Here is a 56537-nt window from a genome sequence, read left to right as displayed (position 1 = left end):
CGCCGTTCCCGCTCTGGACGCTCTGATCGCCTCCGGGCGGCATGAGGTGGCCGCCGTGGTGACGCGCCCCGACGCTCCGGCCGGGCGGGGGCGCAGGCTGGTCGCGTCTCCGGTCGCGCAGCGGGCCGAGGAGGCGGGTATCGAGGTGCTGAAGCCCGGTCGGCCCCGGGAGCCGGAGTTCCTGGAGAGGCTCAGGGAGATCGCGCCGGACTGCTGCCCCGTCGTCGCCTACGGGGCCCTGCTGCCCAAGGTGGCCCTCGACATCCCCGCGCACGGCTGGGTCAACCTGCACTTCTCGCTGCTGCCCGCCTGGCGCGGCGCCGCGCCCATGCAGCACGCCCTCATGGCGGGGGACGAGATCACCGGGGCCTCCACGTTCCTGATCGAGGAAGGGCTCGACTCCGGTCCGGTCTACGGGACCGTCACCGAGGTGATCCGGCCCACCGACACCAGCGGTGACCTGCTGACGCGCCTCGCGTTCGCCGGTGCCGGGCTGCTCGCCGCGACCATGGACGGGATCGAGGACGGCACCCTGAAGGCCGTGCCGCAGCCCGGCGACGGCATCACCCTCGCCCCGAAGATCACCGTCGAGGACGCCCTGGTCGACTGGGCCGCGCCCGCGCTGCGGGTCGACCGTGTCGTGCGAGGCTGCACCCCGGCCCCCGGCGCCTGGACCACCTTCCGCGGCGAGCGGCTCAAGCTCATCCAGGTGCAGCCGGTCCCGGGACGCGACGATCTCGCGCCGGGTGCGCTGGCCGTCGGCAAGAACAGCGTCCACGTCGGCACCGGGTCGCACGCCGTCGAGCTGCTGTGGGTGCAGGCCCAGGGCAAGAAGCCGATGCGGGCGGCCGACTGGGCGCGCGGGGTGCGTATCGGCGAGGGCGAGCGGGTCGGGGCGTAACGGTCCTGCACCGGCTCCGCGTACGGCGGCGGTGAGCGGGGCAGGGCGTAACGGTCCTGCACCGGCCCGGCGTTCACGACGTACGCTGGACGCGTCTTTCATCCTGCAATCCGGAGCACCTTTTTCGTGAGCGACCAGTCCCGCCGTCCCCGCAAGCCCGCCAAGCCCTACCGTCGGCCCCAGAAGGATCCTGTCCGCATCCTCGCCTTCGAGGCGCTGCGGGCCGTGGACGAGCGGGACGCGTACGCCAACCTGGTGCTGCCGCCGCTGCTGCGCAAGGCGCGGGAGAAGGAAGGGCCCGACAAGTTCGACGGACGGGACGCGGCGCTCGCCACCGAGCTGGTCTACGGGACACTGCGGCGGCAGGGGACGTACGACGCCGTCATCGCGGCCTGTGTCGACCGGCCGCTGCGGGAGGTCGACCCGCCGGTGCTCGACGTGCTCAGCCTCGGCGTGCATCAGCTGCTCGGGACGCGGATTCCGACCCACGCCGCGGTGTCCGCGTCCGTCGAGCTCGCGCGGGTCGTGCTCGGGGACGGGCGGGCGAAGTTCGTCAACGCCGTGCTGCGGAAGGTCGCCCAGCACGATCTCGACGGGTGGCTGGAGCAGATCGCGCCGCCCTACGACGACGATCCCGAGGACCATCTCGCCGTCGTGCACTCGCACCCGCGCTGGGTGGTCTCCGCGCTGTGGGACTCGCTCGGCGGCGGGCGCGCAGGCATCGAGGAACTGCTCGAGGCCGACAACGAGCGGCCCGAGGTGACCCTCGTCGCCCGGCCCGGGCGGGCCACGGCCGACGAACTGCTCCGGGAGGAGGCCGCCGTGCCCGGGCGCTGGTCGCCGTACGCCGTGCGGCTCACCGAGGGCGGGGAGCCCGGGGCCGTCGACGCCGTACGGGAGGGGCGCGCGGGAGTGCAGGACGAGGGGAGCCAGCTCGTCGCGCTCGCCCTCGCCAACGTGCCGCTGGAGGGGCGGGACGAGAAGTGGCTCGACGGGTGCGCCGGACCCGGCGGCAAGGCCGCGCTGCTTGCCGCGCTCGCCGCCGAACGCGGGGCGACCCTCCTCGCCTCCGAGAAGCAGCCGCACCGCGCGGGCCTCGTGGCGAAGGCCCTGCACGGCAATCCCGGGCCCTACCAGGTCATCGCCGCCGACGGGACCCGGCCGCCGTGGCGTCCAGACTCCTTCGACCGCGTGCTGATGGACGTGCCCTGCACCGGGCTCGGCGCGCTGCGCCGGCGGCCCGAGGCGCGCTGGCGGCGCCGGCCGGAGGATCTCGAAGGGTTCGCGCCGTTGCAGCGCGGGCTGCTGCGGACCGCGCTGGAGTCCGTCCGGGTCGGGGGTGTCGTCGGGTACGCCACCTGCTCCCCGCACCTCGCGGAGACACGGGCCGTCGTCTCCGACGTGCTCAAGCAGTTCCCGGAGACCGAGCTCATCGACGCGCGGGCGATGCTGCCCGGCATGCCGATGCTCGGCGAGGGGCCCGACGTACAGCTGTGGCCGCATCTGCACGGCACCGACGCCATGTACCTGGCGCTCATCCGCCGGACCGGCTGAGGCGTGCCGAGCACGTCCGCTAACGAACGTTGTTTAGGGGGCTGCGGACGATGGCCATCTCCAGGCCCGAGAGGACCTGGGAATTGGTGTGCAGATCACCGTGCCGGGACTGCACGGTCTGGACGGACCGGAGCCCCTCGCCCGGTCGGAACGCGCTCACCCTGGGGACGGTGGCGTCGCCGGAGAAGTCCTCTCCCCGGTAAGTGTCGAGCATGGTGACGACGCCGTCGGCGATGCGCAGTGTCGTCGGTGTCGGCTGTCCCGTCCCGATGATGGAGTACCGCTCGAACAGTCCGTCCGGTTGGGCGAGTTCGGTCTCCAGCAACTCCGTGGTGAAACGCACTCCGTCACGGACCTTGGCCGGGTGGAGCGGGGGGAGGGGCTCTTCGGTGAGCGGGACGAGCTCTACTCCTCGCTCCACGCAGGCGTACTGAGGGAGCAACTGATAGGCGGCCGGCAGCGTGCGAAGGAACGCGCTGGACGCTTCCCGCATCGCACGCACCATGCCGCTGCCGTGAACCATCTGGTGCGCCATTCTGGGCAGTCCGCGCAGGGGGGTGCCGATGGTGATGAGGCATTTCGTGATGGCTGCCCCGTCGGCATGCGCGGTGTACCAGCGGGCGGCCAGTCCGCCGGTTCCGTGGCAGACGAAGATGACTTTGGCGTCGTGGTACGGCCCGCCCTGGGCACGCCAGCGTTCCAGCACCGGTTCGATGACGGTGCCGAGCCACGCACCCACCTGGCGGTTGGACAACCGCCAGTCGTACGGGAGCGGGAGCAGGTTGCCGGGTGCCGACCCGGTCCCCACGGTGACGTCACGGCATCCCAGGCGACGGAGGAAGGACAACAGCCTGTCGTATCCCGAGGTGATGGACACGCCCGGAAGCGTTACGACGTCGCGTATGAGGGCGGCGGGAATGACGCCGTCCGGGGCGGGTCCGTCGCCGATGTCGTCAGGGAGCATGAGCGTGCGGAACAGAGCCGGGGCCCGGAGGGCCATGCGCATCATCTCTGTCGGGGCCGTACCCCAGACCGTCTTGTTCCCCTGACGCAGGGTGCTGCCCATGAACGTCGGCAGCACCACCACCAGGTCGGTCACGGCGGGTCGTTCGCTGCGCGGCGGGTCGGTACGCGTGGGTGAGGGGGTGTGGGTTTCCGCGGCCGCTTCCGTCCCGTATCCGGGGTTCGGGAACATGGGGCGGGCCTGTCCGCGTGACGCAAAGCTGGCATGGTGCGGGACATGCGCGAGGGCTGTCGTGCACAGGTCCTCACCGGTGATGAATTCCCTGTCCGCGTGCCATGCGTCCCGTGCCTCGGGAGCAGGCCCGCGCGTGAGCAGGTCGCAGAGGGTTTCGACCAGACGCGATGGATCGCTCCCCGACCGGTGCGGGGCATGGGAGACGAACCTGCCGCGCCAGTGCCTCTCCTCGGAGGGCGAAGGCGCGAGGGTGGTCCGTCCGTCGGGCCCCCGCACTTCGCACAGGTCCAGGACGAGCAGGAACTGCTCCGCGCGAACGGAGGCGAGGACGGCCTCGACGTTCTCGACGGCAGCACCCGTGTCGATGCCGTCGGTTACGCCGTCCGAGGTCAGAAACAGCGATCCGTCCTCGGCACGGCGAACAGCATGGCCGCTGACGAGTACCAGGACCGTCGAGAAGTCCCCGGCCAGGGCTGCCGCCTCGGACAGATCCATGGTGGTGCGTGTGTCGTACCCCGCTTTCCGAAGGACGCCTGTCAGCCGACGGACCGCCGCCGACCCGGCGGGGTGGTCCCGCTCATGGTCGTCGGGGACGACAGCCATGAACAGCCCCCTGCGTTCCGGGGCCCCGGAGTCCGGGGCGGGAAGTTCGTACTCCAGGCCTCGTGCGGTCCGCAGCCGGACCGGCTGCGGACCCACACGACGGCTCACCACCTCGCCGGGCGCGACGGAGATGTGCTCCTCTTCGACCGCGGCGGGGTCCACGAGAGTGAGGAGCCTCGGGTACGTGTCGGGAATGGAAAGGGAACGAGCGCCCCGGCCGGGGCCGAGGTTGCCTAGTTCGATGAGATCGCCGGTTCTGCGTACGTTGATGTGCGCGTCGTCGAGCAGATGCACGACGTCGTTCAGGTCGGTGGCGGTGAGTGGGGGAGTGGAGGCGAAGTGAGGCCGGCGGCGCGATTGGTGCCGCAGGGACACATGAGCCAGTTTCCAGGCGGCCGCCGTTTGTTGCGCGGGCGCGGGCAGCCGGTACCAGGCGGACGCGAACCATTTGGCGACGCCTTCGCGGTCCTCCACGATCACCGCTTTGAGAGCGGGTGCCAGCGCCGCGTCGATGTCCTGCGCGCGTCCCGACAGCGCCAGCCAGGTGATGTACTCCTCCAGTCGCAGAGCGGGAGACAGGCGCCGGTGGACGTCCGCGATGCAGTCCCACACGCCATGAACACGATCAGCGGACGGCTGGGTCGCCACCATCTGGGCCAGATGACCATGGAGGTTCCGGCGCGCTTCCGGGTCGAGGACGACGCCCTTCGGGCCGCGGGAGAGCACCAGATCGCTGAACCAGAAGTCGCCTTCGGCGTCCACGTCCAACCGGGGAAACAGCTCTCTTCGAACAGTCCTGATCAACTCTGGCTCGATACGCAGAGCGACGCTCAGGACCGCGGCGAAGTCGTACAGGGGACGTGGCAGCGACGGCGGGCCGCACTCTCGTATGTGCCGCAGGTCCGGCTCGTCCAGGAACCCGGTCATGACCTGCGCCCGGCGGAGAGCGCCGAGTTCACCGTGCTGACGGTGGTGCGTTCGGACCAGGTGATGACCGGCATCCGTGAGGAGAGGACGCGCGGCACACGGTGCTTCGGGTACGGAACCAGCGCCACCATGCCACAGCCGGCGCGTCTGACGACCTGCGCCAGACGCAGCCACACCTCGGTGGACGCGCGTCGTGGACGAAGAGGTTCCCCGCCCACGCCCAGATCGGACAGCAGCAGGACGCGTGTCCCCTTGGCCGGTGGGCGGTAGGGGCCCCACGAACGGCGTTGCCCCGGTCCGCTGCCGCGCAGCGGTGAGTCGGAGAAGTACAGGATGTCGAGGCGTTCCCGTCCCACCATGGCCTGCACCTGTCGGAGCAGTTGTTTCTGGTCTCGTGCGAAGAGCTGCATCCCGTCCCCCAGGTCGACGAGGACCTGTACCCCGAATCGCAGGGTCGGCAGGGGCTGCCGGGGCAGCTGGGTCCACACCCGGTGCTGTGCGTACGCGTCCACCAGCGTATCGATGTCGACGGGACCGATCTGCTCGTCCGGAACGGCCAGTGCGCTGTTCAGGATCGCCCGGGCGGAGCGTGGCCGCAGCAGCGGTGGAGCCTGCGGTGCCGGGGCCGCTTGGCCGGCCGTCGCCTCCGCCAGCGACGGCACCCCTTCCCAGTCGACCTCGGTGACCGTCGTACGGCCCACGGGGGAGAGGACGGGGAGCTCTGCCGCGAACGCCTCGCTCACCTCCTCCTGCTCCTCGGCCGGATCGGCGCCGGGGAGCGTCGGCCAGTCGGCGAATTCCGTGTCCGGCCCGCCGTCGTGATCGTCCTCGTCGTCCGGGAAGGGCGAGTACTCGATGGCCTCGGTGCCCAAGGTGGGCACGCGCAGCAGGCCCATGAGCTCGGCGATGTCCCGCGCGGCTGCCCGATCGGCGGCGCTCGCGGCCATGGCTCGTACCAGGTCGCCGAGCCAGACCTGCGCAGACCCCGGCGTCATCCCAGGTGGGAGGTCTTGACCAGGGCCATTTCCTTCAGCCATTGCCATTGCTCGCTCCGAGGGGTGATGCCGAGGCGCCGGCAGGCGTCCAGAGCGTCGAGATACTCGGCCGTACTGGGCGGTCGGGTCGCATTCCTCTTTGCCTCCTCGCGAAGGGAGATCACGGTGTGCGCGAGCTCGTCGGCGAGACTCATGTCTGCTGGGCGGGCGCCACCCTCGTACGCATTTAGATGCGCGCCGGCGACAGCGAGCAGTTGTTCGCGCGTGGGTTCCGGCAGCACGACCGCGACGCAACGGCGGAGGAACGCGGTGGGGAGTTCGCGCTCCTCGTTCGTCGTCAAGATGATCAGTGGCGAGCCTTGGGCCGTGGGGGAGGCGCCGCCGGCCTCGGCGCGTACGACGGTGCCGGTGTGGCTCACCGTGAAGGAGTGCGAACCGAGCGGGACCAGAAGGCTGTTGGGAACATCCGGGTCCGCTTTGTCGATCTCATCGATGAGCACGACCGAGCAGCGTGGGGCGGAGGGGTGCTCGGCGGGAACCGAGTGCTCCTGCGCGGTGCTTCGCGGCACCACGTTTCCGGCACCCTGGGCCGCAGCCGACCGCGGTGCGAAGGCCCACCACAGCACTCCTGGTTCGAGGTACGCACTGGGCTCCTTCAGACGCCCCACCTGGGCATCCGCGAGCCGACGGACGAGGTCGAAGGTCCACAACAGGTCCTGGGCCTGGGTCCGTGAGGTCACCACGTGCTCGTAGTAGGACCAGTTCAGCTGGCGAGCCATGAAAGCCGCGAAGGACGACTTCCCCGTGCCGGGCTCCCCGCGCAGGAGCAGCGGGCGTCGTGTCGCGAGTGCCACCTCCGCGGCGAGCAGAAGCGGTTCCGATGTGACATAGGCCCTCCCGTCACGCCCGTCCGGCCCGTGCATCGATTTTGTTGGTCCGGTCACCACTGCGACCTCCCTTTCACGCGCCGGCCCGTTTCATGAGTTGTCTCATCGCCAGCGCCGCCCGCCGTGCCTCGTTCTCGTCCGTCGCCGCCAGCGCCGGTTGCAGCACTTTGAGCCAGTCGAGACCCTGCTCCGCGGCCCAGGTGGCGTCACGGGAGGGGGCGCCGGTCAGTACGAGTATGTTCAGCCAGGAAAACCGGTCACCGAGATCTGCGACCAGTGCGCCCACGTCCTCGAGAGGAACATCCTGGGGATCGAGGATGAGATAGAGGACTTCGCTCGAGTACGGCCGCGCGTCTTCGATGGGGTCGCCCTCCTCGAGGTGGGCCAGACTCCGGACGGCGTCTTCGCACATGGCCATGAACTCCTCGTGCTGCCCCTCACCCGCCAGCAGGCTGACGGTCCGGTACCAGTGGGTGTACGAGCAGCAGGCCGCACGGTCGATGTACTGCTCCGCGGTCTCGGGGCGGGAGGTGTTGAGCGCCATGACCACCGGGCCGTCGGACGGGAGCAGCCACCTGGCCGCCTCCGCGTTGATCCACACGGGTCGTAAGAGACGTCCGAGACGCGTGAGGTCGTCTCTTTCGATCTTCCCGACGATTCTCGTCAGTGCGTCATGGACGCGTTCTCCGCTCGGGTGGCCGAGGAGTTGATGGGCGACACACCGACGGCCTTCGTGTGCCGAGGGAAAGTTCCTGACGTCGTCGGCCGTGAGCAGTCGTACCGCGGACTGGAGCGGGCTTTCCGGCACGCGGCTCAGGTAGGTCATGATGCTTTCGGTCCAGTCCCTCATGCGGGACAGATGCGCGCTGTCCCTGACCATCGCGTTGAGCCGGGGCAAGCGGCCGACGACTTGTGCGGCCATTCCCCTGGGGGTGCCGCCTCGCTTGCCGGGACGCTGAACGAGGCACTGCAGGTTGGACAGTTGCGACAGCTCGGATCTTCGGACTTCCGGCGGAGAGATGTCTTCCAGCAGAACGGGGATGATGGTCACCGGCGACCCGAGGGCGCGACGCCACAGAAGCAGGTTGACCTCTCTGCGAACCCATGTGGATTTCATCGCCGCGGCGCTGAGCAGGATCACCGCGGCGTCGCAGTCCGCGACCCAGTGGTAGATGACGGAACGCCATTCGTCCCCGGGCTCAAGGGCGTCCATATCGACTTTGACGGACCAACAGCTCTTCTCCGCGGCCGCCTGTACGGCTTGACGTACGGCATTGGCGTTTGCGTCTCCTCGTGAGCTGTGACTGATGAAGAGCATCACCATTGACTGCCGACCATTCCCGCCTGTCCGCCCGGTCCGTCGAGAGTCCCAGAGTGATCCTTCAACGGTCAACGCGAACAGTCGATTTGACCTGGCATCATGAAAAATGGGGTGGACGAGCCACCGGATGGCTAGGCTCTCGGAATCATGACGTCGCAGCAGCGCAGCAGACCGCTCATCGCGGTGATCGGCAGTGTCGAACCCGACAGTCGCATCACCCCTCCTCTCAAGGCAACGGACACAGTGGTCGACGCCTGCCGTGCCCTGGGCGCCGAGCTCGCCGGGGAGGGCTGCGATCTGGCGGTGTTCTCGAACAAACCCAAGTACGCGGAACCGCATGTCGTGGACGGCTATACGCGAGGCGGCACCGAGGGCGGTGTCGTCTTCGCGCACGTCCCGAGGCAACGTGATCTCGCCTTCACGGTCCCGGAGGGCAGCGCGGTGCAGGTGCGGACCGTCCGGGACAGCAGCACCGAATGGGAGGTCTCCTTCTATCGCACCCTGCTGTCCTGCGATGGCGTGATCCTGATCGGGGGCGGACAGTCCACGCGGGCTGCCGGGGTGGTCGCGATGTCTCAGCGCATTCCGATCCTTCCGCTGGCGGTGTTCGGCGGCGGCGCCAGCCTGGTGTGGGCCAACCTCGACAAGGTGCGAAACGACGTGCTCGATGAGGACATGGCCCTTCTGGGTTCGGATTGGACCGAGACCTCGGCGGCTCGGCTGACAGCCTGTCTCCTGCGCCAGCGGAGGCGTCGCATCGAGGCGGAAGAGTCGGAGAGCGGCCTGGCGCGCGGCAAGGCGATACGGGAAGGCTTGGGGCTGGGCCTGGCGGTGCTCTTCCTCATGCTCTCGCTCGGCGCGCTGATTCTGGCCGGTGGCCCTGGAGAAGCCGATGGCCGCAGCCTGTCCCTGCTCGTCGTCGCGCCGTTGCTTGCCGCCATGGCGGGTGCGGTCATTCGGAATTCGTTCGAGGTGGAGTCCCGCTGGCTCCTCGCGGCCGTGCGTGGCCTGGGCGCGGGTCTCGTTTCCGTGCTTCTGTATGTCGCGTCCCAGCTGCTCGCGCTTCCGGGGCTGCTGGATCACCTCGATGTACGCAGGCTGCTCTTCTTTGTGATCCCGTTGGGCTTCAGCGCCGGCTTCACATTCGACCTGGTGTACGAGCGCCTCCGTAGCGGGGCCGCCCCGCCGCAGGCGGAGGTTCCCCCCAGCGCGCCGGTGGGTGGTTGAAACCCGTCACATGGCCCCGGCGCTTTCATTTTCGTCCGATCTTTCCCATAGCGGGGTTATCGGGCGCTCCGGCCGTGTCGGCGTGGTCCGACGGGTTCTGAGTGGCCAGCCGGTGCGGCCACCACACCTTCGGGCCCACGTCCAGGAACAGCGCCGTGACCAGCACCGACCGCACGATGAACGTGTCCAGGAGGACGCCCAGCGCGACCGCGAAGCCGATCTCGGCGAAGGCGACCATGGGGAGCGTGCCGAGGGCGGCGAAGGTGCCCGCGAGCACCAGACCGGCCGAGGTGATGACCGAGCCGGTCGCGGCCAGGCCCGTCACCACGCCCTTCCGGGTGCCCTGGTGGGTCGCCTCCTCGCGGATGCGGGTGGTCAGGAAGATGTTGTAGTCGATGCCGAGGGCCACCAGGAACACGAAGACGAACAGCGGGAAGTCCGTCGACTCGCCCGCGTAGTCGAACAGGTGGCGGAACGCGAGCGCGCTGATGCCCAGGGCCGCCGCGAAGGACAGGATCACCGTCCCGACCAGCAGCAGCGGCGCGATGACGGCGCGTAGCAGGGCACCGAGGATCAGCAGAACCACGGCCAGGACCAGCGGGATGATCAGCAGGTTGTCGTGCGTGGTCGCCCTGTCCATGTCCAGCAGGGCCGCGGTACCGCCGCCGACCCGGGCATCGGCGTCGGGCACCTCGTGCACGGCGTCCCGGACCCGCTCCACGGTCTGCGTGGCGGCCTCGCTGTCCGCCGGGGCGGTCATCGTCGCCTCGAACAGCACCTTGCCGTCGTACAGGGGTTTCGTGCCCGGCGGGAGACCGAGGGACGTCGGGACGACGCCGTCCGTGGCGGCCACCACCTGGCCCACCTGCCGGGCCCGCGCCTGGTTGGAGACGATCACCAGCGGATCGCCGCTGCCCGCCGGGAAGTACTTCTCGGACACCTCCTGGCCGGTGATCGAGTCGGGTTTGCCGGTGAACGCGTCCGCGTTGCTGATGCCCTCGGCGCGCAGCTGGATCAGGCCGAGCGAGCAGACCGCCAGGACGAGGGCGGTCACCACCCAGATCATGCGCGGGCGCTCGGCGATACCGCGGCCCGTGCGGGCCCAGACGCCGGTCCTGGTCGGGTCGGACGTGCCGAAGCGCGGGATCACCGGCCAGAAGATCCAGCGGCCGCAGATCACCAGCAGGGCGGGGAACAGGGTCATCATCGCGAGCAGTGCCACCGCCACGCCGATGGCCGCCACCGGGCCCAGACCGGCGGTGGAGTTCATCTCGGCGGCCATCAGCACGAGCATGCTCAGGACCACCGTGGCGCCCGAGGCCAGCACGGCCGGGCCCGCCTGGTGCAGGGCCAGGGCCATCGCCTCGTGCCGGTCCTCGTGACGGCGCAGCTCCTCCCGGTAGCGGGCCACGAGCAGCAGGGCGTAGTCGGTGCCCGCGCCGAAGACGAGGACGGTGAGGATGCCGGCGCTCTGGCCGTTCACCGTCAGGCCCGCGTGCTCGGCCAGGAAGTAGATCAGCGCCTGGGCGGTGAACAGCGCGGCGACCACGCCGATCAGCGGGACCAGCAGCAGGGTCGGACTGCGATAGGTGATCAGGAGCATGACGATGACGACGCCCATCGCCGACAGTAGCAGCGTCGAGTCGATGCCCTCGAAGGCCTTGGAGAAGTCGGCGGAGGTGCCGCCCGGCCCGGTGATGTGCACGGCCAGACCGGCACCGCCCCTGCCGACGTCGTCCCGGATCGAGTCCACGGCCGGGGCGATCCGGTCCCAGCCCTTCTCGTCCATGGTGATCGGCACATGGATCTGCGCGGCGCGCGGGTCGACCTGGCGGTCGTAGACCGGGCCGCGGGTCTCGGCACCCCGGATGCCGTGGTCGGTGAGCTGCTTGAGCCGAGCGGCGTCGGCGGTGATCCGCGCCCGGTCCTGTGCCGTCAGGCCGGCGTCACGGGCGTAGACGACCACCGCCGGGATCTGTTCCGGCCGGAAGTCCTTCGAGATCTCCAGCACCTGGGTCGACTCGGCCGACCCCGGCAGCCAGGAGGCGGCGTCGTTGTCCTGGGCGTCGGTGAGCTTCGAGGCGAAGGGCGCCACCACGAACAGCACCACCAGCCACAGCACCAGCACCAGCCACTTGGCACGCCGCCCACACACGAGGTGAGCGATGCCCCGGTTCCCGTTCATCCCGACCTCAGCCGCACGACGAACCGTATCCCCCCGGTACCGATGCGGCTAACCCCCGGAGGGCATGGCAGGCTTGGGTCATGGCCGTGCAGATCAACCCCAGCATTCTGTCCGCCGACTTCGCCCGCCTCGCGGACGAGGCGAAGGCGGTCGAAGGAGCCGACTGGCTCCACGTCGACGTCATGGACAACCATTTCGTCCCGAACCTCACGCTCGGTGTGCCGGTCGTAGAGTCCCTGGCCCGCGCGACGGACACTCCGCTGGACTGCCATCTGATGATCGAGGCCCCCGATCGCTGGGCCCCGCAGTACGTCGAGGCGGGTGCCTCGTCCGTCACCTTCCACGTCGAGGCGGCCGCCGCGCCGGTGCGACTCGCCCGCGAGATCCGCGCGAAGGGCGCCCGCGCCTCCATGGCGCTCAGGCCCGCGACGCCCATCGAGCCGTACGAGGACCTTCTGCCCGAGCTCGACATGCTGCTGATCATGACGGTCGAGCCGGGCTTCGGAGGCCAGGCGTTCCTCGACATCATGCTCCCGAAGATCCGCCGCACCCGCGAGTTGATCAGCAAGCACGGCCTCGAGCTGTGGCTCCAGGTCGACGGCGGCGTCTCGGCCTCGACGATCGAGCGGTGCGCGGAGGCCGGCGCGGACGTGTTCGTCGCCGGTTCCGCGGTGTACGGCGCCGAGGACCCGGCCGAGGCGGTCCGCGCCCTGCGCGCCCAGGCGGAGGCGACGACCGCCGGGGCGAGCTGGGCTTGCGCCCACTGACCGGCCGGCCCGCTGAACGGTGGGCCGACCGTATACGTAGCCCACTGAATACGCAGGCCATGCGGCCACTGGGCCACAGGTACGTGAACGGCTCTCATCAGGGCTGATCAAGTGCGCCGGATCTGCAAGGATGAACGGCGTATCCAGAGTGTGAACAGCAGTGAGGAGATCGCCGTGTCGGGTATGTCGGCGGGCCGGTCAGCCATGCGGATGGGACCCGCAGAGCTGGTGCAGGCGGCGGCCATGGCCCGCCGCTTCTACCTCGAGGGAAAATCCAAGATCCAGATCGCGGAGGAGTTCGGCGTCAGCCGCTTCAAGGTGGCCCGGGTCCTGGAGACCGCCCTCGAACGGGATCTCGTACGGATCGAGATCCGCGTGCCGGCCGAACTGGACGCCGAGCGCTCCGACGCGCTCCGCGCCCGGTACGGCCTACGGCACGCCGTGGTGGTCGAGTCCCCGGCCGAGGCCGAGGACTCGCCCGACCCCGAGAACCTGGGAGAGGTGGCCGCCGACCTGCTCGGCGAGCTCGTGAACGAGGGGGACGTCCTGGGCCTGGCCTGGGGCCGCTCCACCATCCACATGGCGGCGGCGCTGGACCGGCTGCCGCCGTGCACGGTGGTGCAGCTGACGGGCGTGTACGACGCCGGCACCGCCGAGCGCGGCTCGGTCGAGGCCGTCCGCCGCGCCGCCCAGGTGTCCGGCGGCGACGCGCACCCCATCTACGCGCCGATGTTGCTGCCGGACGCGGCCACCGCGGCCGCGCTGCGCCACCAGACCGGGATCGCCCGGGCCTTCGAGTACTTCGACAAGGTCACGGTCGCCTGTGTCTCCATCGGGTCCTGGGAGCCCGGCATCTCGACGGTGCACGACATGCTCAGCGACGAGGAGCGGGGCCACTACGCCTCGCTCGGTGTCGCCGCCGAGATGTCCGCGCACCTCTTCGACGCCGAGGGCCGCCGGGTCGGGCGGGACCTGGGGGAGCGGTGCATCACGGTCAAGGCCGACCAGCTCCGCCGTATCCCCGAGGTCGTCGCGATCGCGGGCGGGCAGCGCAAGGCGGCCGCGATCGACGCGGTGCTGCGGTCGGGGCTCGTCACCAGCCTGGTGACGGACACCTCCGCGGCCGACTACCTGATGACGGCCGGCCCGACACCGAAGCCGGCCCTCAACCGGGCCGACCCGGACGGGATCTGACAGAGTGTGGGAAGGGGCGGTCGTCGCGGCTGCCCCTTTCGTGTCCTCCACCACGACTCGCTCAGGACGGTGCCTGGATGACGGAGCATGTGCTCACGCTGGATCTCGACGGGGTCATGGACAAGGCGGCGCTGATGGACCGCTGTGTCCGGGACCTGGAGCTGCCCGACTGGTTCGGCCGCAACTGGGACGCCCTCGCGGACAGCCTCACCGATCTGCCGGACCGGCCCGAGTCGGGGCCGGTGCTGGTCGTCGTACGGAACTGGCAGCCGTACGCGAAGGCGCGGCCGGAGGAGTGGGAGATCGCGCAGGAGGTGTTCTCGTCGGCGGTGAACCAGGTGCCGGCGCTGTCCGTGGTGCTCGCTCTCGGAGGGCCGGTCGGCAGCGCCCTCGGAGGATCCTCCTAATGGCCCTGTGAGCTGCTTGGATGTTCTGTACGGGCCTTGCGTCACGGTCGTCGTGGGAGAATGAAGTACGTGCTCTTCCCCCTGGCTGACCTGTCAGGGGGTCACCTCTGAACGACTGGGATGTGCAGCACGTGCGTTTCCTCAACGACATCCAGCCCGCGTACGACCTCACCTACGACGACGTCTTCATGGTGCCGAGCCGCAGCGCGGTCGGATCGCGTCAGGCCGTGGACCTCAGCGCCCCGGACGGCACGGGCACCACGATCCCGCTGGTCGTCGCCAACATGACGGCCGTCGCCGGCCGCCGGATGGCCGAGACCATGGCCCGGCGCGGCGGACTCGTCGTGATCCCGCAGGACATCCCGATCGACGTGGTCACCGATGTCATCAGCTGGGTCAAGAGCCGCGACCTGGTCCTGGACACCCCGATCGTGCTCGCCCCGCACCAGACCGTCGCCGACGCCCTCGCGCTGCTGCCCAAGCGCGCGCACAACGCGGGCGTCGTCGTCGACGAGGACTTCCGGCCCGTCGGTGTCGTCACCGACCAGGACCTCAGCGGTGTCGACCGCTTCACCCAGCTCGAGGTCGTCATGTCCCGCGACCTGCTGCTCCTCGACGCCGACATCGACCCGCGCGAGGCCTTCAACACCCTCGACGCGGCCAACCGCCGGTACGCCCCGGCCGTGGACAAGGACGGCAAGCTCGCCGGCATCCTGACCCGCAAGGGCGCCCTGCGCGCCACGCTGTACACGCCGGCCACCGACGCGCGGGGCAAGCTGCGCGTCGCCGCCGCCGTGGGGATCAACGGCGATGTCGCGGGCAAGGCCAAGCAGCTGCTCGACGCGGGCGTCGACACGCTCGTCATCGATACGGCGCACGGCCACCAGGAGTCGATGATCAGCGCGATCCGGACCGTGCGGGCGCTCGACCCGCAGGTGCCGATCGTCGCCGGCAACATCGTGTCCGCGGAGGGTGTCAAGGACCTCGTCGACGCGGGCGCCGACATCATCAAGGTCGGCGTCGGCCCCGGCGCGATGTGCACCACCCGCATGATGACCGGCGTCGGCCGGCCCCAGTTCTCGGCGGTCCTGGAGTGTGCCGCCGAGGCGAGGAAGTACGGCAAGCACGTCTGGGCCGACGGCGGTGTCCGCCACCCCCGTGACGTCGCCATGGCGCTGGCCGCGGGCGCGTCCAACGTGATGGTCGGCTCCTGGTTCGCGGGCACCTACGAGTCGCCGGGCGACCTCCAGCACGACGCGGACGGCCGCCCGTACAAGGAGTCCTTCGGCATGGCCTCGGCGCGTGCCGTGCGCAACCGTACGTCGGAGGAGTCCGCGTACGACCGGGCGCGCAAGGCGCTGTTCGAGGAGGGGATCTCCACCTCCCGGATGTTCCTCGACCCGGGCCGGCCGGGCGTCGAGGACCTGATCGACTCGATCATCGCGGGTGTGCGGTCTTCCTGCACCTATGCCGGTGCAGGTTCTCTCGGGGAGTTCGCCGAGAAGGCGGTCGTGGGGATTCAGAGCGCGGCTGGTTATGCGGAGGGGAAGCCGTTGCACGCCAGCTGGTAGTGCTTGACGAGGCCGTCGGGCGGCTGCGGGTCCGTTGTCGCTGGTCGCGCCCACGCGGCGGAGCCGCATATCGGCACAGCCCCGCGCCCCTTTGGGGCGCGTTCAGGCGGCCTGCAATGAATGTGCATCCTGGCCCCATGAACGCAATGATCTTGCGTGTACGTGCAAGGTTGCATCATTACGACCGCTACGTCCCTGCTCATAGGGTCGTGCGCTGTACGTGGCGTGGCAGGGACCCCGCTCGGTGGGTTCCTGCCCGCGTGGGTCCTCGTCGCGCCGCCGACAGCGACGAAGGAGTCACCGCGTGCTCGACCAAGGCGCACCCCCGCAGCAGCGCAGTCAGATCGTCCCTCCGTCGCCGGGGTTCGGGGCGCGGCTCATGCGGCGCAAGCCCGTGGAGCGGCTGGTCGCCGAGGGTGGCCAGGGGGAAGGCGGGTCGCTGAGGCGGTCCCTCGGGCTGTGGCAGCTCACCATGATCAGCATCGGGGCGACGCTCGGCACGGGCATCTTCGTCGTCCTCGGCGAGGCCGTCCCCAAGGCCGGTCCCGCCGTCACCCTCTCCTTCGTGATCGCCGGACTCACGGCGCTCTTCTCGGCCCTGTCCTACGCCGAGCTGGCGGGCACCATCCCGGTCGCCGGTTCCTCGTACTCGTATGCGTACGCAACGATGGGTGAGCTGATCGCCTGGGTCTGCGGCTGGTGTCTGGTCCTGGAGTACGGCGTCTCGGTCGCCGCCGTGGCCGTCGGCTGGGGCGAGTACCTGAACGAACTGCTCGACGGGACCATCGGCGTCACCATCCCGGATGCCCTGTCGGCGCCGCCCGGGGACGGGGGCGTGTTCAATCTGCCCGCGCTGATCGTCGTCCTGCTGGCCATGGCCTTTCTGCTCGGAGGGGCCCGGGAGTCCGCGCGGGCGAACACCGTCATGGTGGTCGTGAAGATCGCCGCGCTGGTGCTGTTCTGCGCGATCGGCGTCCAGGGCTTCCGCTCGGGCAACTACGAGCACTTCATGCCGCTGGGCATGGCGGGGGTCAGCGCGGCCGGTGCCACGCTGTTCTTCTCGTACATCGGCTTCGACGCCGCCTCCACCGCCGGTGAGGAGGCCAAGAACGCGCAGCGCGATCTGCCGCGGGCCATCATGCTGTCGCTCGTCATCGTCACCGCGCTGTACGTCCTGGTCGCGGCCGTGGCCGTCGGTGCCCGGCCCTGGCGGTCCTTCGACGACTCCGAGGCGGCGCTGGCGCAGATCATGCGCGAGGTGACCGGGCAGACCTTCTGGGGGACCCTCCTCGCCTTCTGCGCGGTCATCGCCATCGCGAGTGTCGTCCTGACCGTGCTCTACGGGCAGACCCGCATCCTCTTCGCCATGTCCCGGGACGGACTGGTGCCCAAGGTGTTCGCCAAGGTCCACCCGAAGACCGGTACGCCCCGTGCCAACACGCTGATCGTGTCCCTGTTCTGCGGTGTGCTGGCCGCCGCCATCCCGCTGGGCCAGCTGGCCGACGCCACCAGCATCGGCACGCTGTTCGCGTTCGCGCTGGTCAACGTGGCCGTCGTGGTGCTGCGCCGGAGCCGCCCGGAGATGCCCCGCACCTTCCGGGTGCCCCTGTCCCCGGTGCTGCCGGCCCTGGGCTTCGGCTTCTGCCTCTGGATGATGGGCAGCCTGTCGGCCGTCACCTGGGTGGTCTTCGGTGTCTGGATGGCCGTCGGGCTCGTGTTCTACTTCGTGTACGGCCACCGCCGCTCCCGACTCGCCACCCCCGCACCGCTTGAGAAGTGATCAACCCACCGTGCTGAACGATCTCGACGAACGCATCGTGCACGCCCTCGCCGAGGACGCGCGCCGCTCCTACGCGGACATCGGGCAACTGGTCGGCCTGTCCGCGCCCGCCGTGAAGCGGCGCGTGGACCGGCTGCGGGCCACCGGAGCCATCACCGGCTTCACCGTACGGGTGGATCCGGCGGCCCTCGGCTGGGAGACCGAGGGGTTCGTCGAGATCTACTGCCGGCGCAACACCTCCCCGGAGACCATCCAGCGGGGCCTGGAGCGCTACCAGGAGGTCGTGGCCGCGTCCACGGTCACCGGGGAGGCGGACGCGGTCGCCCAGGTGTTCGCCGCCGACATGCGGCACTTCGAGCGCGTCCTGGAGCGGATCGCGGGCGAGCCCTTCGTGGAACGGACGAAGTCCGTGCTGGTGCTGTCGCCGCTGCTGAGACGGTTCTCCTCGGGCTCGCCTACCTGACCTGTTCCGCCCGGCGCCGGATCCCCGCCAGCAGGCGTCCGGTGAGGACGGCGTGCGCGCCCGTGCCGATGACGAGCAACCGGTAGAGGGCGCCGAGCGGGCCGGGGAACCTGGCCCGGGTCTCGGCCCGCAGCCGTGTGCGGCCCGGACCGGCGGCGTCGAGGCGGAAGACCAGGGCGTACGTCGAGAAGTAGTGGCGCCCGACCAGGGTCAGTTCACGCCCCTGGTCCGCGGCCGCCACCCGAAAACCGGGCATAGTCGAGCCCCGAGCCGGCGGGCGGGGACCGGACGGGGTGCGGTCGGGGCAGCCCACCAGCCGTGCGTAGCCCGGTGTGAAGGAGTGGTCCAGGGCGTCGCCGATGCCACGCCACACGGCGTCGGCCTCCGCCGCGACGACCGTCGCGTGTTCGTCGACGTACGGCAGGGCGGCGATGTCCATGAGGGCCTTCTACCCCGCTGAAGGCGTCCTTCAGCCGGCCGTCTTGCGGGCCAGCGCGTTGTTGTCGATCGAGTTGTGCACGCTGAAGCTGACCGCGTCCGAGCGGTAGCGGTCGTCCGACCACTCCACCGGGCGGCCCTCGCGGGTGGTCGTCACCCGGCGGACCCGCAGGAGAGGGCTGGTGCGGCGGACGCCGAGGAGTTCGGCGTCCTGGGCGCCGGCCGCCACCGCGTCGATGACGTGCTCGCCGTAGGCGAAGACCAGACCGGTGTCGTCCAGCAGGCGCTGGGTGACCGACGGGCAGTCCGGTTCGATCGGCTCGACGGCGGGGGAGATCCAGTCGGCGTACACGGTCCGCTCCAGCAGGACCGGCTCGCCGTCCAGCCCGCGGACCCGCAGGACGTGCAACACCGGCGTCCCTTCGCGCAGTTGGAGGCGTACCGCGTCCTCCCGCGTCGCCGGACGGTACTCCTGCGCCACCACCTGGCCGGTCGCCTCGCGGCCCATCGCCCGCGCCCACTGGGCGAAGCTGCGCAGCTCGGCGAAGCTCTGGCTGCGGCGGCTTGCCAGCACCACCCGGCGGGCGCCCTGGCGTGAGCCGATGAGGCCCTCCGCGGTCAGCGCCGCGACCGCCTGGCGGACCGTGCCGCGCGAGACGCCGTACCGGGCGGCGAGGTCCGTCTCGGCGGGCAGCAGTGCGCCCACCGTGTACTCCTCGTGGTCGATCGCCCGGCGCAGTTCGTCGGCGATCTCCTCGTGTCGGGCCGCCATGATCCCCCTTCGACTCGGCTGCTGTGTACAGCTATGCCAGCCTAATCGAGATCCGTCGGCACCGGTCTCCACCCGGAATTGTGTGTGAAATAGGGGATCAGGGTTTCGCCAGAGTTTACGAAGGGGACACCAGCGGCGTGCGTACTAAGGCCAACTTGTTCAGACAAGTTGGCCCTGAGTCCTGATGAGCCTCGATCTCCCGCACCACGCGTCCCCTGGAGTAGCCGTGACCGTGTCCCTGCCGAGAACCGCCGCCCTCGGCGTCGTCGCCGCCCTCGCCCTGAGTGCGTGCGGTGCCGCTCCCGACAACGCCGCCACCACCTCCGACGGCAAGAACGCCGCCACCGCCACCTCCGCCGCGGACTTCGGGGGCCTCGACGCCCTGGTGAAGGCCGCGAAGAAGGAGGGCACGCTCAACGCCATCGCGCTGCCCCGCGACTGGGCCAACTACGGCGCCCTCATCGACGGCTTCGAGAAGAAGTACGGCATCAAGGTCGAGGTCGAGAACCCGGACGGCTCCAGCCAGGACGAGATCAACGCCGTGACCTCGCGCAAGGGCCAGAAGCGCGCACCCGACGTCCTCGACCTCGGCAGCTCCTTCGCGCTGAGCGCCGCCCAGCAGGGGCTGCTCGCGCCGTACAAGGTGGCCTCCTACGCCGACATCCCCGAGGGCCAGAAGGACTCCCAGGCCCGCTGGTACAACGACTACGGCGGCTACATCTCCATCGGCTGCGACGCCAAGCGCGTCACCACCTGTCCGACGACCTTCGCGGACCTCCTCAAGCCGCAGTACAAGGGCCAGGTCGCCCTCAACGGCAACCCCACCAAGTCCGGCTCCGCCTTCGGCGGCGTCTGGGCGGCCTCCCTCGCGAGCGGCGGCTCCTTCGACGACATCCAGCCCGGTCTCGACTTCTTCGCCAAGCTGAAGAAGAACGGCAACTACACGCCCGTCGAGTCGACCCCGGCCACCGTCGAGAAGGGCGAGACGCCGATCAGCATCGACTGGGACTACCTCAACGCCGGATACGCCGACGAGTTCAAGTCCAAGGGCGTCGACTGGAAGGTCGCGGTCCCGAGCGACGGCAAGTTCTCCCAGTACTACTCCCAGGCGATCAACAAGGACGCCCCGCACCCGGCGGCCGCCCGCCTGTGGCAGGAGTACCTCTACAGCGCCGAGGGCCAGAACCTGTGGCTCGCGGGATACGCCCGCCCGGCCCTGATGACCGCCATGGAGAAGGCCGGCACCCTCGACAAGACCGCCGCCGCCAAGCTGCCCGAGGTCTCCGGGACGCCCGCCTTCCCGACCGAGGACCAGCAGAGCAAGGCCAAGACGGTCCTCGGGCAGGGCTGGGCGAAGGCCATCTCCGGATGACCTCCACCGCCGTACGGGTCGACATGGCGACCGCCGCTCCGGTGAAGCGGCGGCGCCGGTCCCTCGGCTGGCTCGCCGTCGCCCCGCTGCTCGCCTTCACCGCGCTCGCCTTCGGGCTGCCCGCCCTGGCCATGCTCGACGGCGCGTTCACCGCCAAGGACCCGGCCACCGGCGCCACGTCGTACACGGCCGGCAACCTGACGGCCTCGCTGCAGGGCGCGTATCTGACCGCCCTGCTCGGCAGCGTGAAGCTGTCGGCCGTGTCCGCGGCCCTCGGCACCGTCCTCGGGCTGCCGCTGGCCCAGGCCGTCGTGACCTCCCGGTTCCGGGCCCTGCGGGAGGCGGTGCTCACCGCCTCCGGGGTCCTCGCCAACTTCGGCGGGGTCCCGCTGGCCTTCGCCTTCGTCGCCACGCTCGGCAACGCCGGAGTGCTCACCCGGCATCTCGGCCTCACCGACAAGGGCTGGGACCTCTACAGCTTCTGGGGCCTGGTCATCGTCTACCTGTACTTCCTGATCCCGTTGATGGTCCTCACCATCACCCCGGCCCTGGAGGGCCTGCGCACCCAGTGGCGCGAGGCCGCGCAGAACAACGGGGCGACGCCCGTGCAGTACTGGCGGCACGTGGCCCTGCCCGTCCTGCTGCCGACGCTCCTCGGCGGGTTCGTCCTGCTCTTCGGCAGCGCCTTCGCCGCGTACGCCACCGCCGCCGCCATGGTCGGCAGCTCCATCCCCCTGGTCACCCTGCAGATCGCCGACGCCATCTCCGGCAACGTGCTGGTCGGCCAGGAGAACGTGGCACTCGCCCTCAGCCTCGACATGGTCCTGGTCGCGGGCCTGGTCATGGCGGTGTACCTGCCCCTGCAACGGAGGAGCGCGCGATGGCTCGCCTGACCCTGTGGCGGTGGGGCGTCCTCGGCCTCGCCGGACTGTACTTCCTGGTCCCGCTGGCCGCGTCCGTCGTCTTCACGGTCGACGTGCCCGGCCAGGGGATCACCTTCGACGCCTACACGCAGATCTTCTCCACCGACGGCTTCACCTCCAGCCTGCTGCTCTCGCTGGAGCTGGCCGCCGCCACCATCGCCCTCGTGCTGCTGCTGATGGTGCCCGCCATGGTCGCGCTGCGGCTGGGCGCGCCCCGGCTGCGGCCAGTCGTCGAGGTGGTGTGCTCACTGCCGCTGGTCGTACCGCCGATCGCGTTCGTCGCCGGCATCGGGACGGTCCTGAAGTGGGGGCCCGACCACCTCTCCCGGACACCGCTGTTCCAGACCTTCGTGGCGATCCAGAACCCGGACTTCCCCTTCGTCCTGGTCCTCGCGTACGTCGTGATGGCGCTGCCGTTCGTGTACCGGGCGCTGGACGCCGGCCTGCGCGCCGTCGACGTCCGCACCCTCGTCGAGGCCGCCCGCAGCTGCGGCGCCGGCTGGCCGCAGGCGCTGCTCCGGGCCGTCCTGCCCAATCTGCGCGGCGCGCTGCTCAACGCGTCCTTCCTCACGCTGGCCCTGGTGCTCGGTGAGTTCACGGTGGCGCAGCTGCTGGGCTTCCAGCCCTTCGCCGTGTGGATCGTGAACGTCAGCGGATCGCAGGCCCAGCTGTCCGTCGCCGTGTCCGTACTGAGCCTGCTCGTGACGTGGGTCCTGCTCCTCGCGCTCGCCGGTGTCGGCGGCCGTACCCGTACTACCTCCCGGGGATGAACCATGACCGTGACCACGATCGAGAAGGCCGCGACGGTCGAATTCCGCGGCCTGCGCCGGGAGTTCGGGCCGACCGTCGCCCTTGACGGACTCGACCTGACCGTACGGCCCGGCGAACTCCTCGCCCTGCTCGGCCCCTCCGGCTGCGGCAAGACCACCGCGCTGCGCATGCTCGCCGGGTTCGAACACCCCGATTCCGGCGAGGTGCTGGTCGACGGCGAGGACGTCACCCGGGTCCCGGCGCACCGCCGCGACGCCGGGATGGTCTTCCAGTCGTACAGCCTCTTCCCGCACCTCGACGCGCTCGACAACGTGGCCTTCGGGCTGCGGATGCGCAAGGTCCGTACGACCGAACGGCGGGCGCGGGCCGCCGAGTTGCTGGACCTCGTCGGTCTCGCCGACAAGGGCGGACGCTTCCCGCACCAGCTCTCCGGCGGCCAGCAGCAGCGCGTCGCCCTGGCCCGCGCCCTTGCCCTGCGCCCCCGGGTCCTGCTGCTCGACGAACCCCTGTCCGCGCTCGACGCCAAGGTGCGGCTCACCCTGCGCGAGGAGATCCGCCGGCTCCAGCAGGACCTCGGCATCACCACCCTCTTCGTCACCCACGACCAGGAGGAGGCCCTGTCCATGGCGGACCGGGTCGCCGTGATGCACGCCGGACGGCTCGAACAGTGCGCCCGGCCCTCCGAGTTGTACGGCCGGCCCGCCACCGCCTTCGTCGCCGAGTTCGTCGGCACGATGAGCCGTATACCGGGGCGGCTCGACCGGGGCGTGGTCGAGGTCCTCGGGCAGCGCCTGCCCGTCGACGGGCAGGTGCCGTCGGTGACCGACGTGGACGTGCTGGTACGGCCCGAGGCGGTCGGCGTCCGGTCCGAGGACGGCGGGGACGCACACGTGGTCGCCACCTCCTTCCTGGGCGCCGCCGTCCGCGTCACCGTCCGGCTCGCCGACGGCACCGAGGTGAAGGCCGACCTGCCCGCCCACGACGCCACCGGCATCGGCGCCGGGACCGCCGTCACCGTGTCGCTGCCCGAGCGGCCGGTGCTGGTCGCCGAACGTACCCCCTGACCCCCCACGGAAATCCCCCACCGGCCCCCCACGGAAATCCCCCACCGGACTCCCCCACGGAAAGAGACGATCGTGACTCGACTCCCGCTCCAGGCCGTCCTGTTCGACATGGACGGCACGCTCGTCGACACCGAGCGGCTGTGGTGGGAGGCGGTGGAGCGGGTGGCCGGCCGGGCCCTGACCGAGGCGGACCAGCCGGAGGTGCTCGGCCGGCCGGTCGAGCACACCGCCGACTGGCTGGCCACGGCCATGGGCCGGCCGGCCGCGGACCTCGCCGACGCCCTCCACCGAGAGTTCGCCGACCGTGTGCGCGCCGGCATCGTGCCCCGCCCCGGCGCGCTCGCCCTGCTGGACGCCCTCGCCCGTGACGGCGTGCCCACGGCCCTGGTCACCGCGTCCCCCCGGGCCGTCGCCGACACCGTCCTCGCCGCGCTCGGCGCGCACCGCTTCGCGATCTCCGTCACCGCCGACGACACCACCCGCACCAAGCCCGCCCCCGACCCCTACCTCGCCGCCTGCCGCGCCCTCGGCGTGCACCCGTCGGCCTGCGTGGCCGTCGAGGACACCGAGACCGGTGTCGCCTCCGCCGAGGCGGCGGGCTGCGCCGTCCTCGCGGTGCCCTCGCTCGCACCGATCGGACCCGCGCCCGGCCGTACCGTCCTGACCAGCCTGGAAGGCGTGACACCGGAGAAACTGCGCTCCCTGCCGCCCCTCCGGCTGCGGGTCATGACCTGGAACCTCTGGTACGGCGGCACCAAGGTCCACGACCACCGGGCCAAGCAGCTCAAGGCCATCACCGAGACCGAGGTGGACGTGGTCGGTCTGCAGGAGACGTACGGCACCGCCGCCGAGGAACTCGCCGAGGCGCTCGGCTGGTACCACCACCGGGCCGGGGACAACCTCGGCGTCCTCAGCCGCCACCCGATCACCGCCACCCTCGGCGACCCGGACGTCGGCATGTACGGCGCGGCGGGCGTCCGTGTCGACGTCGGCGGCCGAGAGGTCGACATCTGGACGGCCCACCTCGACTACACGCCGTACGGCCCCTACGAGTCCGCCTTCGACGGACTGCCGGCCCCTGAGCTGATCGCCCAAGAGGAGGTGCGGCTCGCCCAGATGCGGGACATCCTGCGCCGGATCGGCGGCGCGGCGCCGGCCGTCCTCGTCGGCGACTTCAACAGCCCCTCCCACCTGGACTGGCCCGACGTCGAGTGGCCGGTGACGAAGGCCGCCGAGAAGGCGGGCTTCGCCGACTCCTACCGCGAGGCCCACCCCGACCCCGTACGGGATCCCGGACACACCTGGTCGCCGGTGCACACCGAGCACGAGGACGGCAGCGGCCGCCCGGAGCCCCGGGACCGGATCGACTTCGTGCTGCACCGCGGCGATCTGCGGGTGCTCGACTCCCGGACGTACGTCAGCGGCACGCCCCGGACCTGGCCGGACGTCCAGGACAACGACTGGCCGTCCGACCACGCGGCGGTGATCACGACATTTTCGCTGGGCGACGGGACCGGGACTGTCTAGCATCGGTGTCATGACCTGGCGACATTGATCCACCAGCCGTGCCTCCCGAGGGCCGCCTCGGACGCCGCTTCGACGACGTCCGAACCGCCCTTCCGGGAAGGCCTCATGACACTCTCACCTGCACGCGTGCCCGCGACCGGCGTCCGACGGCTGACGAGCACGCTGTACGGCTACGCGTTCCTCGACGACTTCGTCCTGCTCTACCCGGTGTACGCGCTGCTCTTCGCCGACACCGGCATGTCGCTCTGGCAGATCTCCTCCCTGTTCGCCCTGTGGTCGGTCACGGCCGTCGTGCTGGAGGTCCCCTCCGGGGCGCTGGCCGACGCCGTCTCCCGACGGTTGCTGCTGTGGGCCGGTCCGCTGTTCAACGCCGTCGGCTTCGCCCTGTGGGTGATCGTGCCGGCGTACTGGGCCTTCGCGCTCGGCTTCGTCCTGTGGGGCGTCGGCGGAGCGCTCTGTTCCGGCTCCCTGGAGGCGCTGGCGTACGACGAACTGGACCGGCTCGGGGCCGCCGACCGGTACGCGCGCGTGATGGGACGGGTACGGGCGGCGCGGCTGGTGGCCACGATGGCGGCGATCGGCCTCGCCGGGCCGGTGTTCGCGCTCGGTGGTTACCCGCTCGTGGGCGCGGGCAGTGTCCTCGCCTGTCTGCTGGCCGCCGCGGCGGCGACCCGGCTGCCGGAGCACCGGAGTCGGCCGGAGCACGGCGGTGACGGCTGGGGGACGACCCTGCGCGCGGGTCTCGCCGACGCCCGCGGGAACCCCTCCGTACGCGGTGCCCTGCTGCTGATCCCGGCCGTCGCCGCGGTGTGGGGCGCGCTCGACGAGTACACGCCTCTGCTGGCGCGGGACACGGGCGTGGCGGAGACGACGGTGCCCTATCTGATCCTGCTCGTCTGGACCCTCGTCACGGTGGCGAGTCTGCTGACCGGACCGGCCGAACGCCTCGGCAGCACCGGCCTGGCTTGGCTGCTCGCGGGCTCCGCGCTCGCCCTGGCCCTGGGCGCCGCCACCCGGACCCCGGCCGGCATCGCCCTGGTGGGCCTCGCCTTCGGCGGGTTCCAGCTGGCGGAGGTGCTCGCCGACGTCCGCCTCCAGCACCGGATCGAGGAGTCCCGGCGGGCCACCCTCACCTCGGTGGCGAGCCTGGGCAGCGAGCTGCTCACGGTCCTCACGTTCGGCGTGTACGCGCTGCTCGGCACGAGGGCGGCCCACAGCACGGTCTTCGTGATCCTCTCCGTGCCGTACCTGGTCACGGCATGGGCGCTGGGCCGGACGAGACGGGACTGAGCCCGCGCTGCCACCGGCCCAGGAAGACGCGGCTGACCGCACGCAACGAATCGCCGCCGGTGAGCCGATCCGCGCAACGATCGGCTCACCGGCGCGCAACGGCTCCTTCTTGTCCGCCCGAGCCCGCCGCCCGTACCGTCTACATGGCCCCCACAACCACCCTTTCGCCCGGTGAGGATCACGCATGCGCACAGCCCTGCTCCAGAGCTCCGGCCGCCCCGGCTCGGTCGTCGAGAACCTCAAGGTCCTCGACGAGGCCGCGGGCCGGGCCGCCGCCGCGGGCGCCGGGCTGCTCGTCGCGCCGGAGATGTTCCTCACCGGGTACGCGATCGGCGACGACATCGCCCGCCTCGCCGAGCCCGCCGACGGCGAGTCGGCCGACGCGATCGCCGAGCTGGCCGGCCGGCACGGGCTCGCGATCGCCTACGGCTACCCGGAGCGGTCCGGCGACACGGTGTACAACTCCGCGCAGCTGATCTCCGCCGACGGCACCCGCCTGGCGAACTACCGCAAGACCCACCTCTTCGGCTGCTTCGAGCGCGACCACTTCACGCCGGGGGAGCAGCCGGTGGTCCAGGCCGAGCTGGGCGGGCTCACCGTCGGCCTCATGATCTGCTACGACGTCGAGTTCCCGGAGAACGTCCGCGCCCACGCCCTGGCCGGCACGGACCTCCTGCTCGTCCCGACCGCGCAGATGCACCCCTTCCAGTTCGTCGCCGAGTCGATGATCCCGGTGCGCGCCTTCGAGAACCAGCTGTACGTCGCCTACGTCAACCGGGTCGGCCAGGAGGGCGAGTTCGAGTTCGTCGGGCTCTCCGCCCTCGCCGGTCCCGACGGGGTCGCCCGCGCCCGGGCCGGACGCGGCGAGGAGTTGGCGGTGGCCGATGTCGACCCAGTCTTCCTCGCCGCTTCCCGCGAGGCGAACCCGTACTTGAAGGACCGCCACCCCGGCCTCTACGGGGCCATCGTCCGCAGCCCCGGGTCTCCCTGATCCTGCGCAAGGAGTCCGTACCGTTACTCAGAGCCTCGACGACTCTCAGCAATCCGAACGTTTCCGTCCGGATGGTCCGTGCTCTGCCCGTTGGACAGATATTACGGTTCACGCTTCACCGCCGACAGCCCGGACAAGCTCCGGGTCTTACACCGGCTCCACGTGAGGTTTTCGGTCTCCGAGCCACTCCCGGCGACCCAGCCCCGAAGGGCAACGTGTTTCGCCTGCCGCCGCAGGGACTGAACAGCCGGACGGCTTGGCTTTCGCCGACCGGCAGCCACAACAGTAGTCACAGCGCCTGACTGATACCGACGAATACTGAAATCAGCAAGGAATTCACCCCATGACGTCCACGGTGCCCAACGCCGTCGAGCACGCAGACGAGCAGCAGCCGCCGATCACCATGTTCGGCCCGGACTTCCCGTACGCGTACGACGACTTCCTCGCCCACCCGGCAGGGCTCGGCCAGATCCCCGCGACCGAGCACGGCAGCGAGGTCGCCGTCATCGGCGGCGGACTGTCGGGCATCGTCGCCGCGTACGAGCTGATGAAGATGGGCCTCAAGCCGGTCGTGTACGAGGCGGACCGGATCGGCGGCCGACTGCGGACCGTCGGCTTCGACGGCCCCACCACCGAGGGACTCACCGCCGAGATGGGCGCGATGCGCTTCCCGCCCTCCTCCACGGCCCTCCAGCACTACATCGACCTGGTGGGCCTGGAGACCCGGCCCTTCCCCAACCCGCTGGCCGAGACGACCCCTTCGACGGTCGTCGACCTCAAGGGCGAGTCGCACTACGCCGAGACGATCGACGACCTCCCGCAGGTCTACCGCGATGTCGCCACCGCCTGGAACAAGTGCCTCGAGGACGGCGCCGACTTCTCCGACATGAACCGGGCGATGCGCGAGCGCGACGTGCCGCGCATCCGCGAGATCTGGGCCAGGCTCGTCGAGAAGCTCGACAACCAGACCTTCTACGGCTTCCTCTGCGACTCCGAGGCCTTCAGGTCCTTCCGGCACCGCGAGATCTTCGGCCAGGTCGGCTTCGGCACGGGCGGCTGGGACACCGACTTCCCGAACTCCATCCTGGAGATCCTGCGCGTCGTCTACACCGAGGCCGACGACCACCACCGGGGCATCGTCGGCGGCAGCCAGCAGCTCCCGCTCCGGCTCTGGGAGCGCGAGCCCCAGAAGATCGTCCACTGGGCGCAGGGCACCTCGCTGGCGAGCCTGCACGAGAACGGCGAACCCCGCCCGGCCGTGACCCGGCTGCACCGCACCTCCGGCAACCGGATCACGGTGACGGACGCGCACGGCGACATCCGCACCTACCGGGCGGCGATCTTCACCGCCCAGTCCTGGATGCTGCTGTCGAAGATCGCCTGCGACGACTCGCTGTTCCCGATCGACCACTGGACGGCGATCGAGCGCACCCACTACATGGAGAGCTCGAAGCTCTTCGTCCCGGTCGACCGCCCGTTCTGGCTGGACAAGGCCGTCGACGACAGGGGAAACCCGACCGGCCGGGACGTCATGTCGATGACGCTCACCGACCGGATGACCCGCGGCACCTACCTCCTCGACGACGGCCCGGACAAGCCCGCCGTCATCTGCCTGTCCTACACCTGGTGCGACGACAGCCTGAAGTGGCTGCCGCTGTCCGCGAACGAGCGGATGGAGGTCATGCTGAAGTCGCTCGGCGAGATCTATCCGAAGGTCGACATCCGGAAGCACATCATCGGCAACCCGGTGACCGTCTCCTGGGAGAACGAGCCCTACTTCATGGGCGCGTTCAAGGCGAACCTGCCGGGCCACTACCGCTACCAGCGGCGCCTGTTCACCCACTTCATGCAGGACCGGCTGCCCGCCGACAAGCGGGGCATCTTCCTCGCCGGCGACGACATCTCCTGGACGGCCGGCTGGGCCGAGGGCGCCGTGCAGACCGCGCTGAACGCGGTCTGGGGCGTCATGCACCACCTCGGCGGCGCGACGGACGCGACCAACCCGGGGCCGGGCGACGTGTACGACGAGATCGCGCCGGTCGAACTGCCCGAGGACTGACCGACCGGGCTCACAGGGGAGTGAGCAGCATGCGGCCCGCGAAGCCGACCGCCGTGTCGAGGCGTTCGGTGAACTCCTCGGCCACGTCCGGCAGCGAGCGCAGTGCCCACAGCGCCCGGGCCGCCGTCCAGGTGGCGTCCCGGGCCCGCTCCAGGCTCCACGAGCCGAGCAGATGGGTGAGCGGATCGGCGATCTGGAGGAGGTCGGGGCCCGGCATCAGCTCCTCGCGGATGCGTTCCTCCAGCGCGACGAGCAGGTCGCCCACCCGGTCGTACTCGTCCTCCAGGTCGGCCGGTTCGCAGCCGAGGCTACGACAGGCGTCCACGACGGCGAGCGCCAGGTCGTGCCCGATGTGCGCGTTGATGCCCGCGAGCGCGAACTGCAGCGGCCGTACGCCGGGATGGCGGCGCATCTGGAACAACGGCCGCCAGCAGGCCGGCGGGCGCCGGTCGGCCAGTACCGCGTCCACGGCGGTCAGATAGCGCTCCGCGAACCGTACGTCCAGCGTGCGCGCGGCCCCCGCGTCGGTGAACCCGCCGGTGTCGATCCGCCGGTCGACCTCCTGCGTCACGGCGAGGTAGACCCGATTGAAGACCGCGAGCCCGTCCTGCGGCGGCAGGGCCGCGTCGAGGGCACGCATCCGGGCGAGCACCTCGTGCACGGTCGCGTCGACGGCCGGGGCGAGAACCGTGTCCACGGGCGAGGCGAGGACCGTGTCCACGGAAGGCGCGAGGAGTGTGTCTACGGTAGGGGTGAACTGTTCGCATTGCGGCATGGGGGAAGAGTCGCAGCCCTAGGCTGGCCCGCGTGTCGGCGAGCCGGACGCTTCCCCGGAACGGGGGAACGCGTCCGTCGCGCGGAAGGGGACAGGACGGTGCAGGACGGTGCCAGGGGTGCGTGAGCGGCGGGTCACCCGGCGCGGTGTCATGGTCGCGGCCGCCTCGGTCGTGGCCGCGGTCGGGACGGCGACGGTCCTCGGCCTCGGCGACGGAGAGGGCGGGCGGGATCCGCGGGCCGGGGCACAGGTGAGCGCGACGGCCGTGTCCACGGCGCCGTCACCGTCACCGTCGGTCGCCCGGGCGACGCCGAGCGCCACGCCATCCCCCACCCCCACCCCGACGGAGTCGCAGGCCGCCCCCGCCGCGTCCCCGCGCCTCTACCGCCACCCCGATTCCCAGGTCCTCGACTGGGTCCGCGCCCACCCCGGCGACCCGCGCCGCCCCGTCATCGAGTCCCGTATCGCGAGCCGGCCGGCCGCCGTGTGGTTCACCGAGTACGCGCCCGGCACGATCACCTCGCGGGTCCGCGCGGTCACCTCGGGTGCCGCCGCTCAGGACCGGGTGCCCGTCCTCGTGGCGTACGCGATCCCGGACCGCGACTGCGGCGGCGCCTCCGAGGGCGGGGCGCCCGACTTCGACGCCTACGACGGCTGGATCGACCGGTTCGCCGCCGGCCTCGGTTCCGGCGAGGTCGTCGTCGTCCTGGAGCCGGACTCGATCGCCCAGACCGACTGTCTCTCCGAGGGCGGGCGGGCCGACCGGTTCGCCTCGCTGGCCCGCGCCGGACGCGTCCTGAAGGCCGCGAACCCCAGGGCGCGCGTCTACTACGACGCCGGTCACTCCGCCTGGAACACCCCGGAGAAGCAGGCCGCGCTCCTGAGGCGGGCGGGCGCCGCGTCCGGCGACGGCGTCTTCAGCAACGTCTCCAACTTCCACACCACGGCCGACGAGGTCGCCTACGACCGGCGCGTCCTGGACGCCCTCGGCGGCCCGGCGGGCCTCGGCGCGGTCATCGACACCAGCCGCAACGGCAACGGGGCTCCCGGCGACGGCGAGTGGTGCGACCCGGCCGGGCGGAGCGTCGGCCGCGCCCCGACCTTCGACACCGGTGAGGCGCGCATCGACGCCTACCTGTGGGTGAAGCTGCCGGGGGAGTCCGACGGCTGCCGGGGCGCGGCGGGCGAGTTCAGCCCGTCGTACGCCTACGAACTGGCCTCGTCGTAGGGGATCCGCCTACGAACTGGCCTCGTCGTAGGAACTTGTGCCCTCGTCCAGGAGCGGTTCCTGGGTCTTGAGGTGGGCCGGGGCGAAGGCGCGCAGGGCGTGGTAGCCGGTGATGACGACCAGCGTGCCCAGGGCGATGCCGCTCAGCGAGAAGGTGTCGGTGAACTTCATCGTCACGTCGCCGACGCCGATGATGATGCCGGCCGCCGCCGGGACCAGGTTCAGCGGGTTGCGCAGGTCGACGCCCGCGTTGAGCCAGATCTGGGCGCCGAGCAGGCCGATCATGCCGTAGAGGATGACGGTGATGCCGCCGAGGACCCCGCCCGGGATCGCGGCGACGATCGCGCCGAACTTGGGGCACAGGCCGAACAGCAGCGCGAAGCCGGCGGCGGCCCAGTAGGCGGCCGTCGAGTAGACGCGGGTCGCGGCCATGACGCCGATGTTCTCGGAGTAGGTGGTGTTGGGCGGGCCGCCCACCGCGGTGGACAGGACCGAGCCGATGCCGTCGGCCGCGATCGCCGTGCCCAGCTTGTCGTCGAGCCGGTCTCCGGTCATCTCGCCGACCGCCTTGACGTGTCCGGCGTTCTCCGCGACCAGCGCGATGACGACGGGCAGCGCGACGAGGATCGCCGACCACTCGAAGGACGGGCCGTGGAAGTCGGGCAGTCCGATCCAGTCGGCCCGGCCCACGCCGGAGAGGTCGAGCCGCCAGTGGTCGGTGACCTGCCCGCTGCCGTCGGCCGAGTGGATCCGGCCGAAGATCCGGTCGAACGCCCAGGAGATGCCGTAGCCGAAGACCAGCCCCAGGAAGATCGCGATCCGGGACCAGAAACCGCGCAGACAGACCACCGCCAGACCGGTGAACAGCATGACGAGCAGGGCCGTCCACTGGTCCTGCGGCCAGTAGGTGGAGGCGGTCACCGGGGCGAGGTTGAAGCCGATCAGCATCACGACCGCGCCGGTCACGACGGGCGGCATGGTCGCGTGGATGATCCGCGCCCCGAACCGCTGCACGGCCACGCCGACCAGGAACAGCGCGATGCCGACGACCAGGACCGCGCCGGTGACGGTGGCGCTGGTGCCGCCCTGGGCCCGGATGACCGCGGCCACGCCCACGAAGGACAGCGAGCAGCCGAGGTAGCTGGGCACCCGGCCGCGGGTGGCGAGCAGGAAGATCACGGTCGAGATGCCGGACATCATGATGGCGAGGTTGGGATCCAGGCCCATCAGGACGGGGGCGACGAAGGACGCCCCGAACATCGCCACCACGTGCTGGGCGCCGAGGCCGGCCGTACGGGGCCAGGACAGCCGCTCGTCGGGGCGGACCACCGCGCCGGGCGCCGGGGTGCGTCCGTCGCCGTGCAGTTTCCAGCGGACGCCAAGATCCATGGTGCGGTTTCGCTTTCGCTCGTGCGGTGCGGATGTCCGGACCATTCTCACCTGCGAACGGAAGGTGAGCGACCGCTTAGGGAGCCCGTACGATGGTGTCGTTGCCCCATACACCCACAGGAGCCCCGCCCGTGACCGCCGAAGCCCCGATCGCCCCCGCCCTGTCGTACGGCCGGCTGATCCCCGTCACCGTCCACTTCGACGACCTGGACGCGCTCGGCATGCTGCACAACGCCCGCTACCCGCTGCTGGTCGAGCGCGCGTGGACCGAGTTCTGGGAGGGGCAGGGGGTCCGCTTCGACGGCGACTGGGCCCGCGCCGGGGACGCCTGCAACGTGGTCAAGGAACTGCTGATCGGCTACGAGGCGCCGGTCACCCGCACCGGCACGTACGCCGTCCACCTCTGGCTGGAGCGGCTCGGCACCACGGGGCTGACGTACGGCTTCCGGTTCTGTTCCGCGGACGGGGGCACCACGTACGCGCGCGGCACCCGGGTCCTCGTCCGGCTGGACGCGTCCACCCTGCGCCCCACGCCGTGGAGCGAGGGCTTCAGGTCCGCGGGTCGGGCACTGCTGCGGCCCGCGGACTGACCTCCGCGCTCCGGCGCCCGCCGGTCCGCAGCACGCCCGCGAACACCACGAGTCCGCAGGCCAGCACCGTCACCACGCCGAAGGACACCACGAGGCTGGTCGCCTGGGCCACTCCGCCGATCAGGCTCGGGGCGATCAGACCGGACGTGTAGGTGATCGTCGCGACGCCCGCGATGGCCTGGCTGGGGTTCGGCCCGCTGTGCCCGGCCGCGGCGAAGCAGAGCGGTACGACGACGGCGATCCCGAGGCCCAGCAGCCCGAACCCGGTCATCGCGACGGCCGGATGCCCGGCGAGCACGATCAGCAGCCCGCCCAGCACGGAAAGGACGCCGCCCGCCCGGACGGTCCGCACCGCGCCGAACCGGTTCACCATCGCGTCGCCCACGATCCGGGCCGCCGCCATGGTGAACATGAAGCCGGTCGTGCAGGCCGCCGCGAGGCCGGCCGACGTCTCCAGCTGGTCGCGCAGATAGACCGCCGACCAGTCCAGGCTCGCGCCCTCCGCGAACACCGCGCAGAACCCGACCGCGCCGATCAGCAGCGCGGAGCGCGGCGGCAGCGCGAACCTCGGGGGCGGCTCCTCGTCCTCGGTGGGCCTGAGGTCCAGCACCCAGTGACAGGCCAGCAGGCCCAGCGCGGTGAGGACGGCCGCCGCCAGTGTGTGGTGCACGCGCGCGTCCGCGCCGAGATGCGCGGCCAGTGTGCCGCCCGCCGAGCCGATCAGCGCGCCCGCGCTCCACATGCCGTGCAGCCCGGACATGATCGACTTGCCCAGCAGCCGCTCCACCTCCACACCGAGCGCGTTCATCGCCACATCGGCCATGCCGGAGGTCGCCCCGTACGTGAACATCGCCAGGCACAGGGTGAGGAGGTTCGGCGCGAGGGCGGGCAGGGTCAGGGACAGCGTCCACATCGCGAGCAGGGCGCGCAGGGCCGTACGGCTGCCGTAACGATGGCTGATCCGGCCGGCCAGCGGCATCGAGCACGAGGCGCCGAAGGCCGTGAAGGCGAGGGCGAAGCCGAGCTGTCCCGCGCTCACGCCGGCGTGGTCCTGGATCCACGGCACGCGGGTGGCGAAGGAGCCGGTGACCGCGCCGTGCACGGTGAACACCGCCGCCACGGCGTACCGGGCGCGTCGTACCTCCGACGGTGCGTGGACCACTTCGCTCATTCTTCCGTCCCTCTCGGCTCCATACCGCCCGGCCATGATGCCGTCGTAAACTATCAGGAACCCTGCCTGATAAAAAGAGAGCGCTCTCGGACTTTCGCTCACCGGCCCGTGGGAGGATCCCCGCATGCCCGCATCCCCGAGCACCGCCCGGGCCATCAACGACCGGCTCGCCCTGCGGCTGCTGCAGGACGAAGGCCCGTTGACGGCCGGGCGGTTGAAGCAGCTCACCGGTCTGTCCCGGCCGACGGTCGCCGACCTCGTCGAACGCCTCACCGCCGCCGGTCTGATCGAGGTCGTGGGAGAGGCGGGGGAGCAGCGGCGCGGACCGAACGCCAGGCTGTACGGCCTCGTCGCCGACCGCGCCCACCTGGCGGCGCTGGACGTGCGCACCGAGGGGGTCGCCGTGCGCGTGTGCGACCTGGTGGGCCGGGTGCTGACGGAGGCGTCCGTGCCGATCGGCGGCGACACCGGCACCGGCCCCGCCGTGGAGCAGGCGGTGACCCTGGTCGAGCGGGCCGTGAAGGAGGCCGGCGCCGACCGGCTGCACACCGTGGGCATCGGCGCGCCCGGGCTGATCGACCCGGCCGGCGGTGAACTGCGCAACTCCACCGGCCTGCCCGAGTGGCACCGCCGTCTGGTGGCCGCCCTCCAGGAACGGTTCCCGCACGCGCGCGTGAACGTCGAGAACGAGACCAACCTCGCGGCGCTGGCCGAACAGCGTGAGGGCGGCGCCCGGGACCGCGACACCTTCGTCCTGCTCTGGCTCGGCCATGGCACCGGCGCCGCCGTCGTCCTCGACGGCACCCTGCGCCGCGGCGCCTCCGGCGGCACGGGCGAGATCGGCTTCCTGCCGGTACCGGGCACGACCGGCCTCCCCTCGGCCACGGACTGCGAGGGAGGCTTCCACTCCCTGGCCGGCTCGGCGGCGATCGTCGCGCTGGCCGCCGGACACGGCCTGACCGCACCCCCGGAGGGCGACGAACCGGCGGGGGCGGCGGTGGTCCGGGAGGCGGCGCGGAGGGTGCGGGGCAGCGGAGCGGCGCCGGGGGAGAGGCGGCTGCCGGAGGGAGTGCCGGTGCCGGAGGCGAGGGAGCGGCGGCTCCCGGAAGGACTACCGCTCCCGGAAGGCGTACCGGTGCGTGAAGCGGCGCCGGGACGAGATGCCGTGCCCTCCGCCGCCGGTGCTTTCCTCGACGCCCTCGCCGATCGTGTCGCCATCGGTGTCGCCTCGGTCGTCGCCGTGCTCGACCCCGGGTGTGTGGTCCTCGGGGGCGAGGTCGGGCACGCCGGGGGGCGGGAGCTCGCCGACCGGGTGGCGGCGCGTCTGAGACGGATGGCACCGCTGCCCACCGAGGTACGGCCGAGTGCCCTGGGCGGCGGCGCGGTCCTGCGCGGAGCCCTGCTCACGGCCCGCGAGTCCGCGCAGGAGGACCTGTTCGGGGCGCCCTAGTTCCGGGGAAGGGACCTGCGCGTCAGGTACTCCTCGAACGTCCCCTTGCCCACCGCCCGCTCCGGTGCCAGGTGACCGCCCTCCCGGAACGCGCGATAGGCCGCGCCCCAGAGCGGCACGTGCACCACTCTGCGCCGCTTGCCGCTCGCCTTCAGATACGCGTGGGCCAGCGACTCGAACGTACGGACCTCGGGCCCCGCCATGTCCTCGACGTGCCCCGCCGGCGCGCCCTTTGCCAGCTCCGCGAGCCGCCCGGCGACCTCGGCCACCTCCACCGGCTGGTCGCTCACCCCGGCCGGCAGGAACATCACCGGCACCTTGGCCAGCCCCTCGAACACCTGAAGTAGCAGGTCGTGGAACTGGGTCGCGCGCAGCACGGTCCAGCCGAGGCCCGACTCCTCCACCAGCTTCTCCACGGCCAGCTTCGCCTCGTAGTAGCCGAACGGCACCCGGTCCACTCCGACGATCGAGATGTGGACGAGGTGCCGTACGCCCGCCGTCCGGGCCGCCCCGATCAGGTGCGCCGCCGCCTGCTCGTCGCCCCCGCGCGGAGTGCTCGCGCAGTGCACGACCGTGTCCACGCCGGCCAGGGCCGTGTCCAGTTCCGGCCCGCCCTTGCGCAGGTCGACGGCGTACGGCCGGCTGTGCCGGCTCAGTACCCGCACCTCGTGGCCGTCCGCCCGCAGCCGCGCGGTGACGAGCCGGCCGAGGGTGCCGGTGCCGCCGGTCACCAGGATCGTGGTCATGCCGTTCAGCCCCTTCGGACACCGGACGCTCCCGGGTGGAGCGCCCATCGCCAGCCGAGTACGAACTCCAGCTTGTCCGGATCGAGTACGGCCCGCACGTCCGTGCGGTGAACCGGGGATGGGGAGGCCCGGCGACGGGCAAGGGCCGTCGTCACCGCCGCCGGACCGTACCCGTCGACCCTAAGAGGACTAGACCAGTGCGTCAATAGGTCTGGACCAACCGTCAGGCGTGCCCCGGATGCGGCGAGTTGGGGCGCCCTGGGGGTGTCCGACAAGTCCAGCGACACGCTCTGTGAGCCACCCCACACACTTCGCCCGTATGGACGACGATCCGGCGTGGCACACTGGCCCTGTACCTAAAGCAGCGCACTCCGGGGTCGGTGAAAGTCCGAACCGGCGGTTACAGTCCGCGACCCGGTCACTTCCAGTGACCGGTTGACCAGGTGAAATTCCTGGACCGACGGTTAAAGTCCGGATGGGAGGCAGTGCGCGGCGGGCGGGCATTCGTGCGCGCCGCCGTATGTGTACTCGTCCGGATGGACGAGTCTGTCGGCGTCGCCCCCGGTGTCCCCGCTCGTGTCTGCTGTCGTCATCGACAGGCCCCGGAGTCCGTGCCCGAATGAGGCAGGAGGACCCGGGAAGTGTTCACCGGAATCGTCGAAGAGCTGGGTGAGGTCACCGCCGTCGAGGACCTCGGCGACGCCGCCCGCTTCCGGCTGCGCGGCCCCGTCGTCACCGACGGAGCGAAGCACGGCGACTCCATCGCCGTGAACGGAGTCTGTCTCACCGTCGTGGAGCACGAGGGCGACGAGTTCACCGCCGACGTCATGGCGGAGACCCTCGTCCGCTCCAGCCTCCGCACCCTCACCGTCGGCTCCCGCGTCAACCTCGAACGCCCCACCGCGGTCGGCGCACGCCTCGGCGGGCACATCGTGCAGGGCCATGTCGACGGCACCGGCCAGGTCCTGGAGCGCAAGCCCTCCGAGAACTGGGAGATCGTCAAGGTCTCCCTCCCCGCCGAACTCGCCCGGTACGTCGTCGAGAAGGGCTCCATCACGGTCGACGGCATCAGCCTCACCGTCGTCGAGGCCGGCCCCGACTACTTCACCGTCAGCCTCATCCCCACCACCCTCGACCTGACCACGCTCGGCCTCAAGCAGCCCGGCGACCCGGTCAACCTCGAGGTCGACATCGTCGCCAAGTACGTCGAGCGCCTGCTCGCGAGCGCGCAGGGAGCGGGCAAGTGAACTGGCTGACCTCCGTGGCGTTCACCGCCTTCGGCAAGCCCATCCTGTGGACGGACATGATCGGCAACATCACCGGTCTGGCCGCCCTCGCCCTCGGCTGGCGGCGCTCCGTCTGGAGCTGGCCCGTCCAGTTCCTGGCAGGCCTCATCCTCTTCGGCGCCTTCTTCGGCCATCTGACCGGCAGCGCGGGCAAGCAGGCGATCGTCATGGTCGTCGCCCTGTTCGGCTGGTGGCAGTGGAACCGCAAGAAGGGCGAGGCCGGTGACGGACACATCGCCCCGCGGTTCGCCACCTGGACCGAGCGCGCGGTGATGGTCGGGGCGGCCGCCGCCGGCACCGTCGCGGTCGCCCTGCTCTTCAAGGCGTACCCGAGTCTGTCCTGGGACCCCTGGCCGGACGCCTACATCTTCGTCGGCACCATCGTCGCCATGTACGCCCAGGCGCGCGGCATGGTCGAGTTCTGGATCGCCTGGCTCCTCGTCGACCTCGTGGGCGTCCCCCTCAACTTCGCCAACGGCTACGCCTTCTCCGGCTTCGTCTACGTCATCTACGGCGCGCTCGTCCTGTGGGGCATGCGCGACTGGTGGCTGCGCTCCCGCAGGGGCCCGCAGCCCGCTCTGGAAGGAGCGCCGGCATGAGCACGGCACCGATCCTCTACAGCACCGACGGCCTGGAAGACCTCACGCTCGACCCCGTCGAGCAGGCCATCGCCGACATCGCGGCCGGCCGCCCGATCGTGGTCGTCGACGACGAGGACCGCGAGAACGAGGGCGACCTCGTCATCGCCGCCGAGAAGGTCACCCCCGAGATCGTCGCCTTCATGATGAGCGAGTGCCGCGGTTTGATCTGCGCTCCCATGGAGAGCGACGAGCTGGACCGGCTGAAGCTTCCGCAGATGGTCGACGACAACACCGAGTCGATGAAGACCGCCTTCACGGTCTCCGTCGACGCCTCCGCGGCCCACGGCGTCACCACCGGCATCTCCGCCTCCGACCGCGCCACCACCCTCCGGTTGCTGGCGAGCGGCGACGCGGAGCCGACGGACTTCGTCCGTCCCGGCCACATCTTCCCCCTCCGCGCCAAGGCGGGCGGGGTCCTGACCCGCAACGGCCACACCGAGGCCGCCGTCGACCTCGCCCGCCTCGCGGGACTGCGGCCGGCCGGCGCCATCGTCGAGATCGCCGGCGAGGACGGCCGGATGCTCCGCCTGCCCGAACTGATCCCGTTCGCCCGCAAGCACGGCCTGACGATCATCTCCATCGAGGACCTGATCGCCTACCGCCGCAGCGCCGAGCCGACGGTCCGCCGCGAGGCGGAGACCCGGCTGCCCACCGTCCACGGCACCTTCACCGCGTACGGCTACCGCTCCACCGTCGACGGCGTCGAGCATGTCGCCCTCGTCCACGGCGAGATCGGCGACGGCAAGGACGTCCTGGTCCGCGTCCACTCCGAATGCCTCACCGGCGACGTCTTCGCCTCCCTGCGCTGCGACTGCGGCCCCCAGCTCGACGCGTCGCTGGAACGCATCCAGAGCGAGGGCCGGGGCGTGGTCGTCTACCTGCGCGGACACGAGGGCCGGGGGATCGGCCTGCTGTCCAAGCTGCGCGCGTACGAGCTCCAGGAGCAGGGCCACGACACCCTCGACGCCAACCTGGAACTCGGCCTGCCCGCCGACGCCCGCGACTACGGCGCCGGCGCGCAGATCCTCGCCGACCTGGGCGTGCGCAGCGTCCGGCTGATGACCAACAACCCCGAGAAGACCGACGCGCTCGTCCGGCACGGCATCGAGGTCACCGAGCGCGAACCGATGCCCGTCCAGGCGGGCGAGCACAACATCCGCTACCTGCGCACCAAGCGGGACCGGATGGGACACGACCTGCCCTGGCTGGACACGGCCCCCGTGTCCCCCTGCGGCAACCAGTAACAAGAGCACCTCTAGGAGAGACGTGAGCGGCAAGGGCGCACCGGAACTGTCCGTACGCAATGTGGGTGACCTGCGGGTCGCCGTCATCGCGGCACAGTGGCACGAGAAGGTGATGGACGGTCTGGTCGACGGCGCGCTGCGCGCCCTGCACGACCTGGGCATCGACGAGCCGACCCTGCTCAGGGTCCCCGGCAGCTGGGAGCTCCCGGTCGTCGCCAAGGTCCTCGCGGGCCGCGGCTACGACGCGATCGTCGCCCTCGGCGTCGTCATCCGCGGCGGCACCCCCCACTTCGAGTACGTGTGCCAGGGCGTCACCCAGGGCCTGACCCAGGTGTCGGTCGAGACCGGCGTCCCCGTCGGCTTCGGCGTCCTCACCTGCGACACCGAGGAGCAGGCCCTGGACCGGGCCGGTATCGAGGGCTCGAACGAGGACAAGGGACACGAGGCGGTGACGGCGGCGGTGGCGACCGCGGCCACCCTCCGCTCAGTATCTGAACCCTGGCGATAGGCCCACCGGCAAAAGGGCTAGGGTGGGCAGCACCATGTCCAAGAAGACGTTCGAGGAGCTCTTCGCCGAGCTCCAGCAGAAGGCCGCCACCGGCGACCCCGCCACCTCCCGCACCGCCGAACTGGTCGGGAAGGGCGTCCATGCCATCGGCAAGAAGGTCGTCGAAGAGGCCGCCGAGGTCTGGATGGCCGCCGAGTACGAGGGCAAGGAAGCGGCCGCCGAGGAGATCTCGCAGCTGCTCTACCACGTCCAGGTGATGATGGTCGCCCGCGGGATCTCGCTGGACGACGTCTACGCCCACCTGTAAACCCTTTTCCGATACATCGCACTTTTCACGCAAAGGAAGCCGACCTCATGCTGCGCATCGCCGTCCCCAACAAGGGTTCCCTGTCAGGCCCTGCGGCGGAGATGCTGCATGAGGCCGGCTACCAGCAGCGCCGCGAGTCCAAGGAGCTGCGGATCGTCGACCCGGTCAACGAGGTGGAGTTCTTCTACCTCCGCCCCCGCGACATCGCGATCTACGTCTCCTCCGGCCGCCTCGACATCGGCATCACCGGCCGCGACCTGCTCATCGACTCCGGCGCCAACGCCGAGGAGATCCTGCCGCTCGGCTTCGCCCGCTCCACCTTCCGCTTCGCCTCCAAGCCGGGCGAGGCGAACGGCGTGGAGGACCTCAAGGGCAAGACGGTCGCCACCTCCTACGAGGGCATCGTCGCCAAGCACCTCGCCGACAACGGCATCGACGCCTCCGTCGTCCACCTCGACGGCGCCGTCGAGACCGCGATCGAGCTGGGCGTCGCCGAGGTCATCGCCGACGTCGTCGAGACCGGTACCTCCCTGCGCAACGCGGGCCTGGAGGTCTTCGGCGAGCCCATCATGAAGTCCGAGGCCATCGTGATCCGCCGCACCGGCGCGGAGTCCGACGACAACGCCGAGTCCAAGGTCCAGCAGTTCCTGCGCCGCCTCCAGGGCGTCCTGGTCGCCCGGACCTACGTGATGATGGACTACGACTGCCGTGTCGAGCAGCTGGAGAAGGCCGTCGCGCTGACCCCGGGCCTGGAGTCGCCGACCGTCTCCCCGCTGCACAACGAGGGCTGGGTCGCCGTCCGCGCCATGGTCCCCGCCAAGGAGGCCCAGCGGATCATGGACGACCTCTACGACATCGGCGCCCGCGCCATCCTGACCACAGCCATCCACGCCTGCCGCCTCTGACCTCCACCGGGAACATGTCCGATCTTCCGGGCAGCGATCTGCCCACCCTGCCCGTCACCTTCCGGCCGGGCCGCACCCGTGTGGTGCTGCTCACGGCCGGAGTGACGATCTTCCTCGTCATCTCCGGCATTGCGATGCTGCTGGAGAAGCTCGGTCCGGGGGAGCGGCTCAGCTTCGTCCTGACCGGCGCCCTCATCTTCGGGGTGCTGGCCCGGCTCGCCCGGGTGCGGGTCTCCGCCGACGACTCCGGTGTCACCGTGGTGAACATCGCGAGCATGCGGCGGCTGGACTGGGCCGAGATCATCCAGGTGAACCTCCGTCCGGGCGACCCCTGGGTGTTCCTCAACCTCACCGACGGCACCAGCCTGCCCGCGCTCGGCATCCAGCCCGGCATCGACAAGCAGCAGGCCATCGCGGACGCGCGGGCGCTGCGCGGGCTCGTCGAGGCGCGTTCCGTCCGGGACCCCGAGACGTCCACAGGGCAAGATCAGGGCTGACTCGGGGCGGTCCACCCTGCCGCTGGAGCCCCTGTCTTGATTAATCTGGTGACGGAGGCGTTCCCCTTGTGCCTCCGCCCCTGTTGTGCCCTGCCGGGCGCACAGGGGTTCCTGCTACCCGAGGAGTGACCCTCTCCGGCGATGGACGGTTCGTCCTGTAGTACCTGCGCCGCCCCCATCCGACATGCTTCGGAGGCGGCGGCATCATGACCATCCCCCTGCTGCTCCTGGCAGCCGCGTTCCTGCTCATCCTCGCCAACGGCTTCTTCGTCGCCGCCGAGTTCGGCCTCGTCACGGTCGAACGCCCGGACGCGGAGAAGGCCGCCGCCGAGGGCGACAAGCGAGCCCGTACGGTCGTGGAGTCGCTCAAGGAGCTGTCCTTCCAGCTCTCCGGCACCCAGCTCGGCATCACCATCACCTCGCTCGTCGTCGGCATGCTCGCCGAACCGGCGCTCGCGGAGCTGCTGCACGGCCCCTTCACCGCGATCGGCATCCCCGAGGGCGCCGTCTCCGGTGTCGCCGTGGTCGTCGGCATGCTGCTGGCGTCCGCCGTCCAGATGGTGGTCGGCGAACTCGTGCCCAAGAACTGGGCGGTGTCCAAGCCCCTGCAGGTCGCGCGGTTCGTCGCGGGCCCGCAGCACGCCTTCTCCCGCCTCTTCCGGCCGGTGATCGCGGGCCTCAACACGGTCGCCAACCGGCTGGTGCGCGCCCTGGGCGTCGAGCCCACCGAGGAGCTGGCCTCCGCCCGCACCCCGGGCGAACTCGTCTCCCTCGCCCGCCACTCGGCCCAGGCGGGCGCCCTCGAACAGGACACGGCCGACCTGTTCGTACGGACCCTGTCCCTGGCCGAGCTGACCGCGCAGCACGTCATGACGCCGCGCGTGAAGGTCAGCGCCCTGCAGTCCTCGGCCACCGCCGAGGACGTGGTCAATCTGACCCGGGCCACCGGGCTGTCCCGCTTCCCCGTCTACCGCGAGAAGATCGACGAGATCGTCGGCATGGCCCACCTCAAGGACGCCCTGGCCGTCTCCGTCCACGACCGCCTGCGCACCCCGGTCTCCCGGATCGCCCGCCCGGCTCTGCTGGTCCCCGAAACCCTGCCCGTCCAGCCGCTGCTGGCCCGGCTGCGGAGCGAGCAGCCCATCGCCGTCGTCGTCGACGAGTACGGCGGCACGGCCGGCGTGGTCACCCTGGAGGACATCGTCGAGGAGATCGTCGGCGAGGTCCGCGACGAGCACGACGGGCACGACAGCCCCGAACTGGCCGCCGCCCCGCCCGAAGAGGGCAAACCCGCCTGGGACGTCGACGGCAGCTGCCGGGTCGACACCCTCCAGCGGATAGGCCTCGAGGTGCCCGAGGGGCCGTACGAGACCGTGGCCGGCCTCGTCGCCGACCTGCTCGGCCGGATCCCGGCCGTCGGCGACCGGGCGGAACTGCCCGGCTGGCGGCTGACCGTGCGCCGGGTCGGCCACTACCGGGCCGAGCGGGTCCGGCTGGTCCGCACCGGCCAGGTCGTGGAGGTCTCCCGGTGAACGTCCTCCAACTCGTCTTCGCCGCCCTGCTCGTGCTGACCAACGGCTTCTTCGTGGGCGCCGAGTTCGCCCTCGTCTCCGTCCGCCGCAGCCAGATCGAGCCCCTGGGCACCGCCCGGGCCCGCCAGGTCCTCTACGGCCTGGAGCGCCTGCCGCAGATGATGGCCGCCGCCCAGTTCGGCATCACCGTCTGCTCCCTCACCCTGGGCGCGGTCGCCGAACCGACCGTCGCCAAGCTGCTGGAACCGCTCTTCGAGTGGATCCACCTCCCGCACGGCATGATCCACCCCCTGGGCTATGTCATCGCCCTGGCCGCCGTGGTCTTCTTCCACCTCGTCATCGGCGAGATGGTCCCGAAGAACCTCGCCATGGCCGCGCCGGAGAAGGCCGCACTGTGGCTCAGCCCGGGCCTCGTCGCCTTCGCCCGGCTGTGCCGGCCGATCACCGTCGCCCTCGGCGCCTGCGCCCAGGGCATCCTGCGGCTCTTCCGGGTCGAGCCCAAGGACGAGGTCGAGGCCGTCGTCACCAGCGAGCAGCTCAACCGGCTGCTGGAGGACTCCGGCCAGGCGGGTCTCCTCGACCCCGAGGAGCAGGAGCGTCTGGAGGACGCGCTGGAACTGGGCTCCCGCCCCGTGACGGACGTCCTGCTGAAGCGCGAGTCGCTGGTCACGGTCAGCCCGTCGGTCACCCCCGGCGAGATCGTCGAACTCACCGCCCGCACCGGCTACTCCCGCTTCCCCGTCGCCGCGGAGACCGGCGCGTACATGGGCTACCTCCATGTGAAGGACGTCCTCGACGTCGAGGACTCCCAGCGTGCGGTGCCCCAGCAGGTCTGGCACCCGATGACGACCCTCCGCTCCGACCTGCCCCTGGACGACGCCCTGACGGTGATGCGCCGTGCGGCCACCCACCTGGCCCAGGTCGCGGACGCCTCCGGCCGGGTCCTGGGCCTGGTCGCCCTGGAGGACGTACTGGAACTCCTGGTCGGCGAGGTCACCGACCCGGCCCACCGCGAGGTACCAGAGGTCAGACTGACGGAACCAAGAGCAAGCGGCGAGCCGGAGGAGGCGATGGCGTCGTAGGGGCGGTGGGGGCTGTCGTTCGGCTGCGGCTGCGTCGTGGCTGGTCGCGCAGTTCCCCGCGCCCCTAGGGGGCTGCAGTCACGCGCACGTAGCTGCGGGCAGTCGTGCCGCTGGGGCGATGGGGGAGGGTGGGCGCAGCGGCACCCCGTCAGCGCCGGGCCGCGCGACCCACCCCGGGCACCTCACATCGCCGACGGATCCTGCGGCCCCCGCCCCGACAGCACCTCGCCGTACGCCTGCATCAGATCCGGCAACCGCAGTGTCGACAAGTCGTCACGAGTCAGTGCCCCGGGATAGGTGGACAACCGCAGATCCCGGTACGCACAGCTCTTCTCGTACAGCGTCCGCAGGAACCGCCCGTTGCCCAACTCGTCGATCCACCCCTGGTCGACGACATGCCCGGCGATGGAGCGCAGCTCGTCCAGCGCCTCCTCGTCCCACACGTCACCGTTCTCCGCCGCGAGCACCTCGCCGATGGAGGTGAGTTCGAGAGGGCGGTAGGAGGGAAAGTCGACACGGGTCGTGAAACGGGAGGACAGCCCGGGGTTCGCGGCGAGCAGCCGGTCCATGCCCTCCGGGTAGCCGGCCAGGATCACCACCAGGTGGTCCCGGTTGTCCTCGGCCCGCTTCAGCAGCACCTGCAACGCCTCGTCCCCGTACGCGTCGCCCTTGCCGTACCCCGAGTTGGAGAGCGAGTACGCCTCGTCCACGAAGAGGACGCCGCCGAGGGCGGAGTCGATCAGTTCGTTGGCCTTGACCGCCGTCTGGCCGAGGTACTCGCCGACGAGGTCGGCCCGCTGGGCCTCCACCAGATGGTCGCCGCCGAGCAGACCGAGGGCGTAGAAGACGCGGCCGAGGATGCGGGCCACGGTGGTCTTGCCGGTGCCGGACGGCCCGGAGAAGACGAAGTGCCGTTTGGGCGGCTGGACCGGAAGGCCCTGCCCGGCCCGCAGCCGGGCCATGTTGAGCTGTGCCGACAGAGCCTTGACCTGGCGTTTCACCGGTTCCAGACCCACCATGCGCTCCAGCTCGGCGAGCGCCTCCTCGAGTAAGACGGGGTCGGTGGGCCCGGCGGGCAGCGGGGACGGCACGACCGACTTCGCCCGTACGGCGGGGTCCGCGACCGACGGCAGGGGGCCGACCGGCGGCAGGTCGGCGGGCTCGGTGAGCTTGAGGTCCCGGCCCTCCGTGCCGAACAGCGGATCGAGGGCGTCCGGCCCGTCCCCCACGTCCTGCCCGACCCCGCTGAGTGTGATCGCCGCGAAGTCGGCGGGATCGTCGTAGCCGTCGCCCTCGGCGATCGCGGCGAGCCGGGCGGAGGTGTCCATGAAGGCGGGGTCGACCCGGTGCACCGCCCGGTACAGGGGGAGCGCGGCGGCCGAGCGGCCGGTGCCCTCGTGGGCCCGGGCCAGCCAGTAGCGCAGCTCCTTGCGCTGCGGCTGCTCGCTGCGACAGCGCATCAGGGCGGCGGACAGCAGTGGTTCGGCCTGGCCGTACATCTCCAGCCTGACCCTGGCCATTCCGCCGAAGAGCCCGGCCTCGATACCGAGGAGCGGGTCGTCCAGCAGGGGGTCGGTGTGCCGGACGAGCTGTTCCCAGTCCTTGACCAGGTAGGCGCGGCAGGCGTGCAGGAAGCGGACCTGGTGGTCGGTGTCGACGGGCGGGAGCCCGGCGAGTGCCCGGTCCAGCTCGGGGACGTGCCGGCCGTCCAGCCAGTGCGAGGCGTGCGCGAGCAGCAGATCGCGCGGGCTCTCGAGCACCGGCTGCACCCACCAGCCCAGCCAGTACCAGGAGTTGAGCGCACGACGGTGCCGGGCGCGCTGTTCGCCGAAGCGGTCCCGGTGCCGGAACATCCGCAGCAGCGCGGTCGTCGTGTCCACGCGCAGCGCGTGCAGCCCGAGCCAGCCGTCGGCCATCCCGGGGTCGATCCGTACCGCGGTGCGGAACTCCTCCTCCGCCTGCGGATACGCGCCCATGGTGTAGGCGTCCACGCCTCGTAGCCAGGCGAGGTCGGCCGGGGCCTCCGGGCCCTGCGTGCCGAAGTCCATCACGTCCCCCACAAACCGTGCCCCCGTCGGTTTGCCACCGGGCTCGTGCCCGTCGGCTGCCTTGGTCGAACCGCTGTGCCGCGGACCGGAGTTGCAAGGTGCGCGAAGCAGCTGTCCGTAGGTCGCACCGAGGGCATCGTACCTGCGGGAGCAGTGCCCGCCGAAGGGTGCCGCACAGGCCGTTTGGCGAGGTGGGAGCCGACGGGGCGCATCCCGCGACGGTGACCCTCGGTGAGCGCGCCACGCCATGGAGCGTCCGGAAAGTGGAGCGAGAGGCGGGCTGAGGGCAGAACGAAGCCCCCGATCACGGGGGAACAACCGGGGGCTTCGCGACTGAGGGCGGCTGCGATTGCCGCACATTCAGAACGTAAGTCCTGTCCGGGCCGTCGGTCAAGCGAAGTTGGGGCACTTGGCGAACTTCGAGCGTGGGAGCCTTCACAGGTTCACCACATCGCGGGTGGTCCCTCACGGTGGGTGACACCCGGGTGTCCGCCGGGGGTTCCCAGCGGCCCCGGCAGTACCTCGTACCCCTCGGTCAACTGCCGTACCAGCAACGCGGCATGGGGTCTCGACGGGTCCTCCGCGAAGTGCCGCGCCTCCGCCCGGACCCAGCCGTCCCAGAACGCGCGCTGTTCCTCCCCGTCCCGCGACCGGCCGCGCGCCCAGGCCTCCTCGCGCGGTGTCTCCAGCCACAGCAGACAGGCCAGGTGCGGCCGCAGGGCCCGGCGGCCCGCGCCGACCCCCTCGATCAGGACGACGGGGGCGGGGGGCAGCGGCCGGGGCGGGCCGAAGCGGCGCTCGGTCCAGTCGTAGGGGGCGTAGTGGGCGGTCTCGCCGTGGCGGAACGGCTCGATCACCTCGGTCAGGAGTCGCTCGGTCCAGGTGAACAGTTCCTCGTGGCTGGCGATGTCGTCGAGGTGCAGCACCGGCGCACCGCCCAGCGCCTCGGCCAGCCGGCCCGCGAACGTGGACTTCCCGGAGCCCGCGTGGCCGTCGACCCCGATCAGGCGGACCGGGCCGCAGGACGGGGGGAGGCGGCGGAGCCGGGAGGCGAGCTGGTGGATGACGGGTCCTAGGGGGCGGGTTCCGGACGGGGCGGAAGGGGGCACAGCGGGTGCGGCGCGAAAGAGCCACGGCGTGCGGCGCGAAAGTCTAGTGCGGCACCTGGTGCGACACGGCGGGCCCCGTGGGGGTGAAGGTGCTGGTGAGCGGGGCGGCCTGCGTCCATAGTGGGCGCACAGTCGTGCACCGGACACCCTGGGGGTCCTTCCACCCATGAGCAGCGCCGAGCAGTCCTCCCGTGGAGTCGAACAGCCCTCCCGTAGAGCGGTCCTCGCCGCGGTGGTCGCCGCCGCGGTGGCGACAGGCGCGGGCGCGGCGGCCACCGCCTCCGCGGACCCCGCCGAGACCCCGGACGCCGAGTCCGTCCCGTCCCGGCCCGTCGACCACCGCGCCTGGTTCACGTACGCCGACTGGGGCTCGGGCACCGCCCGGGGCACCCGTGCCGTCGCGGGCGCCCGGCCGGGCCTGGCCCTGAGCGCGTCCCTCGGGACCGTCGACTACGCCGACCCGCACACCAGGACCACCGCCGGCTGGGAGTACGCGACCTGGACGTCCCCCGTCCACCGGCTCGCCGTCCCCGCCACCGAGGCGATCGCCTCCTGGAACGCGAGCACCCCGGCCGGCACCTGGCTCCAGGTCGAGCTGAAGGCCACGTACTCCGACGGCACGGACACCCCCTGGTACGTGATGGGCCGCTGGGCCTCCGGCGACCAGGACATCAGGCGGACCTCGGTCGACGGTCAGACCGACGGCAGAAGCACCGTGTGGACCGACACCCTCTCCCTCGGTGACGCCTCCACGGGCCTGCGCCTCGCCTCGTACCGGGTCCGGCTGACCCTGTACCGCCGTCCCGGGACGACACTCACCCCGACCGTGTGGCGGCTGGGCGTGATGGGCTCCGCCGTCCCGGACCGCTTCACCGTCCCGGCCTCGGTGCCGGGCGTCGCGCGCGAGCTGGTGGTGCCGCGCTACTCGCAGGAGATCCACAAGGGCCAGTACCCGGAGTACGACAACGGCGGCGAGGCCTGGTGCAGTCCCACCTCCTCGCAGATGATCATCGAGTACTGGGGCGGCCGGCTGACCGCCGGGCAGCTGAAGTGGGTCGATCCGTCCTACGCGGACCCGCAGGTGTGCCACGCGGCCCGGTCCACGTACGACCACCAGTACCGCGGCTGCGGCAACTGGCCGTTCAACGCCGCCTACGCCGCCACCTTCAAGGACCTCCAGGGCGTGATCACCCGGCTCGCCTCCCTCACCGACCTGGAGACGCTGATCGCGGCCGGCATCCCGGCCATGACGTCCCAGTCTTTCCTCAAGGAGGAGCTCACCGGGGCGGGGTACGGCACCGCCGGGCATCTGATGACCGTGATCGGCTTCACGGCCGAGGGGGATGTGATCGCCAACGATCCGAACGCGGCGGACGACGCCTCGGTGCGGCGCGTGTACCGGCGGCGGCAGTTCGAGAACGTCTGGCTCAGGACCAAGCGCCACAACGCCGAGGGCAAGGTCGTCTCCGGCACCGGGGGCGTGTGCTACCTGTACTTCCCGGCGCGTCCGAGCGCGCTCCAGTGCGCGGCGCTGAAGGCGGTGGGTGTGCCCGTGTGAGCGCGGTGGCCTGGCCGTGTGAGCAAGCTCTCGGCCGTAAAAGCCCTGATGGGTGGCAAAGTGGACAGCATGACCGCACACGCAGCCACCGCCTCCCGCGCCCGCACCGGCGGCCCGAGGGACGACGGCCCGAAGATCGCCGAGCACGTCATGGGCTGGGTCCTCGTCGCCGTCGTCGCGATGCTCGTGACGCAGCTGGGGCTGCTCTGACCTCTGCGGCACCCGGTTACCGGTGTGACCTGACCCACGGTTCGACCTGACATACTGACGTCGTCCCGCCGACCGTTGGAGACAGGTCGAAATTGAATATCAGCCAACAGCGCGACGCCGCCCGTCCCCGGGCGCGGGGAACCGAGCGCTCACTGGCGCGCCGCGCCGAACTCATCACCATCGGGCGCAAGTTGTTCGCCGACACGTCCTACGACGCGCTCTCGATGGACGACATCGCCCGGCAGGCGCACGTCGCCAAGGGGCTGATCTACTACTACTTCCAGTCGAAGCGCGGTTACTACCTGGCCATCGTCCAGGACTCCGTCGCCGACCTGGTCTCCTTCGCGGCGAGCGGACTCGAACTGCCCCAGGTGGACCGGGTGCAGCGCACGATCGACGGTTATCTGCGCTACGCCGAGCACAACCAGGCCGCGTACCGCACGATCGTCAGCGGTGGTGTCGGCTTCGACACCGAGGTGCACGCCATCCGGGACGGGGTGCGCGCGGCGATCGTCGCGACCATAGCCGAGGGCGCCTACGGCGACAGCGACATCCCGCCGCTGCCCCGTATGGCCCTGCTCTCCTGGGTGTGCAGTGTCGAGGGGGCCACCCTCGACTGGATCGACCGGCCCCAGCTCTCCCGTGAGGTCATGTGCGACCTGCTGGTGAAGACCCTGGGCGGCACCCTGCGCGCCATCGAGGAGGTCGACCCCTCCTTCCCGGCGCCCAAGCCGGCCCGCAGGGACTGAGCACGCACAAGGGGCGGAGGCTCGTGGTCCTCCGCCCCAAGTGCCCAGCGGGCCCGGATCAGTGGATCGCGTTGATCAGCTCGCCGTTGGCCGTGTCCCCGCTCAGCTCCCAGAAGAACGTGCCGCCCAGGTGCTGGGCGTCCTTGTACTTCATCTTCCCCTTGATGGTCTTCGGGGTGTCGTAACTCCACCAGTCGTTGCCGCACTTGGCGTACGCGGTGCCGCCGACCGTGCCGGTCGCCGGGCACTTGGTCTTGAGGACCTTGTAGTCCTCGTTGCCGTCCTCCCACGTCCCCGCCGCGGGCCCGGTGGCCGTGCCGCCCGGCTTCGCCTGGGTGACACCGGTCCAGCCGCGCCCGTAGAAGCCGATGCCGAGCAGCAGCTTGCGGGACGGGATGCCCAGGCTCTTGAGCTTGGCGATCGTCGAGGCGGTGTCGTAGCCCTGCTGCGGAATGCCGGGGTAGGAGTGCAGGGGCGAGTGCGGTGCCGTGGGGCCGGTGGCCGCCCAGGCGCCGAAGTAGTCGTACGTCATCGGGTTGTACCAGTCGACGTACTTCGCCGCGCCCGCGTAGTCGGCCGCGTCGATCTTGCCGCCGCTGGTGGCGTCGGCCGTGATCGCCGCCGTGACCAGCTCGCGCTTGCCGAACTTCTCGCGCAGGGCCTTCATGACGTCCCGGAACGCCTCGCGGCCGCTGGTGTCGCAGGTCAGGCCGCAGGCGTTGGGGTACTCCCAGTCGATGTCGATGCCGTCGAAGACGTCCGCCCACTTGGAGTTCTCGACCAGGTCGTAGCAGGACTGGGCGAAGGCCGCCGGGTCCTTGGCCGCCTCGCCGAAGCCGCCGGACCAGCTCCAGCCGCCGAACGACCAGATGACCTTGAGGTTCGGGTGGAGCTTCTTCAGCTTGCGCAGCTGGTTGAAGTTGCCGCTGAGCGGCTGGTCCGCGGTGTCGGCGACGCCGTCCACGGACTGCTCGGCCGTGAAGGGCACGTCGGTGTCCGCCCAGGAGTCGCCGAGGGCGCACTTGCCGTCGGTGACGTTGCCGAAGGCGTAGTTGATGTGGGTGAGTTTGTCGGCGGAGCCGGAGGTCTCGATGTTCTTGACGTAGTACTGGCGGCCGTAGATGCCCCAGTCGGTGAAGTAGCCCACGACCTTCGAGCCGGGGTGCGCCTCGGCGGGGCCGGACGCGTCGGCGGTGGCGGTGCCCGCGCCGGCGAGCAGGGCGGCGCCGAGGGCGGCGCAACAGCCCGCGGACAGGAGCGTCCGGGACCGGGTGCGGGGGTGGAGCGGGGTGTGCATCGGGTGTCTCCTCGCAGGGACAGGGAGGGGATCGCACGCCGATTGGCATGAACGCGGGGAGGCGTTGGACCGAAACGGTAGGAGGACTAGACCACTTCGGTCAATGGTTTGGACCAATCCTGCGGTCGCTCGGCCGTGCGGGGAGGGCGCCCCGCGGGCATACTCACAGCGCGAAGCCGCTGGTCGGCCTGTAAGGAGGCGCCACCATGCCCGAGCGCGCGCCGGCACCGGTGGACCGCGCCCTGCCCACGGAGGAGGCCCGGGAACTCCTCACCCTCGTCCGTGACATCGCCCGGCGCGAGATCGCCCCGACAGCCGCCGAGGAGGAGGACGCGGGACACTTCCCGCGCGAGCTGTTCACCCTTCTGTCCGTGTCGGGACTGCTCGGTCTGCCGTACGACTCCGGGTACGGCGGCGGCGACCAGCCGTACGAGGTCTACCTCCAGGTCCTGGAGGAACTCGCCGCGTCCCGGCTCACGGTCGGGCTCGGTGTCAGCGTCCACACCCTGGCCACCTACGCCCTCGCCACCCACGGCACCGACGAACAGCGGGCCGCGCGTCTGCCGGGCATGCTCGGCGGCGGGCTGCTCGGCGCGTACTGCCTGTCCGAACCGTCCTCCGGCTCGGACGCGGCCGCGCTGCGGACCCGGGCCGTACGGGACGGGGAGAAGTGGGTGATCAGCGGCACCAAGGCCTGGATCACCCACGGCGGGATCGCCGACTTCTACACCGTCATGGCGCGCACCGGCGGCGAGGGGGCGCGCGGGATCACCGCGTTCCTGGTGCCCGGTGACGCCGACGGCCTCACCGCCGCGCCGCCGGAGAGGAAGATGGGGCTCAAGGGCTCACCCACCGCGCAGATCCACTTCGACGGCGTACGGATCCCCGACTCCCGTCGGCTCGGCGACGAGGGGCAGGGCTTCGCGATCGCCCTGGCCGCGCTGGACTCCGGGCGGCTCGGCATCGCGGCCTGCGCGGTCGGCCTCGCCCAGGCGGCGCTGGACGAGGCTGTCGCCCACGCTCACCAGCGCCGGCAGTTCGGGCGGCCCCTCGCCGACTTCCAGGGGCTGCGCTTCCTGCTCGCCGACATGGCGACCCGGGTCGAGTCGGGCCGCGCCCTGTATCTGGCGGCGGCGCGGCTGCGGGACGCCGGCCGGCCCTTCGCCCGGCAGGCGGCGATGGCGAAACTCCACTGCACCGACGCCGCGATGCAGGTCACCACCGACGCCGTCCAGGTGCTCGGCGGATACGGCTACACCGCCGACTTCCCCGTCGAGCGCTATCTGCGCGAGGCCAAGGCCCTGCAGATCGTCGAGGGCACGAACCAGGTCCAGCGGATGGTCATCGCCCGTCATCTGCTGGGTCCGGAGACTCGCTGAACTGCCCCGGCCGCACCTGCGGCGCCGCCAGCCGCACCCACTCGGGATCGTGCCGCCCCGGCAGGGTGCGGCCGTGGTCGGCCCAGGCGCGGATCAGCTCGCGGTAGATGGGCGGATCCGGTGGGGGCGGCGGAGCCGGAGCAGTCCGGGGAACCGATTCTGCGTGTCGGCGGCCCGCACCTCCGGGTTCCGCGGGTGCGGGGGCGACGAGCTGGCGATGACGTCCGCGTGCCGCGGTGTAAGCGGGGGTCATACAGGGGCAACGCGGGGGCGTGACGCCAGGTCACGGCTCATCCGGCCGAGCGTGGGTTCGACGGGTGCCCGCCCCGGCTTTCGCCGGTACCGCATCTGGTCGCCACGCCTTTGCTGACGTACCGTCAAATCCCTTGCCCGCAGGGAGGAGTGACCGTGGTCGACGACCGCCCCGTGCCGCTCGACGAATACCCCGTCCACCAGGTGCCCCTGTCGATGAAGCACGTCGCGACCGGGGACCGCAACGCCTACGACCGCTGCATCTTCCACGTTCTCGACCACCGGGGCCGCGCCCTGCTGATCGCCGGACTCGGGGTCTACCCCAACCTGGGGGTGATCGACGCCTACGCCACCCTCCGCCTCGGGAACACCCTGCACGCCGTCCGCGCCTCCGACGCCCTCGGCGAGGACCGGATGCGCCTCGAGGTCGGCCCGCTGCGCATCCGGGTCGAACGCCCACTGCGGGACTTCGTGCTCAGCTGCGCGGCGGACCCGGCCGACCCCGACGGGCTGTCGTACGAGATCCAGTGGTCGGCGGACTTCCCGGCCCTGTGGGAGCCGCACCACCAGCAGCGGCGCGGCGGGCGCCTCACCCTGGAGGGGAAGCGGTTCGTGCAGGCCGGCCGCTGCGTGGGGTGGCTGCGCGCCGGCGGCGAGGAGATCCGGCTGACGGCGGGCGCCTGGACCGGCACCCGGGACCGCAGCTGGGGTGTGCGCCCGGTGCCCGGGGAGGAGGGCGGGCGACTGGCGCAGGACCATCCGACCGAGGGCTTCCACTGGATCTGGTGCCCGGTCCGCTTCGACGACCGCTTCCTGATGGTCATCACCCAGGAGGACGCCGACGGTCACCGCTCCCTGAACGAGGCGACGCTGGTCCGGCCGGGCCGCCGCGACCGCCAACTCGGCTGGCCCCAGGCCGAGATCGGCTACCGCCCCGGCACCCGCCATCCCGAGCGCGCCCTCGTCCACCTGGGGGACGTCCGCAAGCCCCTGGAGCTGGAGGCGGAGATCCTCACCTCCTCCCCGCTCGCGATCGGCGCCGGCTATCCACCGGCCGAGGACTGGCAGCACGGCACCTGGCGCGGCCCGCACTGGACCGACCGCCGCACCTACGACCTGACGACCCCTCACCCCCGCGCCGCCTACGGCGTTACGGACCACGCGGCCCGTTTCCGCCTGGACGGCCAGACCGGGTACGGCATCTTCGAGCACGGATCCTTCGGTCGGCACGATCCGAGCGGCTTCACCGGCTTCGACTCGGTCGCTCCACAAGGGGGTTGAGCACATGACCACGGCACCGCGTCCCCGCACCACCACCCGGAACCCCGAGGAACTGGCCGGCCTGCTGACCGCCTGGCTCAGCACCCGGCTGCCGGGCGCCCGGGCGAGAGGCGTGACCGTCCCCGCCTCCAACGGCCTGTCCAGCGAGACGTTGCTCTTCGAGCTCGAACACCCCGAACCCCCCGTACGGGCCTGCGCGTTGAGACTCGCGGCGGATCCGGCGGCGTACACGGTCTTCCCCGTGTACGACATGGTCCGCCAGTACCGCACGATGCGGCTGGTGGCCGAGCACACGGACGTGCCCGTGCCGCGCGTGCTGTGGCTGGAGGAGGACCCGGGCCCGCTCGGCGCGCCGTTCTTCGTCATGGAACGCGTCGAGGGACGCGTCCCGCCCGACGTGATGCCCTACACCTACGAGGGGAACTGGCTGCACTCCGCGAGCGACGCCGAGCGTGAGCGCCTGGAGGCCGCGACCATCCGCCTGCTGGCCCGGCTGCACGATCAAGTGCCCGTCCCGCAGGCCGAGTTCCTCGCGCTCCCCGGCGACGGCGACGCACTGCGCCGCCATGTCACGGCCCAACGCGCCTACTACGACTGGGTGGTCGCCGGTCTCGCCCCCTCACCGCTGATCGAGGCCGCCTTCGACCGGCTGGCGGAGCTGTGGCCGGACGACCCGGGCACACCGGTCCTCAGCTGGGGCGACGCCCGCATCGGCAACGTCGTCTACGACGGCTTCGCACCCGCGGCGGTGCTCGACTGGGAGATGGCGGCCCTCGCCCCGCGCGAGGTCGACCTCGGCTGGACGATCTACCTGCACCGCTTCTTCCACGACCTGACGGTCGCCTCCGGACAGCGCGGGCTGCCGGACTTCCTGCGCCGCGACCGGGTGGAGGCGCGCTACGCGGAACTCACCGGGCACACACCACGGGACATGGACTTCCACACCCTGTACGCCGCGCTCCGGCACGCGATCGTCATGCTGCGGATCGCCTACCGTCAGGCGTACTTCGGCGAGGTGGCCGTCCCGGCGGATCCGGACACACTGATCCTGCACCACGGCAGCCTGCGAGCCATGGTGCAGGGCAGCTACTGGAAATGAGCTCCGCGGACCGAGCGACGCGGCTCAGGCGGCCTGGCGCCGCATCGCCGGTACGCGCATCGGGCGCGAGCCCGGGCCACCGACGTGCGAGAAGGGCTGCATACGCCAGTCGAGCCCCTGAGGAAGCGTCAGCAGGAGCGCGGTGTCCTGCTCCTGGGGGGTGCCGGACTCGTCGGCCGGCCGGGCCTCGGACGCCGTACGTCCGGTGCCGGCGCAGACCGTGAGCCCGAACGGGTTCCACGGCGAGGCGCACAGCGCGTGCTCCGGCAGGATCTCCTCGTCCGCCAGCAGCGCGATGGGCTGAGCGCAGTCCGGGCAGATCACCCGGTACATCTCGAAGGTGTCGTACGCGTCGAGCTCGTCGGCGGCCTCGAGGTCGTCGGGTTCGACGCCCTCCGGCTCGGGGTCGACGACCGACTGGAGCCGCTTGGGCGCGGTGCGACCAGGGCGCTTAAGACTCTGCATGGGATTCTCCCCCTCGGGCTGGGCCGTTAGGCACTGCGGCCTCGACCACAGCAAGCACTTCCCAGACCGTCCGGTCTGTAATCACGGGACCATCACGAAGCCTTGACGGAGGCTGTGGTCTTCGTCACATGCCAATCGCAGGTGCCCCGCGCAGGCGGCTCCGGCTCTCAGTCGGCTCACAGACACCGCCCGGCCAGATCACAAACCGGTTATGACCTGGGCTGCATCGGTATACGCGGAGATCACACGCACTGTAGGTTCTTGCGCCATGGAGGAGCTGGACCGGCAAATCGTGCAGCTGCTCGTCAAGGACGGGCGGATGAGTTACACCGACCTGGGCAAGGCCACGGGCCTGTCCACGTCGGCCGTGCACCAGCGGGTGCGCCGACTGGAACAGCGCGGCGTCATCCGGGGCTACGCGGCCGTCGTCGACCCCGAGGCCGTCGGGCTGCCCCTGACCGCCTTCATCTCGGTGAAACCGTTCGACCCGAGCGCCCCCGACGACATCGCCGACCGGCTGGCCGGCGTGCCCGAGATCGAGGCCTGCCACAG

The 56537-nt window shown here is 71.2% G+C and carries 51 protein-coding genes and 1 riboswitch (2 of these 52 cut by a window edge); of the genes, 36 read left to right on the top strand and 15 right to left on the bottom strand.

The features are described from left to right. Both fmt and ACIRF9_RS22415 read left to right on the top strand, forming a co-directional pair. Nucleotides 1-901: the 3' portion of a methionyl-tRNA formyltransferase gene (gene fmt / locus ACIRF9_RS22420; RefSeq protein WP_403824882.1), read on the top strand. Its footprint begins 32 nt before the window's first position; only the last 901 of its 933 coding nucleotides appear in the window; its start codon lies off the left edge, out of view; the stop codon is at nucleotides 899-901. A gap of 126 nt (nucleotides 902-1027) precedes the next feature. Then, the gene (locus tag ACIRF9_RS22415) at nucleotides 1028-2455 is read left to right on the top strand and encodes an RsmB/NOP family class I SAM-dependent RNA methyltransferase (protein ID WP_403824879.1); all 1428 of its coding nucleotides are present in this window, start codon (nucleotides 1028-1030) and stop codon (nucleotides 2453-2455) included. A 19-nt stretch (nucleotides 2456-2474) separates the two neighbouring features. On the opposite strand, the gene ACIRF9_RS22410 is transcribed toward ACIRF9_RS22415, so the two are convergent. The 4 genes from ACIRF9_RS22410 to ACIRF9_RS22395 form a co-directional block, all read right to left on the bottom strand. After that, the gene (locus ACIRF9_RS22410; RefSeq protein WP_403824876.1) at nucleotides 2475-5183 is read right to left on the bottom strand and encodes an esterase/lipase family protein; all 2709 of its coding nucleotides are present in this window, start codon (nucleotides 5181-5183) and stop codon (nucleotides 2475-2477) included. Next, nucleotides 5180-6178: a hypothetical protein gene (locus ACIRF9_RS22405; RefSeq protein WP_403824874.1), complete on the bottom strand. Its 999-nt coding sequence runs from the start codon at nucleotides 6176-6178 to the stop codon at nucleotides 5180-5182. Before ACIRF9_RS22405 ends, ACIRF9_RS22410 begins: the two co-directional genes overlap by 4 nt. Further along, nucleotides 6175-7032: an AAA family ATPase gene (locus ACIRF9_RS22400; RefSeq protein ID WP_403824871.1), complete on the bottom strand. Its 858-nt coding sequence runs from the start codon at nucleotides 7030-7032 to the stop codon at nucleotides 6175-6177. The genes ACIRF9_RS22405 and ACIRF9_RS22400 overlap by 4 nt, the downstream gene beginning before the upstream one ends. Nucleotides 7033-7138: 106 nt before the next feature. After that, nucleotides 7139-8389, bottom strand: a complete 1251-nt coding sequence (locus ACIRF9_RS22395) for a toll/interleukin-1 receptor domain-containing protein (RefSeq protein ID WP_403824868.1) — start codon at nucleotides 8387-8389, stop codon at nucleotides 7139-7141. 144 nt (nucleotides 8390-8533) lie between these two features. On the opposite strand from ACIRF9_RS22395, the gene ACIRF9_RS22390 reads away from it, so the two are divergent. After that, nucleotides 8534-9613, top strand: a complete 1080-nt coding sequence (locus tag ACIRF9_RS22390; protein ID WP_403824865.1) for a hypothetical protein — start codon at nucleotides 8534-8536, stop codon at nucleotides 9611-9613. A 25-nt stretch (nucleotides 9614-9638) separates the two neighbouring features. Here the strand turns inward: ACIRF9_RS22390 and ACIRF9_RS22385 are convergent, their stop codons facing one another. Then, nucleotides 9639-11798 carry an MMPL family transporter gene (locus tag ACIRF9_RS22385; protein WP_403824862.1) on the bottom strand — a complete coding sequence of 720 codons (2160 nt, stop codon included), beginning with the start codon at nucleotides 11796-11798 and terminating at the stop codon, nucleotides 9639-9641. A gap of 80 nt (nucleotides 11799-11878) precedes the next feature. Here ACIRF9_RS22385 and rpe point away from each other — a divergent pair, with 80 nt between their 5' ends. The 6 genes from rpe (at nucleotide 11879) to ACIRF9_RS22355 (ending at nucleotide 17980) form a co-directional block, all read left to right on the top strand. Beyond that, nucleotides 11879-12565: a ribulose-phosphate 3-epimerase gene (gene rpe, locus ACIRF9_RS22380; protein WP_403824859.1), complete on the top strand. Its 687-nt coding sequence runs from the start codon at nucleotides 11879-11881 to the stop codon at nucleotides 12563-12565. A gap of 150 nt (nucleotides 12566-12715) precedes the next feature. Continuing rightward, nucleotides 12716-13759, top strand: coding sequence for a sugar-binding transcriptional regulator (locus ACIRF9_RS22375; RefSeq protein ID WP_399101147.1), 1044 nt, complete (start codon nucleotides 12716-12718; stop codon nucleotides 13757-13759). Nucleotides 13760-13836: 77 nt separating this feature from the next. Then, on the top strand, nucleotides 13837-14166 hold the full coding sequence (locus ACIRF9_RS22370; protein ID WP_403824855.1) for a barstar family protein: 330 nt from the start codon (nucleotides 13837-13839) through the stop codon (nucleotides 14164-14166). Nucleotides 14167-14297: 131 nt separating this feature from the next. Further along, the gene (locus ACIRF9_RS22365) at nucleotides 14298-15737 is read left to right on the top strand and encodes a GuaB1 family IMP dehydrogenase-related protein (RefSeq protein ID WP_403825503.1); all 1440 of its coding nucleotides are present in this window, start codon (nucleotides 14298-14300) and stop codon (nucleotides 15735-15737) included. A 304-nt stretch (nucleotides 15738-16041) separates the two neighbouring features. Further along, nucleotides 16042-17517, top strand: a complete 1476-nt coding sequence (locus ACIRF9_RS22360; protein ID WP_403824853.1) for an amino acid permease — start codon at nucleotides 16042-16044, stop codon at nucleotides 17515-17517. A gap of 10 nt (nucleotides 17518-17527) precedes the next feature. Next, a complete protein-coding gene (locus ACIRF9_RS22355; protein ID WP_276111955.1) occupies nucleotides 17528-17980 on the top strand; it encodes an Lrp/AsnC family transcriptional regulator in 453 nt (150 codons plus the stop codon). Here the strand turns inward: ACIRF9_RS22355 and ACIRF9_RS22350 are convergent. After that, nucleotides 17973-18419: a hypothetical protein gene (locus ACIRF9_RS22350; protein ID WP_403824849.1), complete on the bottom strand. Its 447-nt coding sequence runs from the start codon at nucleotides 18417-18419 to the stop codon at nucleotides 17973-17975. The two genes, ACIRF9_RS22355 and ACIRF9_RS22350, sit on opposite strands and share 8 nt — an antisense overlap. A 30-nt stretch (nucleotides 18420-18449) precedes the next feature. Continuing rightward, nucleotides 18450-19190: a GntR family transcriptional regulator gene (locus tag ACIRF9_RS22345; protein WP_403824847.1), complete on the bottom strand. Its 741-nt coding sequence runs from the start codon at nucleotides 19188-19190 to the stop codon at nucleotides 18450-18452. Between the two features lie 226 nt (nucleotides 19191-19416). Here ACIRF9_RS22345 and ACIRF9_RS22340 point away from each other — a divergent pair, with 226 nt between their 5' ends. The 8 genes from ACIRF9_RS22340 to ACIRF9_RS22305 all read left to right on the top strand — a co-directional run bounded on the left by ACIRF9_RS22340 (nucleotide 19417) and on the right by ACIRF9_RS22305 (nucleotide 29187). Beyond that, a complete protein-coding gene (locus ACIRF9_RS22340; protein WP_403824844.1) occupies nucleotides 19417-20562 on the top strand; it encodes an ABC transporter substrate-binding protein in 1146 nt (381 codons plus the stop codon). Next, nucleotides 20559-21455 carry an ABC transporter permease gene (locus ACIRF9_RS22335; RefSeq protein WP_403824841.1) on the top strand — a complete coding sequence of 299 codons (897 nt, stop codon included), beginning with the start codon at nucleotides 20559-20561 and terminating at the stop codon, nucleotides 21453-21455. The genes ACIRF9_RS22340 and ACIRF9_RS22335 overlap by 4 nt, the downstream gene beginning before the upstream one ends. Continuing rightward, the gene (locus ACIRF9_RS22330; RefSeq protein ID WP_403824838.1) at nucleotides 21443-22255 is read left to right on the top strand and encodes an ABC transporter permease; all 813 of its coding nucleotides are present in this window, start codon (nucleotides 21443-21445) and stop codon (nucleotides 22253-22255) included. The genes ACIRF9_RS22335 and ACIRF9_RS22330 overlap by 13 nt, the downstream gene beginning before the upstream one ends. A 3-nt stretch (nucleotides 22256-22258) precedes the next feature. After that, the gene (locus ACIRF9_RS22325; protein ID WP_403824835.1) at nucleotides 22259-23320 is read left to right on the top strand and encodes an ABC transporter ATP-binding protein; all 1062 of its coding nucleotides are present in this window, start codon (nucleotides 22259-22261) and stop codon (nucleotides 23318-23320) included. A gap of 72 nt (nucleotides 23321-23392) precedes the next feature. Then, entirely contained in the window at nucleotides 23393-24847 is a 1455-nt protein-coding gene (locus ACIRF9_RS22320) for an HAD-IA family hydrolase (RefSeq protein WP_403824832.1), read from the top strand. 105 nt (nucleotides 24848-24952) lie between these two features. Continuing rightward, the gene (locus ACIRF9_RS22315) at nucleotides 24953-26137 is read left to right on the top strand and encodes an MFS transporter (RefSeq protein ID WP_403824828.1); all 1185 of its coding nucleotides are present in this window, start codon (nucleotides 24953-24955) and stop codon (nucleotides 26135-26137) included. A gap of 184 nt (nucleotides 26138-26321) precedes the next feature. Next, nucleotides 26322-27128: a carbon-nitrogen hydrolase family protein gene (locus ACIRF9_RS22310; protein ID WP_403824825.1), complete on the top strand. Its 807-nt coding sequence runs from the start codon at nucleotides 26322-26324 to the stop codon at nucleotides 27126-27128. A 343-nt stretch (nucleotides 27129-27471) separates the two neighbouring features. Beyond that, complete coding sequence (locus ACIRF9_RS22305; RefSeq protein WP_403824822.1) at nucleotides 27472-29187, top strand: flavin monoamine oxidase family protein; 1716 nt, start codon at nucleotides 27472-27474, stop codon at nucleotides 29185-29187. A gap of 10 nt (nucleotides 29188-29197) precedes the next feature. Here ACIRF9_RS22305 and ACIRF9_RS22300 read toward each other — a convergent pair whose 3' ends face one another. Beyond that, a complete protein-coding gene (locus tag ACIRF9_RS22300; protein WP_403824819.1) occupies nucleotides 29198-29962 on the bottom strand; it encodes a DUF5995 family protein in 765 nt (254 codons plus the stop codon). Nucleotides 29963-30113: 151 nt separating this feature from the next. On the opposite strand from ACIRF9_RS22300, the gene ACIRF9_RS22295 reads away from it, so the two are divergent. After that, complete coding sequence (locus ACIRF9_RS22295) at nucleotides 30114-31190, top strand: glycoside hydrolase family 6 protein (RefSeq protein WP_403825499.1); 1077 nt, start codon at nucleotides 30114-30116, stop codon at nucleotides 31188-31190. A 9-nt stretch (nucleotides 31191-31199) separates the two neighbouring features. Here ACIRF9_RS22295 and ACIRF9_RS22290 read toward each other — a convergent pair whose 3' ends face one another. Then, nucleotides 31200-32579, bottom strand: coding sequence for a uracil-xanthine permease family protein (locus ACIRF9_RS22290; protein WP_403824817.1), 1380 nt, complete (start codon nucleotides 32577-32579; stop codon nucleotides 31200-31202). A 131-nt stretch (nucleotides 32580-32710) separates the two neighbouring features. Here ACIRF9_RS22290 and ACIRF9_RS22285 point away from each other — a divergent pair, with 131 nt between their 5' ends. Then, a complete protein-coding gene (locus ACIRF9_RS22285) occupies nucleotides 32711-33169 on the top strand; it encodes an acyl-CoA thioesterase (RefSeq protein WP_403824814.1) in 459 nt (152 codons plus the stop codon). Here the strand turns inward: ACIRF9_RS22285 and ACIRF9_RS22280 are convergent. Continuing rightward, entirely contained in the window at nucleotides 33129-34340 is a 1212-nt protein-coding gene (locus tag ACIRF9_RS22280) for an MFS transporter (protein WP_403824811.1), read from the bottom strand. The two genes, ACIRF9_RS22285 and ACIRF9_RS22280, sit on opposite strands and share 41 nt — an antisense overlap. 124 nt (nucleotides 34341-34464) lie before the next feature. Here ACIRF9_RS22280 and ACIRF9_RS22275 point away from each other — a divergent pair, with 124 nt between their 5' ends. Next, nucleotides 34465-35790: an ROK family protein gene (locus tag ACIRF9_RS22275; protein ID WP_403824808.1), complete on the top strand. Its 1326-nt coding sequence runs from the start codon at nucleotides 34465-34467 to the stop codon at nucleotides 35788-35790. Here the strand turns inward: ACIRF9_RS22275 and ACIRF9_RS22270 are convergent. Further along, entirely contained in the window at nucleotides 35787-36536 is a 750-nt protein-coding gene (locus ACIRF9_RS22270) for an SDR family oxidoreductase (protein ID WP_403824805.1), read from the bottom strand. The genes ACIRF9_RS22275 and ACIRF9_RS22270 overlap by 4 nt on opposite strands. 362 nt (nucleotides 36537-36898) lie before the next feature. After that, nucleotides 36899-37029, top strand: a riboswitch (FMN riboswitch). Between the two features lie 148 nt (nucleotides 37030-37177). Here ACIRF9_RS22270 and ACIRF9_RS22265 point away from each other — a divergent pair. The 9 genes from ACIRF9_RS22265 (at nucleotide 37178) to ACIRF9_RS22225 (ending at nucleotide 44538) form a co-directional block, all read left to right on the top strand. Further along, entirely contained in the window at nucleotides 37178-37783 is a 606-nt protein-coding gene (locus tag ACIRF9_RS22265) for a riboflavin synthase (protein ID WP_403824802.1), read from the top strand. Next, nucleotides 37780-38421, top strand: coding sequence for a nicotinamide riboside transporter PnuC (locus ACIRF9_RS22260; protein WP_403824799.1), 642 nt, complete (start codon nucleotides 37780-37782; stop codon nucleotides 38419-38421). Before ACIRF9_RS22265 ends, ACIRF9_RS22260 begins: the two co-directional genes overlap by 4 nt. After that, the gene (locus ACIRF9_RS22255; RefSeq protein WP_403824796.1) at nucleotides 38418-39707 is read left to right on the top strand and encodes a bifunctional 3,4-dihydroxy-2-butanone-4-phosphate synthase/GTP cyclohydrolase II; all 1290 of its coding nucleotides are present in this window, start codon (nucleotides 38418-38420) and stop codon (nucleotides 39705-39707) included. Before ACIRF9_RS22260 ends, ACIRF9_RS22255 begins: the two co-directional genes overlap by 4 nt. Before the next feature lie 22 nt (nucleotides 39708-39729). Continuing rightward, nucleotides 39730-40215 carry a 6,7-dimethyl-8-ribityllumazine synthase gene (ribH, locus tag ACIRF9_RS22250; RefSeq protein WP_003988915.1) on the top strand — a complete coding sequence of 162 codons (486 nt, stop codon included), beginning with the start codon at nucleotides 39730-39732 and terminating at the stop codon, nucleotides 40213-40215. Nucleotides 40216-40249: 34 nt separating this feature from the next. Further along, nucleotides 40250-40522 (top strand): phosphoribosyl-ATP diphosphatase, encoded by a 273-nt coding sequence (locus tag ACIRF9_RS22245; protein ID WP_055636932.1) that lies wholly within the window; start codon nucleotides 40250-40252, stop codon nucleotides 40520-40522. Between the two features lie 47 nt (nucleotides 40523-40569). Continuing rightward, complete coding sequence (hisG, locus tag ACIRF9_RS22240; protein WP_403824790.1) at nucleotides 40570-41427, top strand: ATP phosphoribosyltransferase; 858 nt, start codon at nucleotides 40570-40572, stop codon at nucleotides 41425-41427. Between the two features lie 14 nt (nucleotides 41428-41441). Then, on the top strand, nucleotides 41442-41924 hold the full coding sequence (locus ACIRF9_RS22235) for a PH domain-containing protein (RefSeq protein ID WP_403824787.1): 483 nt from the start codon (nucleotides 41442-41444) through the stop codon (nucleotides 41922-41924). A gap of 206 nt (nucleotides 41925-42130) precedes the next feature. Further along, the gene (locus tag ACIRF9_RS22230) at nucleotides 42131-43456 is read left to right on the top strand and encodes a hemolysin family protein (protein ID WP_403824784.1); all 1326 of its coding nucleotides are present in this window, start codon (nucleotides 42131-42133) and stop codon (nucleotides 43454-43456) included. Then, nucleotides 43453-44538 (top strand): hemolysin family protein, encoded by a 1086-nt coding sequence (locus ACIRF9_RS22225; RefSeq protein ID WP_403824781.1) that lies wholly within the window; start codon nucleotides 43453-43455, stop codon nucleotides 44536-44538. Before ACIRF9_RS22230 ends, ACIRF9_RS22225 begins: the two co-directional genes overlap by 4 nt. 182 nt (nucleotides 44539-44720) lie before the next feature. Here the strand turns inward: ACIRF9_RS22225 and ACIRF9_RS22220 are convergent, their stop codons facing one another. Together ACIRF9_RS22220 and ACIRF9_RS22215 are read right to left on the bottom strand one after the other, a co-directional pair. Then, the gene (locus ACIRF9_RS22220) at nucleotides 44721-46586 is read right to left on the bottom strand and encodes an AAA family ATPase (RefSeq protein ID WP_403824778.1); all 1866 of its coding nucleotides are present in this window, start codon (nucleotides 46584-46586) and stop codon (nucleotides 44721-44723) included. A 443-nt stretch (nucleotides 46587-47029) separates the two neighbouring features. Next, nucleotides 47030-47695, bottom strand: a complete 666-nt coding sequence (locus ACIRF9_RS22215; protein ID WP_403824775.1) for a uridine kinase — start codon at nucleotides 47693-47695, stop codon at nucleotides 47030-47032. A gap of 166 nt (nucleotides 47696-47861) precedes the next feature. Between ACIRF9_RS22215 and ACIRF9_RS22210 the strand changes: the two genes are divergently transcribed. The 3 genes from ACIRF9_RS22210 to ACIRF9_RS22200 all read left to right on the top strand — a co-directional run bounded on the left by ACIRF9_RS22210 (nucleotide 47862) and on the right by ACIRF9_RS22200 (nucleotide 50212). Continuing rightward, the gene (locus tag ACIRF9_RS22210; RefSeq protein WP_403824773.1) at nucleotides 47862-49253 is read left to right on the top strand and encodes a peptidase C39 family protein; all 1392 of its coding nucleotides are present in this window, start codon (nucleotides 47862-47864) and stop codon (nucleotides 49251-49253) included. A gap of 69 nt (nucleotides 49254-49322) precedes the next feature. Next, a complete protein-coding gene (locus tag ACIRF9_RS22205) occupies nucleotides 49323-49463 on the top strand; it encodes an SCO1431 family membrane protein (protein WP_403824770.1) in 141 nt (46 codons plus the stop codon). Between the two features lie 92 nt (nucleotides 49464-49555). Beyond that, complete coding sequence (locus ACIRF9_RS22200) at nucleotides 49556-50212, top strand: TetR/AcrR family transcriptional regulator (protein ID WP_403824767.1); 657 nt, start codon at nucleotides 49556-49558, stop codon at nucleotides 50210-50212. 58 nt (nucleotides 50213-50270) lie between these two features. Here ACIRF9_RS22200 and ACIRF9_RS22195 read toward each other — a convergent pair whose 3' ends face one another. Beyond that, complete coding sequence (locus ACIRF9_RS22195) at nucleotides 50271-51509, bottom strand: glycoside hydrolase family 18 protein (protein WP_403824764.1); 1239 nt, start codon at nucleotides 51507-51509, stop codon at nucleotides 50271-50273. A gap of 206 nt (nucleotides 51510-51715) precedes the next feature. On the opposite strand from ACIRF9_RS22195, the gene ACIRF9_RS22190 reads away from it, so the two are divergent. From ACIRF9_RS22190 to ACIRF9_RS22180, 3 genes are all read left to right on the top strand, one after another. Further along, nucleotides 51716-52888 carry an acyl-CoA dehydrogenase family protein gene (locus tag ACIRF9_RS22190; RefSeq protein ID WP_403824762.1) on the top strand — a complete coding sequence of 391 codons (1173 nt, stop codon included), beginning with the start codon at nucleotides 51716-51718 and terminating at the stop codon, nucleotides 52886-52888. 408 nt (nucleotides 52889-53296) lie between these two features. Further along, the gene (locus tag ACIRF9_RS22185) at nucleotides 53297-54421 is read left to right on the top strand and encodes a hypothetical protein (protein WP_403824760.1); all 1125 of its coding nucleotides are present in this window, start codon (nucleotides 53297-53299) and stop codon (nucleotides 54419-54421) included. A gap of 4 nt (nucleotides 54422-54425) precedes the next feature. Beyond that, the gene (locus ACIRF9_RS22180) at nucleotides 54426-55520 is read left to right on the top strand and encodes a phosphotransferase family protein (RefSeq protein WP_403824758.1); all 1095 of its coding nucleotides are present in this window, start codon (nucleotides 54426-54428) and stop codon (nucleotides 55518-55520) included. A gap of 24 nt (nucleotides 55521-55544) precedes the next feature. On the opposite strand, the gene ACIRF9_RS22175 is transcribed toward ACIRF9_RS22180, so the two are convergent. Continuing rightward, the gene (locus tag ACIRF9_RS22175; RefSeq protein WP_403824755.1) at nucleotides 55545-55985 is read right to left on the bottom strand and encodes a hypothetical protein; all 441 of its coding nucleotides are present in this window, start codon (nucleotides 55983-55985) and stop codon (nucleotides 55545-55547) included. A 268-nt stretch (nucleotides 55986-56253) separates the two neighbouring features. Between ACIRF9_RS22175 and ACIRF9_RS22170 the strand changes: the two genes are divergently transcribed. Then, nucleotides 56254-56537 carry the 5' portion of an Lrp/AsnC family transcriptional regulator gene (locus ACIRF9_RS22170; protein ID WP_189936412.1) on the top strand. It continues 157 nt past the right edge of the window, so the window shows 284 of its 441 coding nt (coding positions 1-284); its start codon is at nucleotides 56254-56256; its stop codon lies off the right edge, out of view.

Origin of the sequence: Streptomyces sp. NPDC096132 (genome assembly GCF_044763345.1) — a bacterium.
GTDB lineage: Bacteria > Actinomycetota > Actinomycetes > Streptomycetales > Streptomycetaceae > Streptomyces.
The sequence above is the reverse complement of the archived record's forward strand: the minus strand, read 5'-3'. Positions and strand labels throughout refer to the sequence as shown.

Excerpts from the sequence above, each read along its gene's own strand:
- ACIRF9_RS22410 (WP_403824876.1), bottom strand. The coding sequence starts at position 5,183 with ATGACCGGGTTCCTGGACGAGCCGGACCTGCGGCACATACGAGAGTGC.
- ACIRF9_RS22405 (WP_403824874.1), bottom strand. The coding sequence starts at position 6,178 with ATGACGCCGGGGTCTGCGCAGGTCTGGCTCGGCGACCTGGTACGAGCC.
- ACIRF9_RS22395 (WP_403824868.1), bottom strand. The coding sequence starts at position 8,389 with ATGGTGATGCTCTTCATCAGTCACAGCTCACGAGGAGACGCAAACGCC.
- ACIRF9_RS22390 (WP_403824865.1), top strand. The coding sequence starts at position 8,534 with ATGACGTCGCAGCAGCGCAGCAGACCGCTCATCGCGGTGATCGGCAGT.
- ACIRF9_RS22385 (WP_403824862.1), bottom strand. The coding sequence starts at position 11,798 with ATGAACGGGAACCGGGGCATCGCTCACCTCGTGTGTGGGCGGCGTGCC.
- rpe (WP_403824859.1), top strand. The coding sequence starts at position 11,879 with ATGGCCGTGCAGATCAACCCCAGCATTCTGTCCGCCGACTTCGCCCGC.
- ACIRF9_RS22370 (WP_403824855.1), top strand. The coding sequence starts at position 13,837 with ATGACGGAGCATGTGCTCACGCTGGATCTCGACGGGGTCATGGACAAG.
- ACIRF9_RS22350 (WP_403824849.1), bottom strand. The coding sequence starts at position 18,419 with ATGGACATCGCCGCCCTGCCGTACGTCGACGAACACGCGACGGTCGTC.
- ACIRF9_RS22345 (WP_403824847.1), bottom strand. The coding sequence starts at position 19,190 with ATGGCGGCCCGACACGAGGAGATCGCCGACGAACTGCGCCGGGCGATC.
- ACIRF9_RS22335 (WP_403824841.1), top strand. The coding sequence starts at position 20,559 with ATGACCTCCACCGCCGTACGGGTCGACATGGCGACCGCCGCTCCGGTG.
- ACIRF9_RS22330 (WP_403824838.1), top strand. The coding sequence starts at position 21,443 with ATGGCTCGCCTGACCCTGTGGCGGTGGGGCGTCCTCGGCCTCGCCGGA.
- ACIRF9_RS22325 (WP_403824835.1), top strand. The coding sequence starts at position 22,259 with ATGACCGTGACCACGATCGAGAAGGCCGCGACGGTCGAATTCCGCGGC.
- ACIRF9_RS22315 (WP_403824828.1), top strand. The coding sequence starts at position 24,953 with ATGACACTCTCACCTGCACGCGTGCCCGCGACCGGCGTCCGACGGCTG.
- ACIRF9_RS22310 (WP_403824825.1), top strand. The coding sequence starts at position 26,322 with ATGCGCACAGCCCTGCTCCAGAGCTCCGGCCGCCCCGGCTCGGTCGTC.
- ACIRF9_RS22305 (WP_403824822.1), top strand. The coding sequence starts at position 27,472 with ATGACGTCCACGGTGCCCAACGCCGTCGAGCACGCAGACGAGCAGCAG.
- ACIRF9_RS22300 (WP_403824819.1), bottom strand. The coding sequence starts at position 29,962 with ATGCCGCAATGCGAACAGTTCACCCCTACCGTAGACACACTCCTCGCG.
- ACIRF9_RS22295 (WP_403825499.1), top strand. The coding sequence starts at position 30,114 with ATGGTCGCGGCCGCCTCGGTCGTGGCCGCGGTCGGGACGGCGACGGTC.
- ACIRF9_RS22290 (WP_403824817.1), bottom strand. The coding sequence starts at position 32,579 with ATGGATCTTGGCGTCCGCTGGAAACTGCACGGCGACGGACGCACCCCG.
- ACIRF9_RS22280 (WP_403824811.1), bottom strand. The coding sequence starts at position 34,340 with ATGAGCGAAGTGGTCCACGCACCGTCGGAGGTACGACGCGCCCGGTAC.
- ACIRF9_RS22275 (WP_403824808.1), top strand. The coding sequence starts at position 34,465 with ATGCCCGCATCCCCGAGCACCGCCCGGGCCATCAACGACCGGCTCGCC.
- ACIRF9_RS22270 (WP_403824805.1), bottom strand. The coding sequence starts at position 36,536 with ATGACCACGATCCTGGTGACCGGCGGCACCGGCACCCTCGGCCGGCTC.
- ACIRF9_RS22255 (WP_403824796.1), top strand. The coding sequence starts at position 38,418 with ATGAGCACGGCACCGATCCTCTACAGCACCGACGGCCTGGAAGACCTC.
- ACIRF9_RS22245 (WP_055636932.1), top strand. The coding sequence starts at position 40,250 with ATGTCCAAGAAGACGTTCGAGGAGCTCTTCGCCGAGCTCCAGCAGAAG.
- hisG (WP_403824790.1), top strand. The coding sequence starts at position 40,570 with ATGCTGCGCATCGCCGTCCCCAACAAGGGTTCCCTGTCAGGCCCTGCG.
- ACIRF9_RS22235 (WP_403824787.1), top strand. The coding sequence starts at position 41,442 with ATGTCCGATCTTCCGGGCAGCGATCTGCCCACCCTGCCCGTCACCTTC.
- ACIRF9_RS22230 (WP_403824784.1), top strand. The coding sequence starts at position 42,131 with ATGACCATCCCCCTGCTGCTCCTGGCAGCCGCGTTCCTGCTCATCCTC.
- ACIRF9_RS22220 (WP_403824778.1), bottom strand. The coding sequence starts at position 46,586 with ATGGACTTCGGCACGCAGGGCCCGGAGGCCCCGGCCGACCTCGCCTGG.
- ACIRF9_RS22210 (WP_403824773.1), top strand. The coding sequence starts at position 47,862 with ATGAGCAGCGCCGAGCAGTCCTCCCGTGGAGTCGAACAGCCCTCCCGT.
- ACIRF9_RS22205 (WP_403824770.1), top strand. The coding sequence starts at position 49,323 with ATGACCGCACACGCAGCCACCGCCTCCCGCGCCCGCACCGGCGGCCCG.
- ACIRF9_RS22195 (WP_403824764.1), bottom strand. The coding sequence starts at position 51,509 with ATGCACACCCCGCTCCACCCCCGCACCCGGTCCCGGACGCTCCTGTCC.
- ACIRF9_RS22190 (WP_403824762.1), top strand. The coding sequence starts at position 51,716 with ATGCCCGAGCGCGCGCCGGCACCGGTGGACCGCGCCCTGCCCACGGAG.
- ACIRF9_RS22180 (WP_403824758.1), top strand. The coding sequence starts at position 54,426 with ATGACCACGGCACCGCGTCCCCGCACCACCACCCGGAACCCCGAGGAA.
- ACIRF9_RS22175 (WP_403824755.1), bottom strand. The coding sequence starts at position 55,985 with ATGCAGAGTCTTAAGCGCCCTGGTCGCACCGCGCCCAAGCGGCTCCAG.